Source organism: Lentzea aerocolonigenes, from assembly GCF_000955955.1.
Classification (GTDB): domain Bacteria; phylum Actinomycetota; class Actinomycetes; order Mycobacteriales; family Pseudonocardiaceae; genus Lentzea; species Lentzea aerocolonigenes_A.
Map to the genome: position 1 here is coordinate 1 of NZ_JYJG01000086.1, position 55,471 is coordinate 55,471.

Below are 55,471 nucleotides of genomic sequence, written 5' to 3' on the forward strand. Positions count from 1 at the left end.
GGCGGTCACCTTGACGTCGCCGGAGCCGGTGTCGAGCTTGAGCTCGTTCGGCGCCGACGGGTCCGTCGGCACGTCGATCTTGCGCCTGCCGCTGCCCGAGTCGCCGGTGACCTTGTACGGGCCTCCCGTTCCCGGCACCCGCAGCGTGATGTCGCCGGAACCCGAGTCGAGGCGTGCCGTGCGGGCCGAGATGAACGTCATGTCCACGTCGCCGGAGTCCGCGGTGGCGGTCACGTCGTTGTCCAGCGCCGTGCCGGTGATGCGGCCGGAGCCGCTGTGGAGCAGCATCTTGCCCTGCACCTGGTCCAGGTCGATGTCGCCGGAGCCCAGGTCGGCGGTGACGCTGCCCTTCACCCTGGAGGCCTCGAACCTGCCAGAGCCGGTGTGCGCCCTGACGTCCCCCTTGACGTCGCGCACGTAGATGTTGCCGGAGCCGTTGTCGATCTGGACGTTGCCCGCGATGTTGATCGCCTCGAACTTGCCGGAGCCGACCTTGTAGTCGACCGCGGCGACGCCCTCGATCACCGCGTTGCCCGACCCGTTGTCTGGGGACTCCACGGTGATGTCCGCGAACGGCACCTGGATCTCGTAGTTGATCGAGCAGTTGTTGCCGCAGTCGTCCAGCACCAGCGTGCTGCCCTCGATCCGGTGCGAGACACCGGCAGGCCTGTTGTCCTTGGCGTGCTCCACCCGGCGGTGGATCTTCGTCTCCGTGCCGGGCACGTAACGGATCGCCACATCTCCCGAGCCGGCGCGCACCCGCACCGACGTGTACTTGTCCGCCAGCGTGTGATCGTCGGTGAACTCGTACTTCATGATGCGGATGCCACACCCGGAGAGCAGAGCCCCCATCAGCACCGCCACCAGCGCCGTCCTCAGCATGTGCACAAAACTAGAGGTGCCGCGGCTGCGCTACACGGCAGTCAGCCCCCGAAGGCGGGGTGGGGTTGTCCCTACCCGATTCAGACGAGGTCCTGCAGGACCGCTCGCAACGCCGGAGCCGTGCGTGCGGGGTCGTTCAGGAACCGCGTCGAGGCCAGCACGTGCGCGGGTGCGATGCGCTCCCACAGCAGGCCGTCGACGGGCACCTCGGCGATGTGCAGCTCCACGCTCTGCGCCCACCGTCCGATCCGAGACTCGATGCCGCGCAGCACGTCGCCGATCGGCAGCGCCACCGGCGCCTGCACGCGGTGCAGCTGTTCGATGCCGGTCTTCAACGCCAGCACGGCGTCGCGGCTGGCCGGCCGGGTCAGCAACGCCTCGGCGTCCTCAGGCGCCGCGGGCTCGGCGCCTCGGGTGCACGCGTCGAGCGCGTCGGCCCACCAGCCAGGCCACTCCCGCGTCACGGCGGCGCGGTCGACACCCGCTGGCACCCGCACCGGCAGCGGCGGGTCCAGGCCCGGCACGTGCGGCTCGACGTCCACCGACAACGCCAGTGAGTCGCGGACGTAGAGGGCTGCCAGCAGCCCCAGGCTGACCCCGTGGCTGATGCCGGACACCTCTCGCGCGAACCTCATGGCTTCATTGTTCACTCGTTCGAGGAGTTGAGTCGTCGCGGCCGCGGATCAAGAAGGACACGATTGGCTCCAGCTCGTCCTCGTTCGGGGCGACGTCGGCTATCAGACCCTGGATCAGCAGCCCGTCGATGGCGGCGAGGAACACGCGGAACGCCACCGGATCCGCCGGGCGCACCACTTCAACGGCGAGGTCGAGCCACCGGCGTGCGGCGGCCTTCAGTTCAGGACGACGACCCGCGAGCAGGTACAACTCGTACTCGGCGAGTGTGCGCGCACGATTCTCGTCGACCGCACGAGAGAGCTCTCGGGCGATCTGACGGGGAGTGCCGCGAGCGATGATGTCCAACATGTCGTCACACAGCTCTTCTGCGACCCACAGCAGCGTGGCGATCAACAGATCGTCCAGCGACGCGAAGTAGTAGGTGGGCGCTGTCGTCGGCACGCCGGCCTCGCGCGCCACGCTGCGGTGCGTCACGCCGGACACGCCGTCGCGCTCGATCACCCGCAACGTCGCCTCGACGATGGCCCGCCGCTTCTTCTCGCCGCGCGCCTTGCGTCCATCCATGACTGCGGTCAGTGCGCCCTCCCCAACTCCAGCGTGACCACGCCTCCGATGATCAAAGCCAACCCGATGACCATCGTGGGATTCAGGGTCTCGCCCAGGAACTTCCAGCCGATGACCGCCACGGCTGCAACACCGATCGCGGACCACACGGCGTAGGCGACGCCCACGGGCATACCCAACTTCAACGCGCGCGAAAGGGCTGTGAAGGCGATCGCGTATCCGACGACGACCACAGCTGACGGCCACGGTCTGCTGAAGCCCTCGGACAGCTTCAACGACACGGTGGCGGCGATCTCCCCGACGATCGCCGCAGCGAGATACAGGTACAACACGGCGACCTCCAGGGCTGCCCAAGGATCGACACAGGACAACTACCTGAACGATTGTTCCATAAGTTTTTGATCAACTTATGGATACTTGACCGGTACGCGAGGAGACACCGGCCACGTCCAAGTGGTTACTCGCGAGTAACGTGGCCTAGACTCCCGCCATGACCCTCCAGCTGGTTCTCGGACTCGTCGCGGTAGCGGTGAGCGTCGTCGCCTGGGGCGTGTTCGTCGCCGGCATCTGGAAGATGATCAAGATCATCCGGCTCGGCCAGCCGGACCCGACGCGCACCGGCCCGTTCTGGGCACGGTTGCGGACGCTGATCGTCGAGTTCGTCGCGCACACCAGGATGGCCAAGTTCCGCTCGGTCGCCCCGTGGCACTGGATGGTGATGTGGGGCTTCCTCATCGGCTCCGCGGTGCTGTTCGAGGCCTACGGCGAGGTCTTCAACCCGCACTTCCACTGGCCGGTCATCGGCACGTGGTCCGTCTGGCTGCTGCTGGTCGAGCTGCTGGGTCTCGGCACCGTCGTCGGTGGCGTGGCGCTGGCGATCATCCGCCAGGTCAACCACCCGCGCCGCGCCGACCGGATCTCCCGCTTCCAGGGCTCCGACTTCAAGTCGGCGTACTTCGTCGAGGCGGTCGTGATCATCGAGGGTCTCGGCATCCTCGGCGTGAAGGCGTTCAAGCAGTCGAGCGGCCTGGAAGAGGCCCCGCTGTGGACGTCGTTCGTGACGCAGCCGCTGGCCCACCTGCTGCCGTCCGCCGCGATCTGGGTGTCGATCATGGCGCTGGTCAAGCTGCTGTCCGGCATGATCTGGCTGATCGTGGTCGGCCGGAACCTGACGATGGGCGTTGCCTGGCACCGGTTCTCGGCGTTCTTCAACATCTACTTCAAGCGCGAGGACGACGGCGGCGTCGCGCTCGGCGCCCTGAAGCCGATGATGTCCGGCGGCAAGGTCCTGGACCTCGAGGAAGCCGACCCTGACAAGGACGTGTTCGGCGTCGGCAAGGTCGAGGACTTCACCTGGAAGGGCGTTCTCGACTTCTCCACCTGCACCGAGTGCGGCCGTTGCCAGTCGCAGTGCCCGGCCTGGAACACCGGCAAGCCGTTGTCCCCCAAGCTGGTCATCACGCAGCTGCGCGACCACATGTACGCCAAGGCGCCGTACCTGCTCGCGGGCGGCTCGCGCGACATGGCCGGTGACGAGGTCGGCCTGACCGAGGACAAGTACGAGGACTACAAGAAGCGCCTCGAGTCCATCGACGTGCTGGCGATGGCCGAGTCCGAGCGCCCGCTGGTCGGCGGCCCGGGCGAGCTGGGCGTCATCGACCCCGAGGTGCTGTGGTCGTGCACGACCTGTGGCGCGTGCGTCGAGCAGTGCCCGGTCGACATCGAGCACGTCGACCACATCGTCGACATGCGCCGCTACCAGGTGCTGATCGAGTCGAACTTCCCGACCGAGCTCGGCGGCATGTTCAAGAACCTGGAGAACAAGGGCAACCCCTGGGGCCAGAACGCCAAGGACCGCCTGGCGTGGACCGAGGGCCTCGAGTTCGACGTGCCGGTGTTCGACGGCGAACTGGGCGACGCCGAGTACCTGTTCTGGGTCGGCTGCGCCGGTGCGTTCGAGGACCGCGCGAAGAAGACCACGCGTGCCGTCGCCGAACTGCTGCACACGGCGGGTGTTTCCTACACGGTGCTCGGCCCGGAGGAGACCTGCACCGGTGACCCGGCCCGCCGCGCCGGCAACGAGTTCCTCTTCCAGATGCTCGCGCAGCAGAACGTGGAAGTCCTGAACTCGGTGTTCGAGGACCGGCCGGTCGGTCAGCGCAAGATCGTCGTCACGTGTGCGCACTGCTTCAACACGCTGGCCAACGAGTACCCGCAGGTCGGCGGCACGTACGAGGTCGTGCACCACACGCAGCTGCTGAACAAGCTGGTGCGCGAACGCCGCCTGGTGCCGGTCGCGCCGGTCACCGAGGACGTCACCTACCACGACCCGTGCTACCTGGGCCGCCACAACAAGGTCTACGAAGCACCGCGTGAGCTCATCGGGGCGTCCGGCGCGAAGCTGCGCGAGATGCCACGCCACGAAGAGCGCTCGATGTGCTGCGGTGCCGGTGGCGCCCGCATGTGGATGGAGGAGCGGATCGGCAAGCGCATCAACGTCGACCGCGTGGACGAGGCCCTCTCGACCGCGCCGTCGAAGATCGCGACCGGCTGCCCGTTCTGCCGCGTGATGCTGACGGACGGCGTGACCGCGCGTCAGGCCGACGGCCAGGCGGGTGCGCACGTCGAGGTCGTGGACGTCGCGCAGATGCTGCTCGAGTCCGTGAAGCGCGGCCACAAGGCCCCGGCCGCAGAAGACGCAAACGCTTAGGCGGTAAGAGAAAGCCCCTCGGTCCGGTGTGGACCGAGGGGCTTTTTCGTGCGGTGGGTCAGTCGTTGTCGGTGACCTTGTCGTAGATCACGTTCAGCACCCAGCCGGTCAGGGCGACGATGATCGCGCCCCAGAACGCGGGCCAGAAGCCGTCGACGCGGAACGGCAGGTCCAGCTGCTCGGCGAGCCACCCGGTGAGCATGAACAGCAGCGCGTTCACCACGAGCCCGATCAGGCCGAGGGTCACCAGGTAGAACAAGCAGCCGAAGAACTTCACGAGCGGCTTCACGATCGCGTTGACCAGGCCGAAGATCACCGCGACGCCGATCAGCGTGAGGATTCTCGCGCCGGTGGTGCCCTCACCCAGGTCGATGCCTGGGAGGGCGGTCGACACCCAGACCGCCACGGCAGTCAGCAGCACATGCACCAAGATGCCCATGCCGCAGACTAACCGTGGCGGGTCCTATGTGGTCAGGAACGGCGGCGGCGCGCCACGAAGAACGCGCTCAGACCGGCCGCGAGCAGCAGAGCTCCCAGGCCCAGGAATCCCAGCGGCGACGCACCCGTCGACGCGAGACCGGACCTGTTGCCCGCCTGCACCACGACCGGCATGGTCGTGGTGGTAGTCGTCGCGGTCGTCGTCTCCGCCGGAGAGGTCGTGGTCGTGGTGGTCTCCGCGCCCTTCTGGACGACCTTGATCGGCCGGATCCGCACGTTGTCCCGGAACGGGTCGTCACCCCACTTGCTGGGGCGCACCAGGACGTTGACCTTCTCCAGGTCGGTCTCGCCGAGCTTCGCGCGGATCTTCACGTCGAGGCTCTGCCCCGGCAGCAACGGCGACTTGACCGCGTACTCGTCGTAGGAGCCCGGCACGGGCTCGATGCCCGGGCTGTGCGACAGGGTGTTCTTGGTCCACTGGCCGGTCGTGAACGTCGGCAGCTCAGGCGCCTCGCTGTTGTTCGTGATCCGGAACGTCGCCTCGACCTCGTCGTCCACCACGTAGACGTCCTTGGCCGGCGACAGCTCGGGCATCGTGATCGCCAGGTCGCCCTTGGGGTTGAAGTACAGGATGTCGATCGGCGCGGTCGACTCCTCGCCGATGTTGAAGACCCTCTTGCCGGTCACCCAGTCCAGCCCGCTGGAGGTCTTGGTGTCCCGCAGCGTGAGGCCCTCGCGGCGGTAGTCGGTCGCCACCAGCTCGTACCGGCCGAAGGGCAGGTCCTCGATCGCGAACTGGCCGTCCTCCGGCCGGAGCTCGATCTTCTTGCCGTTCAACGTGCCCGGCTCGAGGCGGCGTTCGCCCTCGTTGACGTCGAGGGAGCCGTTGCCGTTCTGGTCGAGGAACGAGTAGCCGACGAGCTGGCCGCCGCGCACACCGAAGTCGACGGTGCCGCCCTCGGTCGTCACGCCGTTCCTCCCCGTGTACCAGTACCGGCCGCCGACCTCGACGGTCACGACGTACTTGGCCTTGGGCAGGTCGCGGGCGACGTAGATGCCCTTGTCGTCGGTCGCGTACTCACCGACGAGCTCGCCCGTGTCCTCCTTGACGATCTTGACGATCTTCTCGTTCGGCACACCGGGCTCGTACGTTTCCACTTTGCGGTTGTCGTTGCGGTCGAACCACACCAGACCACCGATGAAGACCTTCTCCTCCTGTGCCGCGGCAGTGCCGGCCATGGGCAGGAGAAGGGCAGCCGTCGTCGCGACGGCGAAGAGCTTTCGCACGTGTATCCCCCAGAAATCCGATATCTCCACTTAGGACATCGGATCTCCGGGGGCACAGCGTTGCGTGACTCCGGTCACACGAGTGTCAGGACCTGCGGCGGCGCGCCAGGAAGAACGCTCCCGCACCTGCGACGAGCAGGAGGCCGCCCAGAGCCAGGAAGCCCAGCGGTGAGGCACCCGTGGAGGCCAGCTCGTCGTTCGTGTCGGCACCGGCCGGAGCCGCGGCCGGTGCCGAGCTGCTCGGCGCGGGCGGAGCGGTGCTCGCCGACGACGGCGTGGTCGGCGAGGAGGGCGGGTCGACCCGCACGTCGATCACGATCTCGTTGTTCGTCAGGTCGGCGTCCGGGAACTGGTCGCCACGCTCGACGAAAGCGCGCACCGAGTCCGGCGAGTCCCAGTCGAAGGTGAAGTCGACGTCGACCTTCGCGGTCGCACCGGGAGCGAGCGGTTCCTTGAGCGACATGATGTTGCCCTCGACCCGAACGGCGTTGCCGCCGACCGAGCCGACGCGGGTGTTGTGCCCGTCGAGGATGAACTTGATCTTCTCGGCGAGGTTGCCCTTGTTCGCGACCTCGATGACGGCCTTCGCGGACTCGCCGCTGCGGTAGGCGTCCTTCTCCGGCAGCAGCTTCAGACCGGTCAGCGCCGGGTCCGACTTCACCTTGAAGTAGCGCTGGTCGACCCGCATCCGCAAGTCCGCGAAGGAGTCGAGCTTGCGCGTGCGGGTCACCGGGTCGACGTCGGCGTTGGCGTTGGCGGGATCGAGCAGATAGCCGAGGTAGGCGTAGTCCGGCGCGGTCAGCGTGAGGTCGCCGATGGGCAGGTCCTCGATGATGTAGGTGCCGTCGTCCGCCGTCGGGCCCGCGGTGAGGAAGACCTGCGTGCCGTCGACGGCGGTGCCCGTCACCTGTGCCCGCGCGTGGACGTTGCCGTTGCCCGCGGGGATCTTTTGCTCGCCGGGGTTGAACACCCCGTCGCCGTTCGAGTCGACGAAGGAGTGGCCGAAGACGCGCTTGCCCCGCAACGGGATGTCGCCGTTCGTCACCGACTCGCCGGTGTTGTACCCGGTGCTCGTGGACGTGTAGATGAACAGGTCCTCGTTGTGGACCGCGTACTTCGGCCCCTTGGGCAGCTCCGCGCGGTAGCGGCCGTCCTGGCCGCCGCGGAACTCGCCGATCCACTCCTTCGTGTCGATGTTCTGGATGCGGACACCGGGACCGTTCTTGCGGATCGCGTCGCCCTCGTCGTAGACGTCGTTGGCGTTGCGATCGAAGTAGAACAGGCCTTCGACGACGATCTTCTCGTCCTGCGCTGCGGCGGGCAGGCCCGTCGCGGTGAGCACAAGGGCGGCCGTCGTCGCGACGGCCAACACGTTCTTCACTTTTGTCCCCCAGGTTCCGATTAGTCCAATGGGTAATCGGAACCTGGAGGGACAAGCGTTGCATGACTCCGGTCACACGGATCAGGGACTCCGGTCACACGGATCAGGGTCAGGTCGCCCGGAGATCACTCCGACAACGGATAGCCACCCATGTCGCACCCTCCCTCTCGCGCCAGTTAGCACGATATCGGATAGTACGAGTTCGTAGCAATTACTCCTTGCTGTTCAGAGCGAGCCGCGTGCGGCGGTGGGCCGGGCCCAGTTCGCCCGCCAGCACCTCCATGACCTGACGCAACAGGTCGCGCAGGTTCTCCAGGTCACCGCCGGGCAGCGCGGTGAAGAGGTCCTTCTCCCGCTGCGCCTGACCGGCGACGATGTCGAGGAAGATCGTGCGGCCGGCGTCGGTGAGCGTCGCGGGCAACGAGCGGCGGTCGCTGGGGTCGAGCTCGCGAACGACGAGACCGGCCTTCTCCAGCCGGTCGAGGCGGCTCGTGATCGTCGTTGCCGGGCTCAGCGTGCCGTTGGCGAGCTGCTTGGGCGTGAGCCGGTGCGGCGGCCCGATCCAGAACAGGCGGGCGAGGATCTCGTAGTCGGCGCGGTTCAGCCCGTGCGGCGCGGCGATCTCCGTGGCGAGGAAGTCGAGGTACTTGCTGATCTGGTGCACCCGGTCGACCACGCCTTCGACCACCGGATCGATCGCCGGAACCATGGCCCTCCACGACTCGACCTCGGCATCGGTGTCGTCCGCACCACGGTTGCCCATCACACGATGGTAGTTGTGCCCGCATGCAGAACGGCCCGCGTCTCTCCCGGACGCGGGCCGTTCCGTCTTACCCCCTGGTGATCAGCGTCCCCCCGGAGCAGATCCCAGCCTTAAGACACCGCAGGCCGCCGAGATGTTGCCCCGGCCCGTGAATGTCACTCGAATGGCTTAATGATCAGGCGCTGCGGCGGCGGCGAGCACCGAACAACGCCAGGCCACCGAGGACCATCGCACCCAGGCCGATCGCACCCGTGGCGACGGGGTCCGCACCGGTGTAGGCCAGCGCGGCGACCTTCTCGGCTTCCGGCTTGGCCACCGGCTTGACCTCCGGCGCGGCGGGGGCAGGCTCGCCACCACCCGGCTGAGGCTGAGGCTGAGGCTTGGCGGGCCCCGCGCTGATGTTCTTCCAGATCTGCACGTTGTTCTCCGGGTCCGAGTCGGCGTTCTCGTTGGCGACCTCCCACCTGATCTCGCCGCCGCTGAACTCCTTCTCCACCACGACCTTGGCGCCGAGCGTCTCCTCGATCCCCGGGTTCTGCCGGAGACCGTGCGCCAAGGTCACCTGCTGACCTCGCACGACCGCCCCGTAGCCGACGCTGCCCATCGGCTCCACGATGCGCAGCCCCTCCGGCAACGTCAGCGTGCCGCCGAGGGTCTCCGGCGCGTTGCCGTTGGCCACCAACGCGCCGTAGATGTCGAGGGTCTCACCCACCCTGAGGCCGCCGTCGCCGGAGATGGTGATCGGCCCGGCCTTGAGGTCGGCCCGGAGCGTGACGAAGCCCGCGTCGATCCCCGTGAGCTGCTCACCCTTGCCGACCTTGAACACGTACGACTTCGTGCTGTTCCATTCGAAATCGGAGTCGCCGTTCGGCCTGGTGAGGACGAGCTGGTCGCCTGCCGTCCTGGGGACGCTGAGCCCGTAGTCGCCGGCCGGCAGGTTGCCGAAGCAGTAGCGACCGTCCGCGCCCGTCTCGGCGAACTTGTCGAGCGCGTCCAGGCGGATCCGCCGGCCCGACAGCACCGGCTCGCCGTCCTGCCTCAGGCCGTCCTCGTTCGTGTCGCTCCACGCGGTGCCGCAGATCGAGGCGCCGCGGAAACCGAAGTAGATCGAGGAGCTGCCCGTGTCCGAAACCTCCACGTCCCTCGTCGTCGGCGTGGTGTTCGCCAGCACCTCGTCGTCGTAGACGACCTTGTACCGCCCCGTCTTCAGGTGATCGACCCGAAAAAGACCGATGTTGTCGGCTCTGTGCAGGCTGGTCTTGCCGTCCGGGTCCGTCACGAGGACACCGGCGTAGGCGATGCCCGGCTCCTGCAACTGCATCGTCCCGTCACCGTTGAGGTCGTTGAACACGCGGCCGCCGAGAGATCCGGCCGGCAGGTCGTCCTGCGCGAACGCGGTGCCGGACAGCGCCAGCGGCACGGCGATCAGCGACGTCGCGACGGTCACGGCGGCAGCCTTGATCTTGAAGCTCATTTCTTCCCCCAGAAGAAATTTGCGCAGCACGAATAAGGCCGCACATTTGAGTGGATTTCCCAGCCGCTCCCCAGCGGCCGGTCGCTATAGAGTCGTTCGGGCGCCGGGTCTGGTTGCGCCCGAGATCGAACCGTGATTTTCGCCGGTCAACGCCTCGTGTCAGGGCTGTCGGTCCGCGAGGCGAGGCCTAGAGTGATCGCCATGAGCGAGAAGCCGTCGGGCTCGGGCGAAAGCACACTCACCGTTGTCCTGGCCCTGCTGGTGAATCTGGCGATCGCGGTCATGAAGGCCGTCGCGGGCGTTTTGACCGGTTCGGCGGCAATCCTCTCCGAGGCCGCGCACTCCGTGGCCGACACGTTCACCGAGGCGCTTCTGCTCACGGCACTGCGCCGCTCGGACCGCCCGGCCGACCGCCGCCACCCGTTCGGCTACGGCAAGGAGCGCTACTTCTGGTCGCTGCTGGCGGCCGTCTCGATCTTCGCCTCGGGCGCGATGTTCGCGTTCTACGAGGGTTTCCGCACGGTCTTCGGCGAGTCGGAGGAGCAGACCAGGCCACTGGTCGGCTACATCGTGCTGGGGCTGGCTTTCATCCTGGAGTCGATCTCGTGGACGCAGGCGTTCCGGCAGGTTCGCTCGGAAGCCGAGACGCACGGGAAGGGCTTCTGGGCGTTCCTGCGCGAGTCGGACGACCCGACCGTGAAAACGGTCTTCCTGGAGGACTCCGCCGCCCTCATCGGCCTGATACTGGCCTTCGCCGGCGTGGGCCTGCACCAGCTGACCGGCTCTGCGGTGTGGGACGGCCTGGCGTCACTGGCGATCGGCGTGCTGCTGGCCCTGGTCGCGTACATCCTCGCGCGCACCAATCGAGGCCTCCTGATCGGCCGGCAGGCGGACCCGTCGATGGTGAAGGCGATCTGGCGCCGGCTCGCCGAGGTACCCGAGGTCGACGCCGTCGTGGACGTCCTGACGATGCTGATCGGCACCGACCGCGTCCTGCTGTGCGCCCGCCTGGACTTCGACGACTCGTTGGGCGCCAACGAACTGGAGCACGCCTGCGTACGGATCTCCGCGGAACTGCGCGAGGAGTTCAGCGACCTCGACGAGATCTTCCTCGAACCGGTGCCCCGCACCGATCCCGATCTCCGGCGCCGCGTGCTCGACCGGTACGGCGACCTGAGCTAGCGACGCGTGTCGGTGCGGTGGAAGTTGAGGTAGGCGCGGCTCGGCGTCGGCCCGCGCTGCCCCTGGTACCGGCTGCCTGCCTGCTTCGAGCCGTACGGGTGCTCCGCCGGGCTCGACAGCTTGAACAGGCACAGCTGCCCGATCTTCATGCCGGGGTGCAACGTGATCGGCAGGTTCGCGACGTTGGACAGCTCCAGCGTGATGTGGCCGGAGAAGCCGGGGTCGATGAAGCCCGCCGTGGAGTGGGTGAGCAGCCCCAGCCTGCCGAGGCTGGACTTGCCCTCGAGCCGCCCGGCCAGGTCGTCCGGCAGCGTCACCATCTCGTACGTCGACCCGAGCACGAACTCGCCGGGGTGCAGCACGAACGGCTCACCATCCGCCGTCTCGACCAGGCTCGTCAGCTCGTCCTGCTGCATCGCCGGGTCGATGTGCGTGTACTTGGTGTTGTTGAAGACCCGGAAGAACCGGTCCAGTCGCACGTCGATGCTCGACGGCTGAACCATCTCGACGTCGAACGGGTCGAGCAGCAGACGGCCCGACTCGACCTCTTTGCGCAGATCCTGGTCACTCAGCAGCACCCGGACAGGCTAACCGAAGTCTGCGGGATGTCTCGTTGCACGCCTGTGTATGATCGGCAACGAGCTTGACCTGCGGGTGTAGTTCATTGGTAGAACGACAGCTTCCCAAGCTGTAGAGGCGGGTTCGATTCCCGTCACCCGCTCCACTTCGAAGGCCCTCCTCGTGAGGGCCTTCGGTGTTTCCAGGGCTCCCAGAAGGCCTGCTGGTTAACGTGCGTGCATGACCTACGACCTCGCGGTCTGGGAAGGCGAACAGCCTCCCGACGACAAGGCCGGCGCCGCCACGTTCGCCGAGCTCTACAACACCTACCTCGGCGAGGACTCGGTCGACGTCGAGCCGACACCCCGGATCCGCGCGTACGTCGAAGCGCTGCTCGAGCGGTGGATCGACATGACCGAGGACGAGGAGGACATCAGCCCTTGGTCTGCCGGGCCGCTGATCGACGAAGCCAGCGGGCCGGTCATCTACTTCGCGATGCGCCACAGCATGGCGGACGAGGTGTCCGCACAGGCCGCCGCGATGGCCGCGGAGCGAGGGCTGGTGTGTTTCGACCCGCAGTTGGACCAGCTCCGGCCAGCCGCGGCCGAGCGCCGCTGAGCTCGAGTGCGTGATGCCGGCCAGTCGTTCATGATCAGGCCGGTTGCGGTCGTCCCGCCTGGGACCGAGTCGGTGCGGTCCGCAGACGGGTGATCTGCCCGCGGTTGCGGGCCCGGGCGGCCCGGCGCTCCCCGGCCTCGGCGAGCACTGCGGCTCTGGCTTTCTCACCGGCGTCGAACGCCGCCGGAGAGAAGCGGTCGCTGGCTCTGACGTGTCGTTCCCAGTCGTCCTGCCAGAACTCCACGGTCCAGCCCGGCCACAACTCTGGTACTTCGTAAGCCTGTGGCGAGGAGTAGAGGGACCACCAGCCCAGATGCCGGCGTTCCGGGTCGAGGTGGATGCCGGCGTTGACGTGCAGGGTGCAGTTCCCGTGCCCAGGGGCGTTCGCCAGGCGGTCGAGCAGGGCGACGCCCTCGCGGACAGGGTGGTCGAAGGCGCCAGAGGCGACGTGGCAGCGGCCCGTGTCTACCGTGATCACCACACCGCCTGGGTCGGGCCCGGCCAAGTCCTCGTCGTCGGGGGCGAGGAACGGGGCCGAAGTCGCGTCCGAATCGCGGCAGCGGACGTACTCCGGGTCCAGCCCGACGTACTCACGCAGTTCGGCCGAGCCGTCGTAGAGCCAGCGGACCTCCCAGCCCGGCCACGCGGCTCGGATCAGCTCGAACATGGCCGTGCGGTGGCGGAGTTCGGTGCTGGGCCCCTCCCAGGCGAAGAACAGGAGCACTTTCCTGCCGAGGTCGAGCAGTATCCCGCCCTGGGCCGTGGTGTCGTCCAACCACCAGCCGTCTTGGCGGAGTCCGGGAAGCATCGCTAGAACCGGCGTCGGCCCTTCCAGCAGGTCGAGGTCGATTCCGACCGCCCAGCCGGTCCGGTACAGCTCATGTGTGCCGTTCTCGCGGACCACGATGACGTTGGCTCTGTCTCCCACCGGGTCAGGATGACCGGGCGGGAGGCTGTCGACCATCCGTTTTCGGCGGGTTCGACTCCCGTCACTCCCTCCACACGAAGGCCCTCGCGACTCGCGGACCTTCGTCGTTTCCGTCCAATGGCAGGTCTCGCCGGCGCCGCGCCCGTGATCGATGGATCGGAAATGAAAGTTCATCTGCGCGAATTGGAATTCTTCACTCGATCAGGTGAGGCTTGCGCGGGTCAGATGGTTTCGACAGGTAAGAAGTAACCCTTCCGATCGCTCTTTCGATGAACTCGGAGTGTTCGATTGACTGATCGGCCCGCCTGATATCCGCCCGGGCAGCCCGAATTCGCGCGGAGTGACGTCCTCGCATTGTCGGCGACTCCGGGCGGACTGTTTCACCTGCGAGCCCGTTGGAGGTGGGATGTTAGTCCTGAGCGGCTCGACCTTTCCCATTCAGGAATGGAGTGAGTTGGACTTCGACGCCCTGAGCGCCGAGATGCGGAAGCTCCGCGAGAACGTCGCCGGAGTGACCGACACGGTGATAGCCGCGGCCGACGGCATCCCCATCGTCGCCGACGTCGCGAAGAACCTCGACGCCGCGCACATCTCCGCGCTGGCCGCCAGCGACCTCGGCATCGCACGCCAGGCAGCGGAGATGAACGGTCTGGGCGCGCTCAGCCAGACCGTGGTGTTCGGCAGCGAGGGCTACATGGCCGTGTACGCCATCGGCCGGCTGTCGTTGCTGGTCGTGCTCGGGGACAGGGGGATGAACCTCGGCCGCCTCCTGCACGAGTCCCGGCCCGTGATCGAACGAGTCGGCGCGATTCTGGCCGCCTAGCCGATGGCGACGCTCGGATCATTCTTCTCAACCACGATTTCTTCCGCATGGAGGCGTGTCCGCATGCCGTCGAGACACCGGAAAGCGGCCACGTCGTCCCAACCACCAGTCGACCCAGGGAAGTGGATTCTGATGAACATCGATGTCGCGTTGAAAGAGGCCATGTCCATCGCCGGCGCGGTCGGTGTCGCGCTGGTCGACTACGACAGCGGGATGTCGCTCGGCACCAGCGGCGGCGGCGACTGGCTGAACCTGGAGATCGCGGCGGCCGGGAACACCGAAGTCATCAGGTCGAAACTCCGGGTGATGGCGGCACTCGGCCTCAACGACAGCATCGAGGACATCCTCATCACGCTGCACCGCCAGTACCACCTGATCCGGTTGATGGGCGGGGTGAAATCCAGAGGGTCGCTCTTCCTCTACCTCGTGCTGGAAAGAGAGGCCGCGAACCTCGCGATGGCGCGGCACCAGCTCAAGCGCATCGAGTCCGATCTGCAGGTCTGAGCGGCACGGCGAAGGCTCTCGGGCGCGGGGGCCTTCGCCGTTTGGAGCCAACCGGTAGAGTGGCCTCCCCCGGCGTTCGGAGATGTCACCGTGACGGTCTTCATCAGCCACTCCTTCGACAACCAGCCCGAGTTCGAGAACGTCACGGACAAGCTGGACCAGCTGGCCGTTCCGTACTGGCATCCGTCGGAGATCAAGACCGGCAGCGCCTCGCTCAGCGATCAGCTTCGTGCCGCCGTGCAGCAGTGCTCCGTGTGCATTTTCGTGGCGACCCGCGCATCGGTGAAGTCGAGCTGGTGCGGAGCTGAGCTGGGGGCGTTCTGGGGTGCAGGCGTGCCGATCATCGTCTACCTGGCCGAGGCGTCGTTGCCGGAGCAGGAGCTGCCGCCGATCCTTCAAGGTGGGGTGTGGGAGCGGAAGTTGTCCGTCGTGGCGTCCAGAGCGGCGGAGCTGCGGAGCCATGGCCGCAACATCTCTCCGCGGCCGAGCACGCTGGTGTCGACCATGAACGCCCAGCAACTCGAGAAAGTCGTGACGGGCGCTGTTTCCCTGGTGTTGGCGCAACAGGCCAAAGAGCCGGCCCAGTTCGACGTCGAATCGGTCTCTTCTCAGGCCGCGGGCCGCGTTCTGCGTGCCGGGGCTGCCGTCGGGTTGCTCCGGAACGACGAGTGGAAGCGGCGCATCCTGTGGGTCGACGACCGTCCTGAGAACAACCGCGCTGAGCGAGCCGTCTTCGAGTCGTTCGGCATCCAGTTCACTCTTGCCACGTCGACAGACCAGGCGATGGACGTGCTCGGCGAACGCAGGTTCGCGGCGATCATCTCGGACATGGGCAGAGCCGAGGGGCCGCAGGAAGGCTACGTCCTGCTGCACCAGATCCGGTCGCGCGCCGACTCGACACCGTTTTTCATCTACGCGGGTTCGAGGGCACCCGAGCACCGGCTCGATGCGGAGGCGCGCGGGGCACAGGGCGTGACGAACAATCCGTCCGAGCTCGTGGACATGGTGACCAAGGCGCTGGAAAGGACCGGCTAGTCGACCGGCAGGCCCCACGGGCGCCGGTCCAGTTCCACCCAGCCGCCACCCTGGGCCAACGCAGCGCGCACACCCGCCACGTGGTCCGCGAACGACGCGAGGTCGCCGTGCAGCAGTTCGGCACGTTCGACGTCCAACGGGTGCGTGTCGTCGTGCCACAGGTCGACCGGGAACGAAGCCACGAACGGCATGGACTGCAAGAGCTGCAACAGAGCCACCGACGGCTGAGCAGACTCGGCGAGATAGGAGAGGCGGATGTCCTCGCACGCCGCCAGCAGGTCGCGGACCTGGCGGATGGCGTCGGCTGGGGTGCCGTCCCACGACGGGTCCGGGTAGACGCGGTCGCTCAGCTCCAGCCACAGCCGCCACCCGGCGGCCAGTTCGGCGTCATCTGCAGGAAACCACGTGCCCATGACATCCACTGTGCCCGTGGCACCGAGCGGGAGTCTCGTGACGATGACGCACGCCACGGCAACCATCGGGTGATGTGCGCGTCTTGAAGCGCATGACGCAGATGTGGCAAGGGCGAACCGTGCTGCTGAGTCTCGTGGTGGGGCTCGCGACTGGCGTGCTGCTGACCGTGCTGGCCGTGCCGGCGCTCAAGTACGAGATCGCCGACCACGCCAACCTCGCCACCCGCATCCTGGCCTACGGCTTCCTGCTGGTGCCGATCGCCGTGTTCACGGTCCTCAAGAGCCCGTTCCCGGTCACGCACACGACCGGGCTGGTGGCCGGGGCGACCGCGGTGCTCGCGACGACGGCGCAGACCTACACCGGCACGCCCCTGCCGTACATGTGGCTCGCGGCGGCGACCCTGTTCGGGTGCGCCGCCGCGAGGATCATGAAGAACGAACGGGTTACCGCTACGCCTTGACCTTCTCCGGCTCGTCGGAGACGTCGTCCGAGTTGAGCGAGTCGAGCAGGATGTCGCGCTCGGTCGACGGCTCCTTCTTCAGGAAGCCGATCGCCAGGTAGAGCACCAGCGACAGCAGCAGCGGCCACGACACGAGCACGCCCTTGGTGACCCAGGCGGCCTTGTTCATCTGCTCGATGTACAGGAACGCCCACATGCCGAGGCCACCGACGACGGAGGCGATCGCCGCGGTGGAGCCGACCTTGCGGAACCACGGCAGCAGGCCGAGCATCAACGGGATCGCGATCGGGCCCATCGTGGCGGCGACCAGGTCGACCACGACCTTGAGCACGAAGCCCTGACCGCCGGACGCGATCGCGATGATCATGCTGACGCCGATGAAGGTGAACGTCGTGACGCGGGCCAGCAGCAGCTGGTTGTCCGCCGAGAACGCCTTCACCTTCTTCCAGATGTGCGGCAGCATGTCGCGGTTGATCACGGCGGCGATGACGTTCGCGTCGGACGACACCATGGCCATGGTGTGCGAGAAGAAGCCGGCCAGGACCAGGCCGATCATGCCCGCGGGCAGCATCTGCTTGCCCATCTCGATGTACGCGTTCTCCGCCTGCGCTCCCTCGAGGCCCGGCACGATCAGCGGCGCCGCCCACATCGGGAAGAACAGCACGAGCGGCCACACCAGCCAGAGCGCGGACGACAGCAGTGCGGACCGCTTGGCCGCGAAGCCGGACGGCGCGGCCATGTAGCGCTGCGCCAGGTTCCACATGCCGCCGTTGTACTCGAGCGTCTTGATCAGGAACAGCGCCATGAGGAACGTCGACGTGTACGGGCCGGCCAGCGGGTCGCTGTGGCTGTCCGGGAGCTTGTCCCAGATCGTCGCGGGGAAGTCCCAGCCGAGGCGGCCGGCGACGGCGAAGAACATCGCGAAGCCCGCGGCCGCCTGGATGACGAACTGGCCGAAGTCGGTGAGCGCGTCGGCCCAGAGGCCGCCGAGCACGGAGTAGACCATCGTGACCAGGCCGATGATGATGATGCCCCAGGTGATCGGGACACCCGCGAACCCGCGGAGCAGGATCGAGACGGCCGCCCACTTGGCGGCGATGTCGACGACCTTGAGCAGAGCACCCGCGTAGGCCATGACCTGCTGGGTCGGCAGGTTGTAGCGCTTGGCCAGGTACTCGAGCGGCGACTTGACGTCGTGCTTCGCCCGCAACCGGTTCCAGCGCGGCGCGAACAGGAACGCACCGATGCCGACGCCGATGCCGATCGTCAGCGACCACCACACGTAGACCGTGAGGCCGAGCCGGTACGCCTCAGACGCGAACGCGACGAACATGACCGCGCTGTAGCCCGACATGTGGTGCGAGATGCCGGACAACCACCACGGCATCTTGCCGCCTGCGGTGAAGAAGTCGGCGATGTTCAGGACGCGCCTACGTGACCAGAGTCCGATCGCGACCATCACGAAGAAGTAGCCGACGACCACGACCCAATCGAGGGTGCCCATGTGACCTCCTTGCGTGCACACACGTGTGCCCGCGAGAGCACCAGGCCTCATGGCGGCGGAACCTGGCACATCCGCACGGGATATGTGACGTAGGTCTTACGAGACTGTTGCCCCGTGACGGAAGACCTTCAGCGGTCTTGAATCACATTCGTGACCCTTGTTCATCCACGTGAACCTGCTATTCCGCGTCACACGTCCAGGGGAACCACGTCTCACCTCCAGAAGCACGAACGGAGGTGTTGATGCTCCCGCCCAGCCGGCCTGCCCCCGGCGTCGCGCTGATCGACCCCGTGCCGCTGTACCGCGAAGGCCTTTCCGCACTGGTCAAGCGGACCCCCGGTCTGCGCTGGCTCGGCTCGACGGGCGACCTGCACGCCGCTGTTCGCCTGCACGAACGCCTGCGGCCCGACGTGCTGCTCGTCGACTCCGTGCTCGACCCGGTCGGCCACCTGGCCCGGCTGCTGGTCGAACGCGACCCGCGCCTGCTGGTCATCGGCCTGGTTCGCGACGCCCACTCGCACGCGAACTACGTGACGAGCGCGTTAGAGGCAGGAGTCCGCGGCGTCGTGCCACGGTCCGCCCAGCCCGAGCAGATCGTCCGGGTCATCGCCGAAACGTGCCGGTCACGCGGCTATGTGCATCCCGACCTGCGCCCGCGCGAACGGCCGACGCTCAGCCGGCGCGAGTACGAGGTGCTCACGCTCATCGCGGACGGCCTGGAGAACCAGCAGGTCGCCGACGAGCTCATCGTGTCCGTGGAAACCGTGCGCACCCACGTGAAGGGCATCCTCCGCAAGCTGAGCGCGCGCGACCGGACGCACGCGGTCTCGCTCGCCTACCGGTCAGGCCTGCTGATCGGCCGACCAGCCGTGCTCGAGTAACCCGAACAACGCCTCAGCGGCCTGCTCCCGGTCCTGGCGCCCGAAGATCACGTCACGGGACTCGAGCGCGAACCGGGCCAGCCCCGCGCACCTGACGTCGTCCGGCGGCGCACCGATCTCCTCGGCGATGGCGCGGGCCAGCGCCGTCTCGTGCCGGATCCACATCGTGCGCTGATACGCGCGCAACGACGGCGTGCTCTCGACGAGCTCGATGAACGGCTGGAACAGCGGGTGGTCGGCGTGCCCTGCCGCCATGCCCGCGAAGTGCTCCTTCAACGCCTGCGGGATCGATCGGCCCTGCCGGTTCCGCACCGCGTCCACCAGCGCGGACTCCATCTCCTCGTCCTCGTCGAAGAGCAGCGCCTCCTTGCTGGGGAAGTGCTTGAACAGCGTCGTCACCGACACGTCCGCACGATCGGCGATCTCCTTCACGCCCACGTCGTCGAACCCGCGCGCCATGAACAGCTCCAGCGCCGCGTCGGCGATCGACTGGCGGGTCTGCAGCTTCTTGCGCTCACGGCGGCCGAGTTCGGTCACGACCAGGATCCTACCGTGCGAGTTGAGCCACTTCAAAAGTGTAGTCATTGTACTTTTTTAGTCGATACGGTTTCATCGAAGACATGACCACACCACGCATCGCCATCGCAGGGGCCGGCCTCGGCGGCCTCACCTGCGCCCGCGTTCTCCAGCTGCACGGCTTCGACAACGTCACCGTCTTCGAGCGGGAGAGCTCTCCGGAGGCCCGCCAGCAGGGCGGAACGATCGACCTGCACGCGGACAGCGGCCAGGAGGCCATCCGCGCCGCCGGCCTGTTCGACGAGTGGCGCGCGCTCGCCCGGTTCGAGGGCCAGGAGCAGCGCAAGCTCGACCACGCCACGGCGGCGTTGATCGAGCACGAACCGCCGGTGGGCGACTTCCGACCGGAGATCGACCGCGGCCAGCTCCGTCAGCTCCTGCTCGACTCGCTCGCGCCCGGAACCGTCAGCTGGGGCCTCGGCATCGACACGGCGAAACCGGGCGAGATCACGTTCCTCGACGGCTCGACCGCCGAGTTCGACCTGGTCATCGGCGCGGACGGCGCCTGGTCACGGGTGCGCCCCGCCCTCTCGCCCGCTCTGCCGCAGTACACCGGGGTGATGTTCATCGAGACCCGGCACGACAACGACCCGGAGCTGCTCGACCTGACCGGCGGCGGCACGATGGTCGCCGACGATCCGGGCCTGATGCTCTGGGCTCAGCGCAACAGCGGCAATCACATCCGCGCGTACGCGTGCATGCGCGCGCGTGAGGATTGGAGGCCCTCCAACGCCGAGCTGCTGGAGCTGTACGCGGACTGGCACCCGTCGTTGCGGAGGTTCCTCGCCGGCGAACTGATCCACCGGCCGCTGTACGCACTGCCTGCGCCTCACACGTGGGAGCACACGCCGGGCGTGACGCTGCTGGGCGATGCGGCCCACCTGATGCCGCCGCTGGGCGTCGGTGCGAACCTCGCGATGGAGGACGCGGCCGATCTCGCGCTCGCGATCGCGAAGGACGGTGTCCGAGACGGGGTGCGGGCCTACGAATCTGTCATGTTGCCGCGCGCGATCGACGCGCAGGAGCGCACGAACGCGGGACTTCTGGACATGGTCCCGGCCCGTCCGATACACGTCTGACCCGTACTCATGCCTGATTCAGGCGTGTCGGCGCAGTGTCTGGTTCGCCACCAGTGGGTGGTCGCTCTTGCCGGGGTTACTGTCGAGTAATACTCTGTTGTTACCGGTCAGTAGGCGACCCCGCCGCGACCCTGAGGAGTGAGCTGACGAGATGGGCCACTACAAGAGCAACGTCCGGGATCTCGAATTCAACCTGTTCGAGGTCTTCAACGTGCAGGACCACCTCGGCAAGGGGCCGTTCGAGCAGTCCGACGAGGACACCGCGCGCGGCGTTCTGTCCGAGATGAAGACCCTGGCGGAGGGTCCCCTCGCGGACTCGTTCGCCGACGCCGACCGGAACCCGCCGAAGTACGACCCGGCCACGTTCTCCGCGACCCTGCCGGAGTCGCTGAAGAAGTCGTACCAGGCGATCTGGGACGGCGAGTGGTACCGCATGTTCCTGCCAGAGGCGCTGGGCGGCTTCGGCACGCCGCCGTCGGTCGCGTGGGCCGCGTCCGAGATGATCCTCGGCGCCAACCCGCCGATCTACATGTACCTGGCGGGCCCGAGCTTCGCGACTGTCGTCTACAACAACGGCACCGAGCGCGACCAGCACTGGGCTCAGCTGATGATCGACCGCGGCTGGGGCGCCACGATGGTGCTGACCGAGCCGGACGCCGGTTCGGACGTCGGCGCCGGTCGCACCAAGGCGATCAAGCAGGACGACGGCTCCTGGCACATCGAGGGCGTGAAGCGCTTCATCACGTCCGGTGACCAGGACCTGACCGAGAACATCATGCACATGGTGCTGGCCCGTCCCGAGGGCGAAGGCATCGAGGCCAAGGCGGGCACCAAGGGCCTGTCGCTGTTCCTCGTGCCGAAGTTCCACTTCGACCCGCAGACCGGTGAGCTGGGCGAGCGCAACGGCGCCTTCGTGACCAACGTCGAGCACAAGATGGGCATCAAGGCGTCCACCACGTGCGAGCTGACGTTCGGCCAGCACGGCGTTCCCGCCAAGGGCTGGCTGCTCGGCGAGGTGCACGACGGCATCGCGCAGATGTTCGACGTCATCGAGTACGCCCGCATGATGGTCGGCACCAAGGCCATCGCGACGCTGTCGACCGGCTACCTGAACGCGCTGTCCTACGCCAAGGAGCGCGTCCAGTCCGCCGACCTGACGCGGATGACGGACAAGACCGCCCCGCGCGTCACCATCACCAACCACCCGGACGTCCGCCGCAGCCTGATGCTGCAGAAGGCGTACGCCGAGGGCCTGCGCGCCGTGTACCTGTACACCGCGACGTTCCAGGACAAGGTGATGCTCGGCGGCGACGACGCCAAGCTCGCGGCCGCGGTCAACGACCTGCTGCTGCCGATCGTCAAGGGTGTCGGCTCGGAGCGCGCGTACGAGCAGCTGGCGCAGTCGCTGCAGACCCTGGGCGGCTCGGGCTTCCTGCAGGAGTACCCGATCGAGCAGTACATCCGCGACTCGAAGATCGACTCGCTGTACGAGGGCACCACGGCCATCCAGTCGCTGGACTTCTTCTTCCGGAAGATCATCCGTGACAAGGGCCAGGCGCTCGCGTTCATCAACGGCGAGATCCAGTCCTTCCTCGACAACGAGGGCGGCAACGGTCGTCTGAAGGAGGAGCGCGCGCTGCTCAAGCAGGGTCTCGAGGACCTGCAGGGCATGCTCGGCTCGCTGGTCGGCTTCCTGACCACCTCGCAGGAGGACGTCCGCAACCTCTACAAGGTCGGACAGAACTCGGTCCGCCTGCTGATGACCGCGGGTGACGTGCTCGTCGGCTGGCTGCTGCTGCGCCAGGCCGAGGTCGCGCTGCAGAAGCTCGACGGCGCCTCCGCCAAGGACAAGTCCTTCTACGAGGGCAAGATCGCCGTGGCGTCGTTCTTCGCGAAGAACGTGCTGCCGGAGCTCACCGCCCGCCGCAAGATCGCGGAGTCCACGGACAACGCGCTGATGGACATCGACGAGAGCGCCTTCTAGACCGCCTCGTCAGAACGACGGGTCCCGCACCTCCTGCCCGAGGTGCGGGACCCGTTTTCTGTTGTCAGCCCTTGAGTGCGCGTGCGGCGACGAAGCAGTAGACGCCGAACGCGGCGATGCCGATCGCGACCGCGCTGAGCAGGAACATGCCATAAGGCTGTGCTGCCAGCGTTTTCAGCGCCTTGTCCATGCCGCCGGACTGCTCGGGGTCCGCGGTGATGGCGGCGAGTCCGATGAGGACACCGATCACGCCGTACGCGACTCCCTTGCCGATCCAGCCGATTCGGCCGACGGGTTCGATCCACGACGGCGCACGGCTCATGTCGAGGTCCTTCTCGAAGGACTTCTTGATGCCCTTGTAGATGATCACGCCCGCGGTGATGATCACGCCGATGGCGATCGCGCCGACGATGAGCTGGCCACCAGGCAGCCCGAGGACCTGCGCCGTGAGTTCTTGCTGCTTCTCGGTCTGGTCGCCCGCGCTGCCGCTCGTCGCGTACTTGAAGGCACCGAGCGCGATACCGGTCGCGGTGATCGCACGGGCCGCGGAGCCGATGCGCTTGGAGATGCGCTTGCGCTTCTTCGGCACGTACGTGTAGCCGACGAAGGCGAGAAGCGCCTGCCACAGCGCGAAGAACAGGAGCCCGATCCCGAGCGTCCACAACAGCCAGGCGCCGGCTTGCGCGATGTCGCTGACCGCGCCTTTCGAGTCGGCCTGTTCGGAGTCGCCGAACGCTACCTGGATCGCGAGCCACGCCACCAGGACGTGCACGACCCCGTACAGCACCATTCCCGCGCGCCCCAGCGTCTGGACGACAGGGTGTCTTCGCGCCTCATTCGCAACAGTGGCCACGAACGGGTGAATACCCGCGCGTGGCCACTGTGAACCGAGGTTTGTCTCAGCCGCCTGCCGGCGGCTCGCAGACGATCTTGAACTGCGGGTCGTAGCGAACCGTGCGCGACTCGCTGCGGGACTGGCCGGTGCGGCGGTCCTTGATCGTGCGGGTGTCCGTCACCGAGAAGCCCGGAGCGCCGTTGCTCGGCGAGCACCCGGCCTTGCTGACCTTCTTCTCCTGCGGCTGGGTCGGGTTGAACTCGCCGCTGGTGGAGCCGCTGACGTCGTAGTTCTTGGTGCCCCAGAGCCTGATCGTGATCGTCGAGCCGGTCCAGATCGTCTGGATGGCGACGCCCGTGTCGTCCGGGTTCGTGAACGCGATGTCGATCAGGCTGTTGCCGTTGGTGTCCATGAACACCGTGGCTTCCCGGCCCTTCGGGTACCGCGTGATCCAGTAGCTGTGCTCCCGGTGGCCCGCGTCCTTCATACCCGCGATGTAGGACGCGTTGTAGAGCGTGGTCGCGAACTGCGAGATGCCACCACCGACCGCCTTGTCCGGGATGCCGTCGTTGATGATGCCCGCCTCCACGTAGCCCTGCGCGGTGCCGCGGGGGCCGGTGTACTTGTTGAGGCTGAACGTCTCGTGCGGCTTCACGATCGCGCCGTTGACCTTCTCGGCCACGACCCGGATGTTGACGCCCGAGGCAGCGGCGAAGCCACCGGTCTGGAACTCGCCGATGACCTCCTTGATGCCCATCTTGTTCGCCTGCTCGGTGGTGACCTTGGCGGGCGTGTGCTTGTACTCGAACTTGACCTCGCGGGCGTCCGACTTCTGCAGTGTGTCGAAGTACGGCTGGAGGTTCTTGTCCCAGTCGAGGTCGAGGCCGTCGACCGACTCCTTGACGGTCGGCTTGCCGCCCTCGAAGACGATCTCGGCGTCCTTGCCCTGTTTGACCGTGTCCTTGAGCTGCGGGCCGACGGCCTCGGCGAGCTTGTCCTTGTTCGGCTTGACGTTCAGCGCGCCGCCGTCGCCCGGCTCGAAAGCCAGCGTGCCGGCGATCTGCTCGGGCGTGAGGTTCGCGTCCTTGCCCTCGCCCTTGATCTTGACCGGGCCGGACACCGCGGCCTTCACGACGTCGTTGAGCGCCTTCTCGACGCCCTCCTTGGTCGTCTTGACCGGGGTGAAGTCCATCGGGACCTCGACCGGGCTGCCGGACGCCCAGTTGGAGACGACGGCGCCGACGGCCTGCTCGGCCTTCAGCTTCTGGCCGTCGTGCGGCTCGACGGCGACCGGGGTGGCGCCCTCGAACTTGATGGTGCCCTCAATCGGCTCGTGGTCGGTCTTCGGCCGCAGGGCCTCCAGCGCGCCGCCGACCTTCTCGTCGTCGCCCTTCGTCGCGACACCGACCTCGCGGCTGGTGAAGAACGAGGTCACGCGCGTGACGGGGCTGAGCGGCTGGCTGCCGGCACGATCGATCGTGGCGTTCCAGTCGAGCTCCAGACCCGCTGCCTTCGGGTCGAGCTCGGCCGTGACGTCGCCGGCCTTGAGCGCGACCGGCTTGCTCAGGCGCGGGCCGATCTCGTCGCGGAGCTTCTTCTCGGCGTCGCTGTGGCTCAGGCCGCCTACGTCGACGCCCGCCACGGTCACGCCGCGCGGCACGTTGCCGCTGGACACGAGGATGTCGAGGCCGTAGAGCAGGCCGAACGCGCCGACGACGGCCGCGGCCACGACCAGGGCCTTCTTCTTGCTGTTCTTCGGCTGCTCGTCGTCCTCGCCCGGTTCGATCATCACGGGTCCGTAGACACCGGAGTCCTCCGGCTTCGGCAGCGGCGCCACCGGCCGCATGTACTCGGTGGCGTCCTCGCTGGCGGGAAAGCCGACGCCCGGCACTGCCGCGCTGATGGTCGGCTCGTTGTCCGGTTCCTCGGACGGCCACGCGTCGGTCGGCGCGGCGGCGCTCACGGGCGCGATCTTCGTCGTCTGCTCGGAGGCGGTGCCTCCGGGGTTGACCGGCGGCATCGCTCTCGTCTTGTCAGCGTCGTACGGCACAGCTCTCCCCGTTGCCCTGTCTCTGAACTGAGGCGGCGTATACGTGTGTAGCTATCAGGCCAAAATCACGAACCGGCGGCTCACAGGTACAGACCAGTACCGTGCTCGGTGAGTTCGCTGGCAACAGCGTGCAGATCGCGTTCCCTCATCACGAGATACGTGGCGCCCTGCACCTCGACCTCAAGCTGATCTTCCGGGTTGAACAGCACCCGGTCGCCGACCTTCACGTGCCGCACGCTCGTACCCACTCCGAACACGCTGCCCCACGCCAACCGCTTGGCCACGCTGGCCGTGGCGGGGATCACGATGCCTCCGCTGGAACGCCGTTCGCCGTCCTCCGGCGAGATGCGGACCATGACGCGGTCGTACAGCATCTGGATCTCGAGCTTGACATCAGGCACCCGCAGAGTCTACGTGCCCGCCGGGGGTGCCTCGTCCATGCCGCCCATGAGCAGTGGCAGCCGCGCAGGTCCATCGGTGACCACTCGAACCGGCACACCCCAGTCCTGCCTGGTCAAACGGCACACCGGGTGTTCGTCGGCAGGATCGTCACTGCAACTGGCGGCCTGCGCCACGACGTGCAGAACCCCGTTCGTGACCTGATCGTTGATCCGCAACGCGCGTACCAGTCCGGTGCTGACGCCGGCGCCTTCCAAGATCAGGTTTTCCGGCGAGCTGGTGATCTCCAGCCGGGTGCTCGGCCCGTACCTCTCGTCCAGTTTGGTGCCGGTCGGCGGGGTGAAGATGACGGCCAGCTCCAGTTCGCCGGACGCGATGTCGGTGCTCGGGCGCTTGACCGCGTGCTCCTGGCCGTCGATCTTCGTGGCGGCCGCCGAGAAGCGTTCGAGCCGGTGGGCGGCGCTGGCCACGACCACCAGCTCGTTGTCGATCTGGAGGGCGTCGGACGGTTCGGCGATGTCCGTCGCGATGGTGGTCAGCGTGTTGGTCTCGGGGTCGTATCGCCTGATGGCGTTGTTGTAGGTGTCCGAGATGGCGACGGAGTGGTCGTTCAGGACCGTGACGCCGAGCGGGTGCTGGAGGAGGGCTTCCTCGGCGGTTCCGTCCTTGTGGCCGAACGCGAACAGCCCCTTGCCGATGACCGTGTGGATCTCGCCGTTCTCGAGGTAGCGCAGTGCTGACGTCTCCGAGTCGACCATCCAGAGCCTCTGCCCGTCTGCTGCGAGACCGGACGTCTGCGCGAAGAACGCCCCTTCTTTCGGCCCGTCGTTGATGCCTTCGACGGTGGTGCCGGCGAGCCTGCTGGTCGTGTTGGTCTCGGGGTCGAAGAAGCCGAGCGTGTGGTTGCCGGCCATGGCGATGGCGACGCCGCCGTTCCACCACGCGACGTCCCACGGGCTGGTCAGGTCGATCTTGTCGGCCGGCCCGTCGGTCTCGCCGTCACGCCACTGCTCACCGGTGCCGGCGATCGTGGTGACCTCGCCGGTGTTGAGGTCGAGGCCCCTGAGCAGGTGGTTGACGGTGTCCGCGATGACGACGTCGTAGCCGTGGGTGTTGGGGACTCGGGTGAGGCCGGCGGGCTCGGAGAAGGTGGGGTTCAGGCCGTCTTGCCTGCCCCGTTCACCGGTGCCGATGCGGCGGATGACGGTCTCACCGTCGGCTTCGAGCTCGACGATGCTGTGGTGCGCCGAGTCGCTGACCAGGATCGTGTTGCTCGGCGTGACGATCGCCTTCGCCGGGAACCTGAGCGTGGTGTTCTCCGGTGCCGGGGCGACGTACGGGCCGGTGCCGCGGTGCAGCGTGCCCTTTTCCTCGTGCTCCCGCGTGAGTTCCCTGATGATCGAGTTCAGCGCCTCGACATGGCCCTCACCTGCGGCGACGTGGACGATGTAGCCCTCGGGGTCGATGAGGACGAGCGTGGGCCAGGCCTTGACGGCGTAGTTCTGCCACGTCGTCAGCTCGGGGTCGTCCAGGACCGGGTGATGCACCTCGTAGCGCTCGACGGCCGCCTTGAGCGCGTCGGCGTCGGCCTCGTGGACGAACTTCGGCGAGTGGACACCGATGGTGACGAGGACGTCCTCGTGTTCCTTCTCGAGAGGCCGCAGTTCGTCGAGGACGTGCAGGCAGTTGATGCAGCAGAACGTCCAGAAGTCGAGCAGCACGATCTTGCCGCGGAGGTGTTTCAGGCTGACCTGTTCGCCACCGGTGTTGAGCCAGCCGCGTCCGACCAGCTCAGGGGCGCGGACACGGGCACGGCGCTTCACAGTCGTCACGTCCCGATCCAACACTGTGGAACGGCATGTCCATTCCACTGCCCATCATGTGGACGAGGCCGCCAGTGCCGGCTCTGAGCGCGGACACCGAAATCCGATCGAGCCGCGGGCTCGGCCGCAATACCTTCTGACAGATGGGAGAGACATCAGAGGAGCTCAGACGCAAGGGCTTCGAACACGTCCACATCGAGCACACACGCATCGACGGCCCGATGCTCGGCATCGCCGATGTCGACGGGGTGCCGCACTACTTCCGGCGCCACGACCTCTCCGACGAGTACGTCTACTCGGTGTGGCCGGTGGACGACGAGACGTTCGCGCTGGAGCGGGAGCACTGGCGGATCACCCTCGCCGGGAACGAGGGCACGCCGGCCACCCATCCCGCTCGTGGTGGGATCGACGCGCGGTACGACGAGCTGACCGCGTTGCTCGAGCCTCGCCGGATGCCGCCCGAAGGCGCGCGACTGGTGAAGGGCGAATGGTCCTGGGCCGAGGACCTGGAAGTGCGCTACCACCTGGGCGGCACCGACTACCTCGTCCGTTGGAGCGAAGGTTGACCGGAACCCGCCGGTAGCCCGCATCATGGAAGGCAACCGCCCACCTGAACCTTTGCGCTGTGTTTGGCGTAGAGGACCCCGGGAGGTGCGTGATGGTGGAGTACCTGGTGGTCGGCGCGGGTCCGGCGGGCCTGCAGATGGGGCGCTTCCTGCACGAGGCGGGCCGCGACTACGTGATCGCGGAGGCCGGGCCGGAGCCGGCCGGGTTCTTCCGCGAGTTTCCGAGGCACCGGGTGCTTTCCACGGACGACAACTCGCTGTTCGACGGGGTGCCGTTCGCGCGGTACAGCAAGCGGGCGTTTCCCGGCGCGGACGATCTGGTGCGGTACCTGGAGGACTTCGCGCGGCCGCTGAACGTCCGGTACAACACGCGGATCAGCGACTTCGGCCAGGCGCGGCACGTCATCCTCGCCACCGGCAAGAAGCCTTACGTGCCAAGCATTCCCGGGATCGAACTAGCTGAGACGTATGCGAGTGCCAGCACTGATCCGACCGAGTACGCCGGGAAGCGGGTGCTCATCATCGGGCGGGGGCACAGCGCGTTCGAGACGGCCGACAACATCGCGGGCACGGCGCGGCTCACGCACACGGTCGGGCGGACCGTGCAGCGGATCGCCAAGGACGGCAACGAGTTCGTGGCGACGATCGACGGCACCGGGGAGTTGCGGTACGACAAGGTGATCGTCTGTGCGGGGTTCCGCAGGGACACGAGCCTCGACGTGCCGCACGCGCACACCATCACGGGCGACTCGATCAAGGCCATCCGGCATGCGGCCAGGGCGTTGCACAGGACGTTGGAGGCCACGCACCACGGAGTGCCGTGGCCGCATCGGAAACTGCGGAACCGGCCGGACTCACTGGCCGCGACCGTCGCGACCCGAGCGCGGCAGATACCCGAGGGGCTGGCGGATGTCGTTGTGCCGCAAGGGCAGCACGCTCTTCTCTACGACGAGATGCCGACGAGCGAGCGCAACGGGTTCGTCGTCACGCGCACGCAGGTCAGGCACTACCGCAAGAACGAGCTGATCGCCGTGGAACGCCGGTTGCACCGCAAGCCGCTGGAGAGGTTCTTCTCGCAGCAGCTCGCGGTGCCGTGCATTGCCTAGACGGGAAGCGTGCGCGCGAGGAACTGAGCAGTGCGATCCCAGGCGCGGCCGGCGGCGTCCTCGGCGTACCAGGGGCCGAGGTGGTTGAGGAACGCGTGGCCCGCGGGCTCCAGCGCGATCTCGGCGCCATCGTGCGACGCCACCGCGTCGACGACCTTCTGGTACCCGGTGATGAACGAGTCCTCGGTGCCGAAGTGGAACAGGATCGGGCAGGACACCTGGTCCAGCGTGGCGATCTGGTCCGGGACGCCCGAGCCGTAGAACGAGACGGCGGTGTCCGGGTCGGAACCGACGGCCGCCGCGTACGCGAGGGTGCCGCCGAGGCAGAAGCCGAGCACGCCGACGCCGCCGGTCACCTCGGGCAGGCCGCGCAGGTAGGCGACCGACTTGACGACGTCCTGCACCGCGAGCGGGAAGTCGAGCTTCTGCACGACCTCCATCGACTTCTGGATGCCCGCCTCGTCGTGCTCACCCACCCAGCCCGGCTCGAAGCGGTGGAACAGCTCGGGCACCGCCACGACGTAACCGAGCGCGGCGAGTTGCTCGGCGACGCCACGCAGGTACCCGTCCAGGCCGAAGATCTCCTGGATCAGCACGATGCCGGGGCCGGAACCGGACTCGGGCAGCCAAACCGGCAACGGCATGTCGTCAACACGATGGGTCATACCAAGATCCTGCCCGAGAGCCCGGTGAGACGTTCGGCCTCTGCCCACAAACGCGCGGCCACCGCCTTGTCCCGGCTGGAGCGCGGCAACGACACGCGCTTGGTCGCGCCGACGAGTCCCCAGCGCGGCCCGTAGTAGGCACCGGAGACCGCGGCGGGATCGGCTGCCGCGAACAGCAGAGGTTCGGAGCCCTGCTCGACACCCTGCGAGGGGACGATCTTCGAGACCAGCACCTCGAAGAACCCGGGACGGCCGTTCAGGTTCGGCCCCGAGGTCAACAGGTTCGTGCGGGTGTAACCGGGGTGCGCACCGGTCGACAGCAGAGACCAGCCCCGCTCGGCCGCGAGCTCGGCCAGGTGCGTCGTCAGCAGCAGGTCGGCCAGCTTGGACTGGGCATAGGCCCGCAGCGGGTTGTACTTCTCCTGCGACTGCAGGTCGTCGAAGTTGATCCGCCCGCCGTTCGCGGTGCCGCTGCTCATCGTGGCGACCCGAGGTGCGGGAGCGGCCAGCAGCAACGGCAGCAGCCTGACTGTCAGCGCGAACGGGCCGAGGAAGTTGCTGGCCAGCTGGAGCTCGAAGCCGTCGATGGTCTCCACCCGGTTGGGCACGTTCATCACACCGGCGTTGTTGACCAGCACGTCCAGCGGCCTGCCCTCCGCGATCAGGCCCTCGGCGAACGCGGCCACCGAACTCTGGTCCGCCAGATCCAGCTGACGAACCTCGACCGAAGCCCCTGGATGCGCGGCGAGGATCTCCGACTTCGCCTGCTCGCCCTTCTCCGGAGTGCGCACTGCGAGCACGACGACGGCCCCAGCCCCGGCAAGGCGAAGAGCCGTCTCCTTGCCGGTACCGCTGTTCGCGCCGGTGACGACGACGAGCTTTCCACGCTGGTCAGGAACCTGGTACATGGCGCAACTCCGTTACGGACCGTCGGTATCTTATGCCCCCAACATAACGGACCGTCGGTCTCTTAGTAAAGTACCGCTGGTCTGTAATATGGGCGACATGGTCTTCCAGCGAGCGCGCACCGACGAGCAGCGCACCGAGCGACGGCGGCAGATCCTCGACGCCGCGGCCGCGATGCTCACCGAGATGCCGGTCGCGCAGCTCAGTCTCAGCGCGCTCAGCCGCCGGGTCTGCCTGGCCAAGGCCAACGTGCTGCGCTACTTCGACTCGCGCGAGGCCGTGCTGCTGGAGCTGCTGGAAGCGGAGATGGCCGACTGGATCGCCGAGCTGGAACGCGCGGAGACGCCCAGTTCGGGGGACCTGCTGGCCGAACTCCTCGCTTCGACGCTGACCAGGCGACCCGTGCTGTGCGACCTGGCCAGCGCGCAGGCCGCCGTGCTGGAGCACAACATCTCGGCCGAGACGGCGACCCGCCACAAGTACGCCGCCAAGCAGTCTCTCGAAGATCTGGTCGCGATCGTCGCCCGGCACGTGCCCGAACTCGGCGACGACGACGCGATCACCTTCGTGCAGACCGTCATGCTGACCGCGATCGCCGCCTGGCCGTGCAGCCGGCCTCCGGAGGCGATTCTCAGTGCCTTCGCCGCCGACCCCGAGCTGGCCGCCCTGCGCATCGACTTCACCGACACCGTGCGCCGGACCGCCGAGGTGACCGTTTCCGGGCTTCTCGCCCGCCGGAAGTAACTCCTGCCCGATAATCGGCCGATGATCAGGCTGATCGCGACCGATCTCGACGGCACGTTGCTGCAGCCGGGCGGGGTGCTGAGCGACCGCACCCGCGCCGCGCTCGAGGCCGTCGACGCGGACGTCGTGATCGTCACCGCGCGGCCGCCGCGGTTCGTGCAGAACCTGGAGCTCACCGGCACGGCGATCTGCGCCAACGGAGCGTTGATCTACGACCTGGCCGGCAACGAGATCACGCACGCGCAAACCGTGCCGGCAGACGTCGTGCGGAAGGTGTCCGAGGCGCTCGCGGAGGTCATCCCGAACGTCACCATCGCGGTCGAGACCGGGCTGGAAACGTTGTCAGGACCTGGTTTCAAGGGGTTCGGGCCGAACAATCCACATCGGACACTCGAACTGCTCGACCACGTTTTCGAGCAGGCGCACCAGGTCGTGCAGATGCTGGCATGGGCGCCGGACGGCGAGGTCGACCACATGATGGAGATCGCCAGAGAGGCCGTCGGGCAGCACGTCACGGTCACGCACTCCGGTGGCACGGGCATGCTGGAGATCTGCCCGCCCGGCGTGTCGAAGGCAGCGACGCTCGAATCGTTGTGCCACACCAGAGGAATCGGCAAGCACGAGGTCATCGCGTTCGGGGACATGCCGAACGACCTGACGGTGCTCGGGTGGGCCGGCACCGCCTACGCGATGGGCAACGCGCACCCGCTCGTCAAACAGGCCTGCAGCAACCACGCGCCACCGAACACCGAGGACGGCGTGGCGCAGGTGCTCGAACGGCTCTTCCTGCTCTAGCGGCGCGGCACCGAGGTCGGGCCGGCCACCTCGGCACCCAACGCCGTCACCCGCCGCCGCAGCTCGCGGTCGGCGGTCACCACGGTCACCGAACGGCCGGCGCCCTCGGTTCGCACCACCTCGACGATCGTGTCGTCGCCATCGCCAGGCGCGGCGACGACACGGACGTCGTCGATCGAAGAAACGTTGCGCGCCTTGCCTTCCACGACCAGGACGACCTCCTCGTCGCGGCCCTGCAAGGCGTCGCGGAGGCGTTCGGCCGCGCCCGCCCGGTCGCGCCACCACCCGTCGGGCACCGAACCGACGACGTTGGCGGCATCGACCACGAGCAACGGCTTCACGCCTCCAGCGTGCCTCAGCCCCGGCGCGCTCGCAGCGCGTCCAGCGAGTCCGGGTCCGGACCGGCTTCCAGCGACAGCGCCGACGCGGACGTGGACGCACCGGCCCAGCGCTGCACGGCCGCGGTCGCCGCAGCCCGTTCCTTCTCCGGCAGCTTCGCGATGTTAGAGCCGTGGTTGCCGCCCGGCACCGCGAACGCCAGCGAGTCGCGCGTGCCCGGTCCGAGACGGAACGGCTCAGCGCTCCACGGGTCGTTCTGCCCGTACACGAACAGCAGCCGCGAGCCCTCGTACCGAACCCACCGGTCGACGTCCTTCATCGCGTACCGGTCGAACCGGGGGAACTCGATCTCGGCGGGCACCATCGTGCGCGGCACGCTGGAACCGGGGTAGCGCAACAGGTCGCGCACCGCGGACTCGTCGGCTTCTGGCCAGCCGAGCTGTGTGCCGGCCTGGTAGTAGTACGTGTCGTAGGGCGCGACACCGGCGTCGGTGTAGAAGTCCCAGCCGACGGTCTTGTCGATGAACGTCCAGAGGTCGTCGACCGAGGCACCCGCACCGGGCACGAGAGCGCACTGGTCCTGGGTGCCGTACTGCCAGAACGTGAACGGCGTGTCCAGCACCAGGACTTCGAGCGCCCGGTGTGCGCCGCCGAACTGCTTGTACGTGTAGCCCCTGGCTTCCAGGCGCTGCACGAGCGCGTCGCGGTTCTGCAGGAGCTGTCGCTGCACGCCCTCCAGCCGCCGGTTGCACGTCGGGTCGTTGCCGACGTTGCGGATGAACTCGCCGTAGACGTCGTGGTCGTTCACTACGTCGTTCGGCGCCACGTAAGCGATGGTCGCGTCGACGTCACGCGGGAAGAACCGCCGGTGGTAGATCGACGTCATACCGCCCTTGCTGGCACCGGTGGAGAGCCATTTCGCCCGGTAGATCCTCTTGAACGCCAGCACGATCCGGTGGTGGTCGCTGGCCGCCTGCCAGATGTTCAGGTCGTCCCAGTCGGCGGGCGCGGGGCGAGACGGCGTGAAGAACCGCTGCTCCACGCTCAGCTGGTTGCCGTCCACGAGCCGCGCGGGTTCGGACGCGCTGATCGTGCCGGACAGGTTGTAACCGCTGGTGTGCAGCACCATCGGCTTGGAATCGTCCTTGTGCAGCAACGAGAAGCGCTGCTCGAACTGCTGCCCGCGTGGCCTGCGGTGGTCCGCGGGCTGCTGGATGCCGAGCACGAACGTCCGCGCGGTGCCTGACGTTCCTTCGCTGATGATCCGGACGCCGGGCAGCGCGGCGATCCGGTCCTTGATGTCGGAGGGAGCCGCGGACGAGACCGCGGCCGTGGCCAGGACCTGTGTCGTTGCCAGGCCGAACGCCAGCAGGGAGCGTACGAGTCTGTTCACCCGGCCAAACTATTGAGCCCGCACGCCCCGCAGGACCGGCCGATCGTCTATTCGTAGCTGGCGTAATAAGACGCGGCCATGTCCTCGTCCGCGTGCCCGCGAGTCACCGCGCGGTTGAGGCGGGCGGCCGCAGCCTGTGCCACGTCGAGCTGAACGCCGCCCCGCACCGCTGCCTCGTTCACCAGCAGCGCGTCCTTCAACGCGTTCTGCACGGTGAAGGCGGGCGGGAACTCGCGGTCGATGATCGCGTTGCCCTTCATCTGCAGGTACGCGCAGTCCATCGCGCCACCGGAAACGGCTTCCAGGAACAGCTTCGGGTCGAGCCCGGACGACTCTGCCAGCGACACCGCCTCGCCGACCGCCGCGGTCAACGCGAGCACCCAGCTGTTCGCGACGAGCTTCAACCGGGACGACGCACCGGCCTCACCGACCCACATCGTGCGGGCGCCGATCACGTCGAACACCGGCTGCACGCGATCGCGCAGTTCGTCGGCACCGGAGGCGAGCACGACGAGCTTGCCCTCCTGAGCCGGCTTCACGCTGCCGAGCACAGGCGCGTCGACGAACTCGAGCCCGAGCGAGCGGGCGAGCGCGATGTGGTCGTCGGTCGCCTCGACGCCGACCGTGGACGCCTGGACCCAGACCGCGTCGTGGGGCAACGACGGAGCGGCCGCCTGCATGGTCGCGGTGACCGCGGGGCCGTCGTTGAGCATCGTCAGCACGATCTCGGCGCCCTCGACGGCTTCGGCGGGCGTGTCGGCGACTGTGGCGCCCTGCTCGGCGAGCGGTTCGGCTTTGGGGCGCGTGCGGTTCCAGACCCGGACGTCATGTCCAGCAGCGGCGAGGTTGGCTGCGATGGGGGCACCCATGAGGCCGGTGCCGAGCACGGCGATCTTCATGCCCCCAGCAAACAAGAAACCTCGCGGTGCTGCCAGGTCGGGGGTCCGACAGCACCGCGAGGTCAACAGTGACATCGGCGGACCGACGTGCGCTGTTACAACGCCATCATACTGTGGCGTGGATCACGTTTAACAGAATGAAACCCCTGGAGCGCGGGAGGTGCTCCAGGGGTTCCCGTTTGGGGAGGCACTCGCGACGGGGCGCCGTGCGAGTGCCGGGTCTTGCTCGTGAAGTCAGCGCAGGGTGGTGACCTGAGCCTGGGCGATGGCCATCAGCTCGTGACGCATGGCCGGGGTGGTGGCCATGTCGATCGCGCGAGCCACGGCCTTCCGGTTGCGCGCCTCGGCACGACGGGCGCGGAGCTTCGCTGCGAAGTTCATCTCGGTCTGCACTTCCCTCTCGGAGGTCTGTTTGGTTGGTGACTTAAGTATGCACCCTCCTACCCACGAAAGCACGCGATTATCCGGTGAGTTGGGGCACAGGCCGATGAATCGTCGGCTGACAACGTGAACGGCCGGACAACGACGGGGTGTGCGCCGTCACTCCTCGCGACCGAGGAGGAACCTCCCGAAGTGCGGCACGGTGAAGGCGATCTGACCCCGTTCCGCGCTGTAGACCAGGCCTTTCTTGATGAGCGAGTCCCTTGCCGGCGACAGCGACGAGGGCTTGCGGCCCAGGTGGTCGGCGACCTGGGCGGTGTTGACGCCCGCGTCCTTCCCGTCGGTCAGCTCGGCCATCGCCCGGAGGTACTCGCGTTCGGCCGGTGTCGCCCGCTCGTATCGGGAGCCGAAGAAGCCCACGGCCAGCTCCGCGTCGGCCTCGGGAGCAGCGACGGACACATCCATCGCGGTGATCGGATCGGCCGGCGCCGCGTCCCAGGCGGCCTTGCCGTAGGCCTGGATGAAGTACGGGTAGCCGCCCGACGCGTCGAAGAGTGCGTCCAGCGCCTCGTCGGTGATACCCGCGTCCTCGCGTTCGACCGGGGCGAGCACGGCGCGGTCGGCGTCCTCGCGGCTGAGCCGGTCGATGCGGACGTACCGGAAGAGCCGCTCTGAGTACGACTTGCTCGCACTCAACACGGCCGGGAGGTGCGGCAGGCCCGCGCCGACGACCACGAGAGGCGCGCCGAGCTGCGACAGCTCGTGGCATGCCGCGCACAACGCACTGATGTCGTCCGGCTTGAGGTCCTGCATCTCGTCGATGAGCAGCGCCACGCCCGTGCCGACGTCCTGCGCGAGTTCGGCGACGTCGGTGAACAGCTCGACGAGGTCGATCTCGATGTCGCCGGAGTCCGCGCGGCCTGACGCGGCCGGCACGTCGATGCCGGGCTGCCAGCGGTCTCTGAGCTTGGCTCCGTCGGGTGCGGCCCTCAACGCGAACGCCTTGAGGATGCCCAGGATCGCCTCGACCCGGTCCGGCGCGCGATGCCTGACCGCGAGGTCCCTGATCGCCCGGTGCAGCGCGGCCGAGAGGGGCCTTCTGAGATCCGCGTCCGGCCTGGCCTCGACCTTGCCCGCGCCCCAGCCGCGTTTGACCGCCATGGACCGCAGCTCGCCGAGCAGCACCGTCTTGCCGACGCCGCGCAGTCCCGTCAGCACGAGGCTGCGTTCGGGACGACCGCGGGCCACGCGTTCGAGCACCACCTCGAACGCTCCGACTTCCTTGTCCCGGCCGGCGAGCTCAGGAGGCCGCTGGCCTGCACCGGGGGCGAACGGGTTGCGCACCGGGTCCATGGCTCGCACCGTATCGGCGTTTCTAGTGCTCGACGTAGAGACGCGCAGACTCGGCTCGAAGTGCCTCCGGATGCCTTCGTATTCGTTTATCTAGTGATTGGGCTATAGAAGCGAATAGTTGCGGATGGGCCGGTACACCGGTTGGGTTGGGCTCGTGGCTGAAGTCGTGACGAAGGGGACCGGCGAGGTCGAGCGGACCGCCGACCGCGCCCAGGTGGACGTGACGTTCGAGGCTGTCGGCGCGGAGCGCTCCGAGGCGGTGAGCATGCTCAACCAGCGCATCTCCGCCGTCGAACCGCTGCTCGCGGACTTCGAGGTGCGCTCGCGGCAGCTGTCCGTGCACGACAACTGGGACAACAACCAGCGCGTCGGCAGCCGGGCGCAGCAGCAGTACGTGATTTGGGTGTCCGACCTCGACAAGCTCGACGGCCTGCTGGCCGACCTCGTGCAGAACGAGCCGTCGTGGGTCAACGGACCGTCGTGGACGCTCGTCGACGACACCGAGGCCATCCGCGAGGCGCAGAAGGAAGCCGTGGCTGATGCGCTGCGACGGGCTGAGGGGTACGCGTCGGCGCTGGGGCGGCGGCTCGGGCCGTTGCTGCGGATCGGCGACACCGACGGTGGTGCGCACTACTCGCCTCGCATGGCTTCCGCGTCGTTCGAGATGGCCGGGCCTGCGGGGATGGTCGACCAGCTGAACCTCAAGGCTCAGCAGATCACGGTGTCGGCGTCGTGCACGGCCGCCTGGTCGTTGCTCGACTAGGTCACCAAGCGCGACAGGCCGATTACCCTGAATCACCTTCACGAGGTCAGACCTGTCGCTATGGTCGGGCTCGTGCCGCTTGAGCATCTCGAACTGAACATTCCGGACAATCCGCAGATCAGAGCCCGCCTGGCTGAGCTGACCCACCCCGGTGGCAGGCCTCTGCCGCCCGCAAGGTTCGCGACATCATGAGCATGATGTCCGACGCGAAGCTGCCCAACCAGAGCTGGCCGCAGGCGGTGAAAGGGTGAGGCCTGTTGTCGGCGTGGTGGCCGCGGCCATGGTGCTCGTCGGTGCCTGCAGCGCCCAACGGGTCGAGACACCAACGTTCGGTCCCCCCAACGGGCACAACCACAGCTCTCCCGCCGGCGCCCACCGGACCCGTACCTCCGGCCAAATACTCCACCGCAGCGTCCAAGTCCTGCCTGGACCTCAAACAGGAGGTGGGGGCGGATCTGCCGACCCCGCAATCGGATACGCCTCTGACGGCAGGCAACTTGACGGCGCGGTCGTGCATCTTCAAAGGCGGCGAGTCGTTCGTCAACTACGGCGTCAGGTCCTGGGCGAACACGGATGACGCCACGGGTGTGAAGTCCGGAGCGGAGTACGCCACCAAGTACTTCACCGAGCGCACCAAGGCGTGGGAGAAGGACGGCGGGGTGAAACTCGGTTCGGACGCGCGCTGGCGCGAAGAGGGGATCGGGGGCTGCGCCCTGGAGATCCTCGACGACAACATCGTGCTGACCGTGGCCAGCGGCAACGGCACCGCGGTCGACCAGGAGCAGTGCCGGGCCACCGTCCGCGGGCTCGCGAAGAAGTTCTTCGCCGCCGTTCAGCCGTAGTTCTGAAGTCTGACGCGCGGATCATGCTGCGGCGTGATCCGCGGTGACCGCCCACGTGAATAGCGTTTCGATCCATGCGGAACTTGCTGATCGGAATGGTCGCCGGGGCGGCCGCGATGGCGTCGATCGCACCGGCCCAGGCGATCATCGGCCAGGACACCGCGTCCGTGCACGGCACGCCGGTGCGGATCGACACGCACGACCTGGTGGACGACGGCTTCGTGCAGGTCGTGTACGTGCGAAAGGGCTAGAGCTTGGCCTTGCGGCACGAGTTCACGCGGTACTCCAGGAACGTGCCCTTCGGGTCCTCGAAGCGTTGCCACGGCGCGCCGTCCGCGCGGCTGCCGAGTGCCCTGAACTGCTCGATCGCCTCGGTGAAGCGGTTGTGGTCGTACAGCGCGAGGATCAGGTAGCCGCGGTCGTCGTTCGACAGCTCGTCCTCGGTCAGGAGCTGCTCCATCGCGTCGGCCACCAGCGGCGTGCGCCAGATGATCGGATCGTCGTCCTCCAGCAGGAACGCCGCGCGCAGCACCAGAGCCGGGCCGGCGTTGGCGGCGAAGTCGAGCATCACCTCGGACGACTGCGCCGCCCAGTACTCCACCGCGGCCTCCTCGGCGGGCCGGTGGTGTGGCGCGCGCGTCACGAGCTCGTGCCAGATCTCGGCGAAGCGCGCCTGGTCGAACGAGAGACCGCCCGCGATCTGGATCATGGTCCACCACGGCGTCGGGTCCTGCGGGGCGAGCTCGGCCGCGGCCCGCGCGGCGCGTTCGGCCTTGCGCAGCACGCGGTGGAAGCCGTCCACGTGCTCCTTCTCGTCGCTCTCACCGAGGATCGCCTTCGCCACCTGGAACCACGCCGCCGCGTCGAGCACGGCCAGGTCCCGGTCGGGCTGCTCGTCACGCCAGTTGTTCAGCCACTCGTCCGAGCGGCTGCCCTCACGAGCCAGCGATGCGGTCACGGCGGCGCGGCGGTTCCAGTCGCCCCACGTGGATCCCATCGCGGAGCAGGCCGGCTGCCACTGACCGCGGGAGGCGGCCGTGATCGCGCGGGCCAGCACCGGGTCCTCCTCCGGGAAGAAGTCGCGGACGTACGCGTCCGGCACGAGGCCCCAGCGCTCGGGATCGGCGTGTCTGGTCGGGTCGAGCACCACGTCGTTCTCCTAGCGGGTCGGTGCTTGGTCGAGACTGAGTCCGGCGAGTGCCGCGCGCAGACCGGCGGTCGAGCCCCTGTCGTCCGCGGCTTGTTCGATCTCGGTGCCGAGATCGGGTCCGTGGAACGTGGTGGTGCCCAGCCAGTCGGACTCCCAGCGCGCCCGGTTCTGGTCCGCGAGGGTGAGTTCGACGAGCGCGGTCAGCTCCGCGATCAGCAGTCCGCGGGCGAACTCGCGCCGCACTCTCGGCGCCGAGGTCGCGGTGCCCGGCCGGGCGTCGGTGCGCAGCAACGAGGTCAGCTTGCCGTCGTCGAGCGCGTCGAGCACGGCACCGAGCGAACCGCCGCCGACGCGCACCAGGCGTCGCGACTGATCGACCCTGGTCGCGCGGACAGCGGTGTGCGACAACGTGGCCCAGTCAACCCGCCTCTTCACGCCGAGCTCCTCGACCAGCGTGCTGACCAGGGTCTTGTCCATCACCGCGCCGTTGTCGGCGAGCAGCGCACCGGCGGGGCGGTCGGCACCTCTGCTCGGCACGGCCAGCGCGGTGACCGCGGCGATCCGCTCCGGCAGCGGTGGGTGCGAGTCGTACTGACTGACCTGGCGCTGCGGCGGGTTCTGCCTGACCGCGTCGAGGTGGGCGCGCAGCTCCGGCGAACCGCGGAGCCCGGCGAACGCCTCGAAGATCGTCGTCGGCAGGAAGCCCGCCTCCCACGCGGGACGGAAGTGCTTGTCGTGGAACAGGCTCCAGGCGGCCTCGACCACCGGCAGCTCCTGCAGCGAACTCACCGCGGCCTCGGTTCCGGCGATCCTGGTGGCCGTGGCGTCCGCGGCGAACTCCTGCTGACGGGACAGGGACGCGGTGACCGCGAAGTAGAGCTTCGCGTAGGACACGAACATCATCGCGACCGCGACGTGGTACCAGGAGCGGTTGTTCAGCTTGGTGAGCATGCGGATCAACGCCACGCGCCCGGCCACGACCACACCGATCAACCTCGTGTCGCGGTTGCCGTAGTGGCCGAGCTCGTGCGCGAGGACGAAGCTCAGCTGCCGCTCGGTCATGCTCGCGAGCAGCGGCGCGCCCACGTACATCCGCCGGGTGGACGCCACGAGACCGAGCAGCCTGGTGCGTTGCGACACCGCGGCGTTGGCCTCGGGCACGATGAAGATCCGGTCGGGCGGACGGGTGCCTACCTCCGCGGACAGCCTGTGCACCAACGCCCACAGCTCGGGTTCGTCCTGCTCGCCGACCAGCTCACCGCGCACCTCGTCGTCCGAGCTGCCCGCGAGCGTGAACAGGCCGCTGAGCAGCGCGAACGCCAGCATGCCGCCGATCACGGTGAACCAGATGAACCCGATCGGCCGGCCGTTGACGAAGAACAGCACGTCGACCAGCACGATTGCGGCCAGCACCACCAGCACCAGGACGTACACCCCGACCAGCAACGCGACCGCGACGACAGCACGCATCACGAACACACCCCCCAGGACCGCAAGTTCGCGGTGCGGAGAGTGTGCACGAAATATCAACCTGCTGCGCAGCCATTACCGCTAACTGGCTTGCAGAGCCGTCATGGCCGCGTGGACCGCCGCCGCGTCGGGGTCTCCGGGCCTCGCGAGCCACACGTCCCGGCGGGCGGCCGCCGCGGCCAGCGCCAGCACGAGGTAGGCGCGGCGTTCCCAGTCCCGCGCGGACGCCATCGCGTCGGCGGCGGGCCTCCAGTCGTCGCGCAACGTCCCGGTGACCGCACGGGCCAGCACCGGATCCTGCTCCGGATCAACCTGCAACATCCGCCCAACCCCCAGGTACCGCACCATTGCGGTTCAGAGAGTGTGCACGGCGCTCCGCCAGAAATCACGCATGTGGTCCGGAGCGGTGGGACTCGTCATGGCCGTGCGGGTGAGCAGGATCGTGATCAGGTTCTGCGACGGGACGACGTGGGACGCGGTGCCGGAGCCGCCGACCCAGCCATAACGGCCGCGGACGTTCCACGGGTCGATCTCGGCGATGTCCACGCTGCCGCCGAAGCCCCAGCCCTGGCCCTCCAGGAAGAGCTTCGCCTCCTCGCGCTCCTGAGCGGTCGTGACGTCGACCGCGAGCTTCGGGAGCAGCCCGCTCGACACCAGGTACCTGTTGAACGCCAGCAGGTCGTCCACAGTGGACTGCAGACCGCCCGCGCCGGACGGCAGGACCTCGCTGAGGAAGCTGGTGTTCGTCATGCCGGCCGGGGCGCAGAGGCGTTCGGCGAGGAAGGCGGGCAGCGAGCCGGTGACTCGGTGCAGCAGGACGCCGAGCACGTCGTACGAGGTGTTGTAGAGCCAGCCGTCGCCGGGCTGGTGCAGCAGCGGCACGTCGGCGAGGTGCTTCAACCACTCCTGGGGCTCCGGCAGGTCTGGACGGCCGTGCAGATGCGCCTCTTCGAAGAGCTTCGCGGTGGCGGGCAACGAGAAGTCCGCCGTGAAGCCCCAGCCCGACCGGGACGCGAGCAGGTGCTCGACGGTGATCGGCCCGGCAGCGGGCACGACGTCGTCGATCGGGCTTTGCGGCGTGCGGACGACGACGGGGTTCGCCAGTTCCGGCAACCACTTCGCGATCGGGTCGGACAGAGCGATCGTGCCGTCCTCGACGAGCAGCATCGCGGCGGCCGCGACGACCGGCTTGGTCACCGAGGCGACCGGGAAGATCGACTCCCTGGTGTCCTCGCCGATCGACGCGACCTCGACGTCGTCACCTCGGGCGATGAGCGCGACCGCGTCCGGCACCGTCTCGCGGTGAGCTTCCAGAACTGCCTGCAAAGTCATGTCCGCCATCCTTACTCCTGTTCGGGTTCGGATGGTTGGACTTCAGCAGTCGCCGAAACTCATCGCTCCAGGATCGCCGTGATGCCCTGACCGCCGGCCGCGCAGATCGACACGAACCCGCGCCCGCTGCCCTTCTGGTGCAGCAGCTTGGCGAGCGTCGCCACGATCCGGGCGCCGGTGGCGGCGAACGGATGCCCTGCGGCCAGCGAGGATCCGTTGACGTTCAGCTTGGCGCGGTCGATCTCGCCGAGGTCCGTCTCCCAGGCCTTCAGCGTGGCGAGCACCTGGGACGCGAACGCCTCGTGCACCTCGTAGAAGTCGAACTCCTGCAGCTTCAGCCCGGCCTTGTCGAGCATGCGCGGCGCGGCGTGGACCGGCGCCATGAGCAGGCCCTCGTCCCCGTGCACGTAGTCGACGGCGGCTGTCTCGGCGAACGTCAGGTAGGCCAGCACGGGGAGTTTCCTGGCCTTTGCCCACTCCTCGGTCGCGAGCAGCACCGCGGAGGCGCCGTCGGAGAGCGGCGTCGAGTTGCCCGCGGTCATCGTGTCGCCGAAGACCGGCTTGAGCTTGGCGAGCTTCTCGGCGGAGCTGTCCGGGCGCAGGTTCTGGTCGCGGGTCAGGCCCAGGTACGGCGTGACGAGGTCGTCGAAGAAGCCCTCGTCGTAGGCGCGCGCGAGGTTCTGGTGGCTGCGCGCGGTGAGCTCGTCCTGGTCCTCGCGGGCGATGCCGTACTTGGCCGCGGTGATGGCCGCGTGCTCCCCCATCGACATGCCGGTGCGCGGTTCGCCGTTGCGCGGCAGGTGCGGGACGACGTGGCCGGGGCGCAGCTTGGTCAGCAGGCTGACCTTGCGGGTGCGGTTGAACTCCAGCAGCAGCTTGCGGAAGTTCTCGTTGACGCCGATCGGGGCGTCGCTGGTGGTGTCGACGCCGCCCGCGATGCCCGCCTCGATCTGGCCGAGCGCGATCTTGTTGGCGACCGCGATGATCGCCTGCAGACCGGTGCCGCACGCCTGCTGGAGGTCGTACGCCGGAGTTTCGGGGCTGAGCTTGCTGCCCAGGACCGACTCGCGGACGAGGTTGAAGTCGCGCGAGTGCTTGAGCACGGCGCCCGCGACCACCTCGCCGAGGCGCTCTCCCTGCAGGCCGAAGCGGCTGACCAGGCCGTCGAGCACCGCGGTGAACATGTCCTGGTTCGACGCGGTGGCGTACGGGCCGTTCGAGCGGGCGAACGGGATGCGGTTGCCGCCGATGATCGCTACTCGCATGCCGGCATACTACCTACTAGCGGGTAGACTTACTAGCGAGTAGGTTGATGCTCGTGGACAGGTACCAGAAGTTCGCCTCTTCGGGGCTGGGACGCCAGCTCGTGCGCAGGCTCGGCCTGCCGAACCCGTATCCACTGCGCCGCGACGCCGCTCTGGCCACACCTGTGCTGGTCGGTGGCGCTTCTCGGCTGCCCTTCCTGAAGCAGCTCGAAACAGGGCCTGCGCCTTATGGCGCGTTGGTGTTCGACGCTTCTGACATCGTTGCCGTGTCCGACCTGCGGCAGCTGCACGACTTCTTCCACCCGACGATCACGCAGCTCGGGCCGTGCGGGCGGGTGATCGTCATCGGGCGGTCACCGGACTCCGTGGCACAGCGGGCTCTCGAAGGCTTTGTGCGGTCTGTCGGCAAGGAGCTGCGACGGGGCGGCACGGCGAACCTGGTCCACGTGGCGGACGGCGCGGAGGACGGGGTCGAGTCCACGCTGCGGTTCCTGCTGTCCGGCCGGTCGGCGTACGTGTCCGGCCAGGTCATCCACGTTTCCTCGGTATCTCCAGTTGGGACGCTGGAAGGCAAGGTCGCACTGGTCACGGGTGCTTCGCGCGGCATCGGTGCGGCGATCGCGACGGTGCTCGGACGCGAGGGCGCGCACGTCGTGTGCCTGGACGTTCCGGCGGCCGGCGATGAACTTTCGAAGGTCGCGAACTCCGTCGGCGGGTCGGCGTTGCAGCTCGACATCACCGGTGATCCCGCGCGGCTGACGTCGTATCTGCTGGAGCGGCACGGCGGCGTGGACGTCGTTGTGCACAACGCGGGCATCACACGTGACAAGACGTTGGCGCGCATGGATTCCTCGCTGTGGGACTCCGTGCTGGAGGTCAACCTGGCCTGCCAGGAGCGGATCAACGCGGCACTGCTCTCGGAGAACGTGCTCCGGGAGGGCGGGCGGATCGTCGGGGTGTCGTCGATCGCCGGAATCGCGGGCAACGTCGGCCAGACCAACTACGCCACCTCGAAGGCGGGCGTGATCGGGATGGTGCAGACGCTGGCGCCGGTGCTGGCTGCTCGCGGGGCCACGATCAACGCCGTCGCGCCCGGTTTCATCGAGACGAAGATGACCGCGGCCGTGCCGTTCGCGACGCGCGAGGTCGGGCGGCGGATGAACAGCCTTTCGCAGGGCGGGCTGCCGGTCGACGTCGCCGAGACCGTGGCGTGGTTCGCGTCGCCGGGCTCTGGCGGCGTGAACGGGAACGTCGTGCGGGTGTGCGGCCAGATGCTGTTGGGGGCGTGATGTTGCTGCGTGCCGCCCTGACGTCGTTCCGGCGTGGGGAAACCCTTGCGGCCCAGCCGGTTTCGGGGACGTTCGACGTCTCGCTGAAGCATCTCGCGGCCTACAACGCGGTGTGCGGGTTCGGGTTGCGCGACGCGTTGCCGCTGACCTATCCGCACGTGCTGGGCTTTCCGTTGCAGATGAAGCTGATGACGGGCTCGGGGTTCCCGTTCCCGTTGCCCGGCCTGGTGCACATCGCGAACCGGATCACGCAGTCGCGGCCGTTGACGTTGGACGAGCCGCTGGAGATCACGGTGACCGCACGCGATCTCCGTCCGCATCCGCAGGGCACGCAGGTCGACGTGGTGACGTCGGTTTCCGGTGTGTGGGAAGGCGTTTCGACCTACCTGCGCCGGACAGGAGGCGGGTCTTCCGGGACTGAGGAGCTGGAACGGCCGGTCGGGTCGGCGGTGTGGCGGGTGCCCGCGGACATCGGGCGCCGGTACGGGGCCGTGTCCGGCGACCGCAACCCCATCCACCTCCACCCGGTGAGCGCCCGGCTGTTCGGGTTCAAGCGGGCCATCGCGCACGGGATGTGGACGAAGGCGCGCTGCCTGGCCGCGCTGGAGGGCCGGCTGCCAGAGGCCGTGACGGTGGACGTCCGGTTCAAGAAGCCGCTGCTGATCCCGGGGCGTGTCGAATTTTCGGCCTCCGAGGTTTCCGGCGGCTGGGAGTTCGGCGTGTGGGGCAAAGGACCCCACTTGCTGGGTTCAGCCCAAGATCTAACGCCGTGACGGCGGGTGCCAGACGTTGCCGTCGACGAGGTCGCCGAAGCCCATCCAGACGAGGTTCATGAGGCGTGCGGCGACGACCCCGGCGGGTTCCTCCGGGTGATCGAGCCACCACTCGGCCAGTGACTCACCGGCCCCGACCAGCGCGGCGGCCAGCGACTCGGCTTCGAGCTTGGTCGCCGGCGCCTTCGTTGACTGGGTGAGCAGCGCCGCGACCAGCGACACCGCACGGGTGCGCATGTCCGTGAGCTCGACCGCGAACGGCCCGCCCTGGGTCGACGCCTGGCGGTGCAGCACCATCCAGCTGGCCCGGTTCTCGCCGACGAACCCGAAGAACGCCCGCAGCCCGCTCCACAGCTGGACGTCGGGTTCCTGGTCGGGCTCGACGCCAGTCGCGATGGCCTCCATCATCCGCGTGGCCTCACGCCGGATGCAGGTCGCGAACAGCTCTTCCTTCGACCCGAGGTACGCGTAGAGCATGGGCTTGGAGATGCCCGCGACGTCGGAGATCTCGTCCATCGAGGCGGCGTGGAAGCCGAGCCGCGAGAACACGTCGACGGCGGCGTCCATGATCTGCCGCTCACGCACTGCGCGTGGCAAGCGCTTGGCTCGACCTTCTGTGCGCATCACACCCCCTCGGTTCAGAGGAGCAAGATTATCCGATCGGGTTGCCGCCGTACCTACTCGACAGTAGTCTTACTCGCGAGTAGGTACCAGGAGGTGTGTCAATGACGCTCGACCTCACCACCGAGGCGATCGCGAAGCTCAGCCCGGCCGAGCTGATCAGCACGTTGCAGCAGATCTCGCCGGACGATCCGGCTTTGAGGGACGTGAACATCGACGTCATCGCCCGTGGAATCGACCCCAAGAAGCTCGGCAAGACCGACTTCGCGGCGTTGCTGAACGCGTTGGGCGCGCTGGCCGACGGCGGCGCGGACCTCGACCTCTCGAAGATGGACCCGTCCAACTTCGCCCGGATCATCTCGCGCGCCTCGAAGGACCAGATCGAGGCCGTCGTGGCCGATCCCGCGTTGCGCACGCGGGTGCTGGACGAGGTGTTCCGGCGCATGGAGGTCCACTTCCGCGCGGACCGGGCCGGCGCCACGCGGGCCGTCGTGCACTTCCACGTGCTGGAAGACGTCTACGAGGCCATCATCGAAAACGCTGAATGCACGATCAACAAGGGCGTCACGCGTGAGGCTCGCGCCATCGTGACCTTGACGCCCGCCGATTTCCTGAAGCTCGCGACCGGCAACGCCTCCGCCCCCGTGCTGTTCATGACGGGCAAGCTGAAGGTGAAGGGCGACCTGGGGTTCGCGGCCGGCTTCATGAGCCTGTTCAACATCCCGAAGGCCTGACGGAGAGGTTTTGCAGTGGGTGGCTTCTCGCTCGAACTGAACGAAGACCAGACCGACCTGCGCGACTGGGTGCACGGTTTCGCTCGCGACGTGATCAGGCCGGCGGCCTCGGAGTGGGACGAGCGCGAGGAGACGCCGTGGCCGGTGATCCAGGAGGCGGCGAAGATCGGCCTCTACGGCTTCGAGGCCCTCGCGACCTGGTTCGCGGACCCGATCGGGTTGTCCTTGCCGATCGCGACCGAAGAGCTCTTCTGGGGTGACGCGGGCATCGCGTTGTCGTTGATGGGCACCGGTCTGGCCGTCGCGGGCATCTTCGCCGGCGGCGAGCCCGAGCAACTGGCCGAGTGGGTGCCGGAGTGCTTCGGCGACGAGTCGGACCCGAAGCTGGCCGCGTTCTGCGCCTCCGAGCCCCAGGCCGGTTCGGACGTCGGCGGGTACCGGACCCGTGCGCGCTACGACGAGGCCACCGACGAGTGGGTTTTGAACGGCCAGAAGGCCTGGGCGACCAACGGTGGAATCGCGAACGTGCACGTCGTGACCGCGGTGGTCGATGCTTCCCTGGGTTCCCGCGGGCAGGCCGGGTTCATCGTGCCGCCTGGAACGCCAGGGTTGTCGTCGCCGGGGAAGATCAAGAAGCACGGCATGCGCGCCTCGCACACCGCCGACGTGTTCCTGGACGACGTGCGGGTGCCCGGACGTTGCGTGCTGGGTGGCCGCGAACGGCTGGAGGCTCGGCTGGCTCGGGCGCGCGAAGGCTTGAAGGCCGGTGGCCAGGCCGCGATGGCGACGTTCGAGACCACGCGTCCGACCGTGGGCGCGATGGCCGTGGGTGTCGCACGAGCTGCCTACGACTACGCGCTGGAGTACGCGAAGGACCGCGAGGCGTTCGGGCGCAAGATCATCGAGAACCAGTCCATCGCGTTCGACCTGGCGAACATGCGGATGGAGATCGACGCGTCGCGGCTGCTGGTGTGGCGGGCTGCCTGGATGGGGCGCAACAACGTGCCGTTCACCGCGGGTGAGGGTTCGATGTCGAAGCTCAAGGCGTCCGAGGTGTCGGTGTGGGCGACCGAGCGGGCGATCCACATCCTGGGTGGGGCCGGGTACACGCGGGAGCACCCGGTGGAGCGGATGCACCGGGACGCCAAGATCTTCACCATTTTTGAGGGTACGTCCGAGATTCAGCGGCTTGTGGTGTCCCGCATGATTTCCGGGATGCAGATCAAGTGAGCTGAGCGGCTCAGGTCGTCCACGTGGCCGTGAGCGTGGCCAGTGGTTCGACCTGAGCCGTGGCAGACGAAATTTTGACGCGCCAGATGCCCGGCATGGGGGCGGTCACCAGGATCGATTCGATCGGCCCCAGCTCGCCGTCCGTCTGCGGCGGCGGGATGACGTGGCCGGACGGATCGACGAACGTCACGGTCGCGGAGGCGTCGGCCTTGGTGACGATGATCGACATGGTGTTGGCCGCACGGGGCATCTCGACCGAAAGTTCCAGTTCGCGTCCCGGTGGCTTCTGCTGAGACGCGCATTGACTGGCGGACGAGGCTTTCGCCGCCGCCTCTATGACGTCAGCCGCGCTCGCCACCACCGTCGCCTTGGGCTGCTGGCCATCCTTGCCGCACGAGCCCTGGTAGCCGCCGGTGGCGAGTTCGTCGAGCGCGTTCGCGTCCGCGTTGCCGAAGCCGATCGGCCAGATCTGGACACCTTGCGCACGCGCCGTCCGGGTCATCTCGTCGAGGGCGGCCTGGGCGGCGAACGTGCGTTGCGCGGCAGTCGGTCCCCAGCTCGGGCTCGCTGTGACGTCGAGTTTGCCGTCGGTGAGCAGGAAGATCAGCCGCGCGCCGCTGCCGACGTCCACGCGGCCGATCTGGTCGAGCGCCGCTCTCAGCGCCGACGCGTGGTCGGTGCCGTCCGCCCCGGCACCACGCCTTTGCAGCCGGGCGATGCAGGTGGAAATCGCCTCACGCGTGCCGGCATGAGCCAGTGCCGTCATGGGGCACACGATGTCGACCGGGGATGTACCGGGGTCATCGGCACTGCCGAATCCGATGACCGACACGTACGACTTGTCCGACAGCACGCTGTGGGCGATGACAGATGCGGCCTGACGTTCGCGCTTCATGTCCTCCTGGGACATGCTCCCGGACTCGTCCACGAGGATCACGACGTTGGTGGCACCGACCTGAACGGGCTCCACCACGTAGTTCGGCAGCGTCGCCGGGGCCGGGCTCAGGGCCCACGTCCCCAGCAAGAGCACCACGGCGCTCAAAGCGGCTGCGGCCAACGGCCCGAAGAACGCCTTTCGCCTGACCGGAGTGCTGGTCGCAGGGGTGGCATTGGTCGGCATCGGCACGCCGAGCAGAGCGGCGAGGTACCGGCGCCCGAACGTCGCGCCCTGTATCGGCTGCTCGTCGGGCCGACCGGTGAGCTCGTCCCAGTAGCGGGCCCGGAAAGCGGTCTTCACCTGGTCTCCGCTTCGTCGACCAGGACCGGCGCCGGCACGGCCTTCCGGGAGTCGGCACCGTGCTGCACCGCTTCCCGCACGGATTTGAAGCTGCCCAGCTGCTTGAGCAACATCGGCCCGGACGCACCGACGGCGATCGTCGCCGCGGCACCGACCAGCTGCTCGTGGAACACGAGTCCGGCGAGAGCTCCGAGCAAGATCCTGCTCAGTGCGACGGTGGCCAGCACCGGCAGGTCGACGAACTTGCTCAAGGGCGGGAGTTCGGCGTCTCCGTTGTCGCGCTTCTGCTGGCGTTCGTCCTGCCATGCGTTGATGCGCGCGAACACGGCGATGGCTTCCACGAGCGCTCCGCCGGCCGCGCCCAAGGACATCGCTGTGAACGGATCCATCCGACTCCTGATCCAGTGCGCCGGAGTGATTCAGGCGTCGTGGCTATCGCTGGAGTCGGCTGGTCCGTATCAGTGAATTCGGTTCTGTCATTCTTTTGGCCCAAAAAACCGGGCCGGGGCAGAGCGCCCCGACCCGTTTCACGTCAGCAGGACGCGCCGCTTGCCCCGGTCAGCGCGTCCTCGTCCACCCACACGGTGGCGACGGCGCGGCTGCACTTGTCGTTCAGGACCCGGCTGAACGTCCAGACGTCCTTCTGGTTGACCTCGCCCCTGGTGGGCGGGGTGGTGATGCCGTCGGCCCGCAGCGAGATGTCCGCACGGAACGCACCACTGCTCGTGAGACGGACGTGGCCGTACTTGCCGCCGCAACCCTGGAACTGCGTGATGGTGGCCATCGTCGAGGTGCCGCGCTTCACGATGGCGGTCGAGCCGATCTGCACGGCGCTCGGGCAGGTCGGCGGGGTCGGTTCTGCTGCCTGTGCGGTGCCCCCGAGGAGCAGGGCGACGCCGGTCGTGACGATTCCCAGTTTGATCAGCACGAAGCTGAACGTAGGTCGCGTTGGTTAGCCGACGGTAAATCCGCGAACGCGTGGAGTAACGCCCGGTCCCACTGCTCCGATCAGACGAGTGGATCGGCGTTAGGGGGAATCGAGATGCTCCCGAATGTGTACCTCATGGCTGCCGCGGTTCTGGCCGGTGCCGCGGGCAGTGCCTACGTCGTGACGGTCGTGGACCGCCAGGAGCCGGCTGTGGCGAGTGTTGTGCGCGTCGTCGACGGCGAGACGGTCGAGGTGCGCGAGGGTGATCGGGTCACGGCTGTGCGGCTCGTGAACGTCGATGCGCCTGCTGCTGACGAGTGTTTGTACGACGAGTCCCGGAAACGGCTGAGCGAGTTGCTGCCGGAGGGGACGCAGGTCGCCATCGCCCGCGAAGGGCAGCTGGTCGGACTGTCCACACGGGACGGTCTGGTCAACGCGCGGCTCATCGCGGACGGGCTGGCGGTGCCGACGGTGAACGGGACGCGGTTCCTGGAGCAGGTGAAGGCGGCGGACAACGCTGCTGCCGAGGGCCACAAAGGGCTGCATTCGCCTGAGGTGCCGTGCACGTTGCCCGGGCAGGTCAAGGCGATCACCGAGGCGGCTGCTGCTGTTGAGGCGCAACCGCTCAAGGCCAGCAAGACCGAGCTGACGGTCGCGGCGGACACGGCCAAGACCGCGATCACGCTCGTGGACCAGCTGGGCAAACCTGGCGGGCTGACGTGGGACGCGGTGGCGCCGGTGGACCAGACGATGTTGCTGGCGAAGGTCACCAAGGCGGTGCCGACGTTGTACCGCAAGGAAGCCGAGCTGCGAAACGTCGTGAAGGGACTGAAGTAGGGGCCCGCCGTACCCCTGCACCGGCGGGCCGCCACGAACATCGCGGTTTGCGGTTATGGGACGGTAAACGTCCTGCTCCCGGAAGCCCCTAGAGCGGCAGCGGCAGGATCGTCCCCACGCGCTTGAGCTCGCGGTGGTGCACGGCGAGCAGCACGGTGTCCTCGGCGCGGCGGAAGTGCAGCACCCGGAAGCTCTTGTGCGGGCTGTCGTGGTCGGTGATCATCTCGACCCTGCCCTCGGCGGGGCTGAAGACGATCCGCTTGTCCCAGGTGATGCGGGACGGGCCGAAGTAGAGCTCACCCTCCTGCCAGCGGCCGTTGATGAAGACGTCGCCGTCACCCAGCGTGTGGTCGTCGCCCGTGGGGCCCAGAATCCCCGCGGCGATCCCCCCGATGACCTCGAACAGAACAGACACAACGATCCCCCTTCGTCTCCACGAGAACGAGCTGGGCGCCCAGCTGGTTCCCGCAGGTAGGAAGGTTTAGCCGAACGGCTGGCCGGCGGCGCGCAGCCAGGCGCGCTCACGGGAGTGGTCCGGCATGGCGGGCCATCCGTTGATCTTCGCGATCAGCACCCAGTACCGCTCGGCACGCGGGTCCGCGAAGTCGGAGAACGTGCGCAGCCGCTCGATGACGCGTTCGTCGTTCGGCACACCCAGCGCCTCCGCCCAGTTGGCGTTCACGCGATCGACGACCTCGCGAGCAGCGTCGGACTCCGGCGCGATGCCGGCTTCCAGCGCCGCGCGGGCCTGGTCGATCGCGAAGTTGAACGCCGCCATCTGGTTGTCCGCCGGCGGGCTCATGTCGACGCCATCACGACGCCGTTCCTCGTGCTGCTGGGACATCCGCTTCACCGACGCGCGGAAGTCCGGGTCCTGCACCAGCTTCGCGAGCTCGACCCACGCCTCCAACTGCTCGGTCGACGGGTCGTCCGGCAGTTCGATCCGCACCGAGCGCATGTGCTGCTCGAACTGCGGATCCAGCTCGTACGGCCCGAACACCTCCTCGAAGAAGTCGTCGAGGATGCGCTGGCGCTCCTCGTCCGACATCCGCGCCAACTCGTTCATCAGTTCCATCTCCCCTCCCTTGGCGACCGCGCGCAGGACGGCACGGCGGATCCGCAACGTCCTCATCTGCGCGTCGATCGCGTCTGCATGGGCCCGCGCCACGTCGGTCACCGTCACCTCGCGGGCGAGAATCCGCCCGGCGGTCGGCAGGTCGACACCCAGATCCCGCAGTGTGCGGACGAGCTTGAGCTTGGCGACCGCCTCACCGTCGTACGTCCGGTAGCCGCCGACCGTTCTGGATGTGGGCGGGATGAGGCCCTGGTCGGAGTAGAACCGGATCGTTCGGACGGTGAGGCCGGTCATCCTGGCCAGCTCGCCGATCTGGTAGCGCGTCACGGGGACAACTCTGAACCCTCCAGTGACTGGAGAGTCAAACCCGATTAACCGATCGAGTTCCAGAACGAGCAGTTGTGCCTGGTCAGGCCGTTGATCTGGCCGACACGGTCGAGCGAGTACTCCTGCACGTTGCCGCTTGCGTACCGCGCCCAGCCCGCCTTGCCGGTGCGCGCGAACGTCGTCCAGTCGCGGATCATCGTCGACGCCAGCTGCTGCTGCGCCGGGTTGAGGTCGAACATCGGGATGTCGAAGAAGTAGGCGAGCTCGAACGAGTGCGGGGCGCCGGCCGGGAAGCTCTCGGAGAAGAGGCCGCTGAACCACCCCATCGGCGCGGTGCGGTCGGCGAACTCGTAGCCGTACGTCGGCGTGTACCGGGAGAGCAGGCGGTCATCCGCATGCTGGTTGCACGCCCACACGCCGTCAGTCAGCACAGCGCCGTACGCCAGCCTCGCGTTCCCGTACGCGCTCACCGGGTACTCGGCAGCGATCTTGGCGGCCTTCTCCTCACCGAACCCCTGCACCAGCAAACCGTTGTAGTCGAACGGTTCCGGCACGGTCGCGGAGGTCAGCCTGCCCTCGTCACGGGTGTTGCCCCAGATCACCGGGACGCGGTTGAACCGGCCGGACTTCAGCGCGTCGACCGGGTTCACCGGCAGCACGCTGTTACCGGTCACCACCGGGGTCGCGCCGCGGTCGATGGCCGTGAAAGCCTTGGGAGGCAACGAACGCAGGCACGCGACGTCGTCGCAACCGAGCCGAGCCGAGATGGCCACCGCGTCGGCAGCAGCCGCATCCTTGGTGATCCACGGGGCACCGGCCGGCTTGTCGTGGATCACGCCGTTGGCGCCCCATGTGATGGAACAGCCTCCGCTCTGCGCGATGGCCTTCTGGAACAGCCCACGCGACCGTGGCGACGTCACGTGCGCACACACGTCGAACGCGCCGCCGGACTCCCCGAAAACCGTGACGTTGCGCGGATCTCCGCCGAACGCTTGAGCGTTGCGCTGCACCCACTTCAGCGCCGCCTGCTGGTCCTCGATGCCGTACGCGCCCGAGTCCGGCAGGTCCGGGTGCCCGAAGAAGCCGAAGAAACCCAGCCGGAAGTTGATGGTCACGACCACCACGTCGCCCTGCACGGCCAAGCGGTTCGTGCCGAACCCCGCTCCGGACAGATAGCTGTTGCCGCCGCCGTGGAGGTAGACCATGACCGGCCTGCGCCCGTGCCGCGACGGCGTCGTGACGTTGAGGTACAGGCAGTCCTCGGTTTCGCTCTCCTGGTTGGCGCCGTTCGACTGGGCGCAGGCCGCGCCGGGTTTGGTGGCGTCGCGGGGCGTCGTCCACGGCGTGACCGGTTGCGGCGAACGCCACCGCAACTCGCCCACGGGCGGCGCCGCGTACGGAATGCCCTGGTAGAGCTGGTGATCCGCGAGGACGGTGCCGCGCACCGGACCGGCATCGGTCCGTACCAGGCCTGCTTCGGACGCCTGCGCCACACCCACCGGACTCGCGAGCAGAGCTGCGGCGATCAACAGAGACAGTCGCTTGTTCATGTAAAGGCGTCGAACGAGAGGGCCGCGAAAAGACATCCGCCGGCCCTCACATACCGGGCTTGAGATCTTCCGCGCTCTGCGAGACCGGCTTGGAACGCATCGCGAAGCAAGCTCGCCGACAGCACCATCGACTGCGCTCGTTCACGGCCGGCTTCGAGGCCGTGCGGTTCAGGAACAACACCACGAAAAGCGGTGGGGAGCCCGAAGGACTCCCCACCGCCATGTCGAGCGAACCTCAGTAGGTCATCGCGATGCCCGGCTCGGCCAGCAGCGCGCCGACGTCGGCCAGGAACTGCGAACCCTGCTGGCCGTCGACCACGCGGTGGTCGAACGACAGGGCGAGCTGGCAGATCTTGCGGATCTTGATCTCGCCGTCGACCACCCACGGCATGTCGCGGATCGCGCCGAGCGCGAGGATCGCGGACTCACCGGGGTTGAGGATCGGCGTGCCGGTGTCGACGCCGAAGACGCCGACGTTGGTGATCGTGATCGTGCCGTTCATCATGTCGGCCGGGGAGGTCTTGCCGTCCCTGGCGACCGTGGCGAGCTCGTCCAGCGCGACCGCGAGTTCCTTCAGGGACATGCGGTCGGCGTCGCGGACCTTCGGCACCACCAGGCCGCGCGGCGTGGCGGCCGCGATGCCCAGGTGGACGTAGTCCTTGTAGACGATCTCGTTCGCCGCGGCGTCCCACGTCGCGTTGACGTCGGGCGTGCGACGGGCCGCGAGGATCACGGCCTTGGCGCAGAACGCGAGCGGGGTCAGCTTCACGCCGTGGAACTCGCGAGCGTTCTTGAGCTTCGCGCGCAGTTCCATCATCGGCGTGACGTCGACCGTCAGGAACTCGGTGACGTGCGGTGCGGTGAACGCGCTGTCCACCATCGCCTGCGCGGTCGCCTTGCGGACGCCCTTGATCGGCACCCGGCGTTCACGCGAGCCGTTGTCCACAAAGGACTGCACAGGGGCGGCAGCCGGTGCGGAGCCGGCGCTTTCGACGTCCTCGCGGGTGATCACGCCGTCGGGGCCGGAGCCCGTCAGCGCGTACAGGTCGACACCGAGGTCCTTGGCCAGCTTGCGAACCGGCGGCTTGGCCAGCGGCACGTAGCCACCGGGAG

General features: G+C 67.9%; 60 protein-coding genes and 1 tRNA gene (1 of these 61 cut by a window edge). 23 read left to right on the top strand and 38 right to left on the bottom strand.

Annotated elements, in window-relative coordinates; all coding sequences use genetic code 11:
- The 4 genes from UK23_RS14365 to UK23_RS14380 form a co-directional block, all read right to left on the bottom strand.
- On the bottom strand, positions 1-882 hold an 882-nt coding region (locus UK23_RS14365; RefSeq protein ID WP_156213099.1), incomplete at its 3' end, for a DUF4097 family beta strand repeat-containing protein.
- A gap of 80 nt (positions 883-962) precedes the next feature.
- Positions 963-1,517, bottom strand: coding sequence for a hypothetical protein (locus tag UK23_RS14370; protein ID WP_045311998.1), 555 nt, complete (start codon positions 1,515-1,517; stop codon positions 963-965).
- 4 nt (positions 1,518-1,521) lie between these two features.
- Positions 1,522-2,082, bottom strand: a complete 561-nt coding sequence (locus UK23_RS14375) for a TetR/AcrR family transcriptional regulator (RefSeq protein WP_045311999.1) — start codon at positions 2,080-2,082, stop codon at positions 1,522-1,524.
- An 8-nt stretch (positions 2,083-2,090) separates the two neighbouring features.
- Positions 2,091-2,414, bottom strand: a complete 324-nt coding sequence (locus UK23_RS14380; RefSeq protein WP_045312000.1) for a DMT family transporter — start codon at positions 2,412-2,414, stop codon at positions 2,091-2,093.
- Between the two features lie 158 nt (positions 2,415-2,572).
- Here UK23_RS14380 and UK23_RS14385 point away from each other — a divergent pair, with 158 nt between their 5' ends.
- Positions 2,573-4,792: a (Fe-S)-binding protein gene (locus UK23_RS14385; RefSeq protein WP_045312001.1), complete on the top strand. Its 2,220-nt coding sequence runs from the start codon at positions 2,573-2,575 to the stop codon at positions 4,790-4,792.
- Positions 4,793-4,850: 58 nt separating this feature from the next.
- Here UK23_RS14385 and UK23_RS14390 read toward each other — a convergent pair whose 3' ends face one another.
- The 5 genes from UK23_RS14390 to UK23_RS14410 form a co-directional block, all read right to left on the bottom strand.
- Positions 4,851-5,231 carry a phage holin family protein gene (locus UK23_RS14390; protein ID WP_045312002.1) on the bottom strand — a complete coding sequence of 127 codons (381 nt, stop codon included), beginning with the start codon at positions 5,229-5,231 and terminating at the stop codon, positions 4,851-4,853.
- A 32-nt stretch (positions 5,232-5,263) separates the two neighbouring features.
- The gene (locus UK23_RS14395) at positions 5,264-6,517 is read right to left on the bottom strand and encodes an SdrD B-like domain-containing protein (RefSeq protein ID WP_045312003.1); all 1,254 of its coding nucleotides are present in this window, start codon (positions 6,515-6,517) and stop codon (positions 5,264-5,266) included.
- An 85-nt stretch (positions 6,518-6,602) separates the two neighbouring features.
- Positions 6,603-7,898, bottom strand: a complete 1,296-nt coding sequence (locus UK23_RS48620) for an LPXTG cell wall anchor domain-containing protein (protein WP_052684661.1) — start codon at positions 7,896-7,898, stop codon at positions 6,603-6,605.
- 211 nt (positions 7,899-8,109) lie between these two features.
- Positions 8,110-8,661, bottom strand: coding sequence for a MarR family winged helix-turn-helix transcriptional regulator (locus UK23_RS14405; protein WP_045312004.1), 552 nt, complete (start codon positions 8,659-8,661; stop codon positions 8,110-8,112).
- Positions 8,662-8,836: 175 nt separating this feature from the next.
- Positions 8,837-10,135 carry an SdrD B-like domain-containing protein gene (locus tag UK23_RS14410; RefSeq protein WP_045312005.1) on the bottom strand — a complete coding sequence of 433 codons (1,299 nt, stop codon included), beginning with the start codon at positions 10,133-10,135 and terminating at the stop codon, positions 8,837-8,839.
- A gap of 201 nt (positions 10,136-10,336) precedes the next feature.
- On the opposite strand from UK23_RS14410, the gene UK23_RS14415 reads away from it, so the two are divergent.
- Entirely contained in the window at positions 10,337-11,317 is a 981-nt protein-coding gene (locus tag UK23_RS14415; protein WP_045312006.1) for a cation diffusion facilitator family transporter, read from the top strand.
- Here the strand turns inward: UK23_RS14415 and dcd are convergent.
- Complete coding sequence (gene dcd / locus UK23_RS14420) at positions 11,314-11,895, bottom strand: dCTP deaminase (protein ID WP_045312007.1); 582 nt, start codon at positions 11,893-11,895, stop codon at positions 11,314-11,316. The genes UK23_RS14415 and dcd overlap by 4 nt on opposite strands.
- Before the next feature lie 72 nt (positions 11,896-11,967).
- Between dcd and UK23_RS14425 the strand changes: the two genes are divergently transcribed.
- Together UK23_RS14425 and UK23_RS14430 are read left to right on the top strand one after the other, a co-directional pair.
- Positions 11,968-12,041 (top strand) — tRNA-Gly (locus UK23_RS14425).
- 74 nt (positions 12,042-12,115) lie between these two features.
- A complete protein-coding gene (locus tag UK23_RS14430; protein ID WP_045312008.1) occupies positions 12,116-12,493 on the top strand; it encodes a hypothetical protein in 378 nt (125 codons plus the stop codon).
- Positions 12,494-12,527: 34 nt separating this feature from the next.
- Here UK23_RS14430 and UK23_RS14435 read toward each other — a convergent pair whose 3' ends face one another.
- Positions 12,528-13,421: a hypothetical protein gene (locus tag UK23_RS14435; protein ID WP_156213100.1), complete on the bottom strand. Its 894-nt coding sequence runs from the start codon at positions 13,419-13,421 to the stop codon at positions 12,528-12,530.
- A gap of 454 nt (positions 13,422-13,875) precedes the next feature.
- Between UK23_RS14435 and UK23_RS14440 the strand changes: the two genes are divergently transcribed.
- The 3 genes from UK23_RS14440 (at position 13,876) to UK23_RS48625 (ending at position 15,783) form a co-directional block, all read left to right on the top strand.
- Positions 13,876-14,244: a roadblock/LC7 domain-containing protein gene (locus UK23_RS14440; protein WP_045312010.1), complete on the top strand. Its 369-nt coding sequence runs from the start codon at positions 13,876-13,878 to the stop codon at positions 14,242-14,244.
- A 132-nt stretch (positions 14,245-14,376) separates the two neighbouring features.
- On the top strand, positions 14,377-14,748 hold the full coding sequence (locus UK23_RS14445) for a hypothetical protein (RefSeq protein WP_045312011.1): 372 nt from the start codon (positions 14,377-14,379) through the stop codon (positions 14,746-14,748).
- Between the two features lie 90 nt (positions 14,749-14,838).
- Positions 14,839-15,783 (top strand): TIR domain-containing protein, encoded by a 945-nt coding sequence (locus UK23_RS48625; RefSeq protein WP_052684662.1) that lies wholly within the window; start codon positions 14,839-14,841, stop codon positions 15,781-15,783.
- On the opposite strand, the gene UK23_RS14455 is transcribed toward UK23_RS48625, so the two are convergent.
- Positions 15,780-16,196, bottom strand: a complete 417-nt coding sequence (locus tag UK23_RS14455) for a hypothetical protein (protein WP_045312012.1) — start codon at positions 16,194-16,196, stop codon at positions 15,780-15,782. The two genes, UK23_RS48625 and UK23_RS14455, sit on opposite strands and share 4 nt — an antisense overlap.
- 74 nt (positions 16,197-16,270) lie before the next feature.
- On the opposite strand from UK23_RS14455, the gene UK23_RS14460 reads away from it, so the two are divergent.
- A complete protein-coding gene (locus UK23_RS14460; RefSeq protein ID WP_045312013.1) occupies positions 16,271-16,657 on the top strand; it encodes a hypothetical protein in 387 nt (128 codons plus the stop codon).
- On the opposite strand, the gene UK23_RS14465 is transcribed toward UK23_RS14460, so the two are convergent.
- Positions 16,647-18,161, bottom strand: coding sequence for a sodium:solute symporter family protein (locus UK23_RS14465; RefSeq protein ID WP_045312014.1), 1,515 nt, complete (start codon positions 18,159-18,161; stop codon positions 16,647-16,649). The genes UK23_RS14460 and UK23_RS14465 overlap by 11 nt on opposite strands.
- Before the next feature lie 242 nt (positions 18,162-18,403).
- On the opposite strand from UK23_RS14465, the gene UK23_RS14470 reads away from it, so the two are divergent.
- Positions 18,404-19,042: a response regulator transcription factor gene (locus UK23_RS14470; RefSeq protein WP_045312056.1), complete on the top strand. Its 639-nt coding sequence runs from the start codon at positions 18,404-18,406 to the stop codon at positions 19,040-19,042.
- Here the strand turns inward: UK23_RS14470 and UK23_RS14475 are convergent.
- A complete protein-coding gene (locus tag UK23_RS14475) occupies positions 19,004-19,579 on the bottom strand; it encodes a TetR/AcrR family transcriptional regulator (RefSeq protein ID WP_196777738.1) in 576 nt (191 codons plus the stop codon). The genes UK23_RS14470 and UK23_RS14475 overlap by 39 nt on opposite strands.
- 83 nt (positions 19,580-19,662) lie before the next feature.
- Between UK23_RS14475 and UK23_RS14480 the strand changes: the two genes are divergently transcribed.
- Both UK23_RS14480 and UK23_RS14485 read left to right on the top strand, forming a co-directional pair.
- Positions 19,663-20,697: an FAD-dependent oxidoreductase gene (locus UK23_RS14480; protein WP_045312016.1), complete on the top strand. Its 1,035-nt coding sequence runs from the start codon at positions 19,663-19,665 to the stop codon at positions 20,695-20,697.
- A 151-nt stretch (positions 20,698-20,848) separates the two neighbouring features.
- Complete coding sequence (locus tag UK23_RS14485) at positions 20,849-22,681, top strand: acyl-CoA dehydrogenase (RefSeq protein WP_045312017.1); 1,833 nt, start codon at positions 20,849-20,851, stop codon at positions 22,679-22,681.
- A gap of 64 nt (positions 22,682-22,745) precedes the next feature.
- Here the strand turns inward: UK23_RS14485 and UK23_RS14490 are convergent, their stop codons facing one another.
- The 4 genes from UK23_RS14490 to UK23_RS14505 form a co-directional block, all read right to left on the bottom strand.
- Positions 22,746-23,534: a DUF1206 domain-containing protein gene (locus UK23_RS14490; RefSeq protein ID WP_045312018.1), complete on the bottom strand. Its 789-nt coding sequence runs from the start codon at positions 23,532-23,534 to the stop codon at positions 22,746-22,748.
- Positions 23,535-23,580: 46 nt separating this feature from the next.
- Positions 23,581-25,362 carry a VanW family protein gene (locus UK23_RS14495; protein ID WP_052684666.1) on the bottom strand — a complete coding sequence of 594 codons (1,782 nt, stop codon included), beginning with the start codon at positions 25,360-25,362 and terminating at the stop codon, positions 23,581-23,583.
- A gap of 284 nt (positions 25,363-25,646) precedes the next feature.
- Entirely contained in the window at positions 25,647-25,940 is a 294-nt protein-coding gene (locus tag UK23_RS14500) for a GroES family chaperonin (RefSeq protein ID WP_082114655.1), read from the bottom strand.
- A 36-nt stretch (positions 25,941-25,976) separates the two neighbouring features.
- On the bottom strand, positions 25,977-27,797 hold the full coding sequence (locus UK23_RS14505) for an NHL domain-containing thioredoxin family protein (protein ID WP_045312058.1): 1,821 nt from the start codon (positions 27,795-27,797) through the stop codon (positions 25,977-25,979).
- Between the two features lie 134 nt (positions 27,798-27,931).
- Between UK23_RS14505 and UK23_RS14510 the strand changes: the two genes are divergently transcribed.
- Positions 27,932-28,354 carry a hypothetical protein gene (locus tag UK23_RS14510; RefSeq protein ID WP_045312020.1) on the top strand — a complete coding sequence of 141 codons (423 nt, stop codon included), beginning with the start codon at positions 27,932-27,934 and terminating at the stop codon, positions 28,352-28,354.
- A gap of 92 nt (positions 28,355-28,446) precedes the next feature.
- Positions 28,447-29,460 carry an NAD(P)-binding domain-containing protein gene (locus UK23_RS14515; protein WP_045312021.1) on the top strand — a complete coding sequence of 338 codons (1,014 nt, stop codon included), beginning with the start codon at positions 28,447-28,449 and terminating at the stop codon, positions 29,458-29,460.
- Here UK23_RS14515 and UK23_RS14520 read toward each other — a convergent pair.
- A complete protein-coding gene (locus tag UK23_RS14520) occupies positions 29,457-30,125 on the bottom strand; it encodes a dienelactone hydrolase family protein (protein WP_045312022.1) in 669 nt (222 codons plus the stop codon). The two genes, UK23_RS14515 and UK23_RS14520, sit on opposite strands and share 4 nt — an antisense overlap.
- A complete protein-coding gene (locus tag UK23_RS14525; RefSeq protein WP_045312023.1) occupies positions 30,122-31,033 on the bottom strand; it encodes an SDR family oxidoreductase in 912 nt (303 codons plus the stop codon). Before UK23_RS14525 ends, UK23_RS14520 begins: the two co-directional genes overlap by 4 nt.
- 97 nt (positions 31,034-31,130) lie before the next feature.
- On the opposite strand from UK23_RS14525, the gene UK23_RS14530 reads away from it, so the two are divergent.
- Complete coding sequence (locus UK23_RS14530) at positions 31,131-31,775, top strand: TetR/AcrR family transcriptional regulator (RefSeq protein WP_196777740.1); 645 nt, start codon at positions 31,131-31,133, stop codon at positions 31,773-31,775.
- Between the two features lie 21 nt (positions 31,776-31,796).
- Positions 31,797-32,570, top strand: a complete 774-nt coding sequence (locus UK23_RS14535; RefSeq protein ID WP_045312025.1) for a Cof-type HAD-IIB family hydrolase — start codon at positions 31,797-31,799, stop codon at positions 32,568-32,570.
- Here the strand turns inward: UK23_RS14535 and UK23_RS14540 are convergent.
- From UK23_RS14540 to UK23_RS14555, 5 genes are all read right to left on the bottom strand, one after another.
- Entirely contained in the window at positions 32,567-32,911 is a 345-nt protein-coding gene (locus UK23_RS14540; RefSeq protein ID WP_045312026.1) for a hypothetical protein, read from the bottom strand. The two genes, UK23_RS14535 and UK23_RS14540, sit on opposite strands and share 4 nt — an antisense overlap.
- A gap of 14 nt (positions 32,912-32,925) precedes the next feature.
- Complete coding sequence (locus tag UK23_RS14545) at positions 32,926-34,302, bottom strand: S28 family serine protease (RefSeq protein WP_082114652.1); 1,377 nt, start codon at positions 34,300-34,302, stop codon at positions 32,926-32,928.
- Between the two features lie 47 nt (positions 34,303-34,349).
- Positions 34,350-35,201 carry an NAD(P)-dependent oxidoreductase gene (locus tag UK23_RS14550; RefSeq protein ID WP_045312027.1) on the bottom strand — a complete coding sequence of 284 codons (852 nt, stop codon included), beginning with the start codon at positions 35,199-35,201 and terminating at the stop codon, positions 34,350-34,352.
- 234 nt (positions 35,202-35,435) lie between these two features.
- Complete coding sequence (locus UK23_RS52640) at positions 35,436-35,582, bottom strand: hypothetical protein (protein ID WP_167969512.1); 147 nt, start codon at positions 35,580-35,582, stop codon at positions 35,436-35,438.
- Between the two features lie 159 nt (positions 35,583-35,741).
- Positions 35,742-36,935 (bottom strand): ATP-binding protein, encoded by a 1,194-nt coding sequence (locus UK23_RS14555; protein ID WP_045312028.1) that lies wholly within the window; start codon positions 36,933-36,935, stop codon positions 35,742-35,744.
- Between the two features lie 154 nt (positions 36,936-37,089).
- On the opposite strand from UK23_RS14555, the gene UK23_RS14560 reads away from it, so the two are divergent.
- The 3 genes from UK23_RS14560 to UK23_RS51525 all read left to right on the top strand — a co-directional run bounded on the left by UK23_RS14560 (position 37,090) and on the right by UK23_RS51525 (position 38,791).
- Entirely contained in the window at positions 37,090-37,698 is a 609-nt protein-coding gene (locus UK23_RS14560; protein ID WP_045312060.1) for an SIMPL domain-containing protein, read from the top strand.
- 497 nt (positions 37,699-38,195) lie between these two features.
- On the top strand, positions 38,196-38,540 hold the full coding sequence (locus tag UK23_RS14565; RefSeq protein WP_156213101.1) for a hypothetical protein: 345 nt from the start codon (positions 38,196-38,198) through the stop codon (positions 38,538-38,540).
- Positions 38,541-38,614: 74 nt separating this feature from the next.
- Positions 38,615-38,791 (top strand): hypothetical protein, encoded by a 177-nt coding sequence (locus UK23_RS51525; RefSeq protein ID WP_156213102.1) that lies wholly within the window; start codon positions 38,615-38,617, stop codon positions 38,789-38,791.
- On the opposite strand, the gene UK23_RS14570 is transcribed toward UK23_RS51525, so the two are convergent.
- The 5 genes from UK23_RS14570 to UK23_RS14590 all read right to left on the bottom strand — a co-directional run bounded on the left by UK23_RS14570 (position 38,788) and on the right by UK23_RS14590 (position 43,757).
- Entirely contained in the window at positions 38,788-39,690 is a 903-nt protein-coding gene (locus UK23_RS14570; protein ID WP_045312030.1) for a hypothetical protein, read from the bottom strand. The two genes, UK23_RS51525 and UK23_RS14570, sit on opposite strands and share 4 nt — an antisense overlap.
- Positions 39,691-39,699: 9 nt before the next feature.
- The gene (locus tag UK23_RS14575) at positions 39,700-41,160 is read right to left on the bottom strand and encodes a M48 family metallopeptidase (RefSeq protein ID WP_063778073.1); all 1,461 of its coding nucleotides are present in this window, start codon (positions 41,158-41,160) and stop codon (positions 39,700-39,702) included.
- 81 nt (positions 41,161-41,241) lie between these two features.
- The gene (locus UK23_RS14580) at positions 41,242-41,481 is read right to left on the bottom strand and encodes a hypothetical protein (RefSeq protein WP_156213103.1); all 240 of its coding nucleotides are present in this window, start codon (positions 41,479-41,481) and stop codon (positions 41,242-41,244) included.
- Between the two features lie 33 nt (positions 41,482-41,514).
- Positions 41,515-42,492: a serine hydrolase domain-containing protein gene (locus UK23_RS14585; protein ID WP_052684668.1), complete on the bottom strand. Its 978-nt coding sequence runs from the start codon at positions 42,490-42,492 to the stop codon at positions 41,515-41,517.
- A 59-nt stretch (positions 42,493-42,551) separates the two neighbouring features.
- Positions 42,552-43,757 (bottom strand): acetyl-CoA C-acetyltransferase, encoded by a 1,206-nt coding sequence (locus UK23_RS14590; RefSeq protein WP_045312034.1) that lies wholly within the window; start codon positions 43,755-43,757, stop codon positions 42,552-42,554.
- A 47-nt stretch (positions 43,758-43,804) separates the two neighbouring features.
- Between UK23_RS14590 and UK23_RS14595 the strand changes: the two genes are divergently transcribed.
- Complete coding sequence (locus UK23_RS14595; protein ID WP_045312035.1) at positions 43,805-45,046, top strand: 3-oxoacyl-ACP reductase; 1,242 nt, start codon at positions 43,805-43,807, stop codon at positions 45,044-45,046.
- Positions 45,046-45,819 carry a MaoC family dehydratase gene (locus UK23_RS14600; RefSeq protein WP_045312061.1) on the top strand — a complete coding sequence of 258 codons (774 nt, stop codon included), beginning with the start codon at positions 45,046-45,048 and terminating at the stop codon, positions 45,817-45,819. The genes UK23_RS14595 and UK23_RS14600 overlap by 1 nt, the downstream gene beginning before the upstream one ends.
- Here UK23_RS14600 and UK23_RS14605 read toward each other — a convergent pair.
- Positions 45,808-46,443 carry a TetR/AcrR family transcriptional regulator gene (locus UK23_RS14605; RefSeq protein WP_082114657.1) on the bottom strand — a complete coding sequence of 212 codons (636 nt, stop codon included), beginning with the start codon at positions 46,441-46,443 and terminating at the stop codon, positions 45,808-45,810. The genes UK23_RS14600 and UK23_RS14605 overlap by 12 nt on opposite strands.
- A 101-nt stretch (positions 46,444-46,544) precedes the next feature.
- Between UK23_RS14605 and UK23_RS14610 the strand changes: the two genes are divergently transcribed.
- Together UK23_RS14610 and UK23_RS14615 are read left to right on the top strand one after the other, a co-directional pair.
- Positions 46,545-47,174, top strand: a complete 630-nt coding sequence (locus tag UK23_RS14610; RefSeq protein ID WP_045312037.1) for an SCP2 sterol-binding domain-containing protein — start codon at positions 46,545-46,547, stop codon at positions 47,172-47,174.
- 15 nt (positions 47,175-47,189) lie between these two features.
- The gene (locus UK23_RS14615; RefSeq protein WP_045312038.1) at positions 47,190-48,404 is read left to right on the top strand and encodes an acyl-CoA dehydrogenase family protein; all 1,215 of its coding nucleotides are present in this window, start codon (positions 47,190-47,192) and stop codon (positions 48,402-48,404) included.
- A 10-nt stretch (positions 48,405-48,414) separates the two neighbouring features.
- Here the strand turns inward: UK23_RS14615 and UK23_RS14620 are convergent, their stop codons facing one another.
- The 3 genes from UK23_RS14620 to UK23_RS14630 form a co-directional block, all read right to left on the bottom strand.
- Positions 48,415-49,641, bottom strand: a complete 1,227-nt coding sequence (locus tag UK23_RS14620; RefSeq protein ID WP_052684664.1) for a VWA domain-containing protein — start codon at positions 49,639-49,641, stop codon at positions 48,415-48,417.
- Positions 49,638-50,030 carry a hypothetical protein gene (locus tag UK23_RS52645; protein WP_045312039.1) on the bottom strand — a complete coding sequence of 131 codons (393 nt, stop codon included), beginning with the start codon at positions 50,028-50,030 and terminating at the stop codon, positions 49,638-49,640. The genes UK23_RS14620 and UK23_RS52645 overlap by 4 nt, the downstream gene beginning before the upstream one ends.
- A 143-nt stretch (positions 50,031-50,173) precedes the next feature.
- Positions 50,174-50,569, bottom strand: a complete 396-nt coding sequence (locus tag UK23_RS14630; protein ID WP_045312040.1) for a hypothetical protein — start codon at positions 50,567-50,569, stop codon at positions 50,174-50,176.
- 135 nt (positions 50,570-50,704) lie between these two features.
- Here UK23_RS14630 and UK23_RS14635 point away from each other — a divergent pair, with 135 nt between their 5' ends.
- Positions 50,705-51,406: a thermonuclease family protein gene (locus UK23_RS14635; protein WP_156213104.1), complete on the top strand. Its 702-nt coding sequence runs from the start codon at positions 50,705-50,707 to the stop codon at positions 51,404-51,406.
- Positions 51,407-51,494: 88 nt separating this feature from the next.
- Here UK23_RS14635 and UK23_RS14640 read toward each other — a convergent pair whose 3' ends face one another.
- The 4 genes from UK23_RS14640 to UK23_RS14655 all read right to left on the bottom strand — a co-directional run.
- Positions 51,495-51,821: a hypothetical protein gene (locus tag UK23_RS14640; protein WP_045312042.1), complete on the bottom strand. Its 327-nt coding sequence runs from the start codon at positions 51,819-51,821 to the stop codon at positions 51,495-51,497.
- Between the two features lie 66 nt (positions 51,822-51,887).
- Complete coding sequence (locus UK23_RS14645; protein WP_156213105.1) at positions 51,888-52,808, bottom strand: MerR family transcriptional regulator; 921 nt, start codon at positions 52,806-52,808, stop codon at positions 51,888-51,890.
- 44 nt (positions 52,809-52,852) lie between these two features.
- Positions 52,853-54,358, bottom strand: a complete 1,506-nt coding sequence (locus tag UK23_RS14650) for a carboxylesterase/lipase family protein (RefSeq protein WP_052684665.1) — start codon at positions 54,356-54,358, stop codon at positions 52,853-52,855.
- A 235-nt stretch (positions 54,359-54,593) separates the two neighbouring features.
- A protein-coding gene (locus UK23_RS14655; RefSeq protein WP_045312044.1) for a dihydrolipoamide acetyltransferase family protein crosses the window boundary here: on the bottom strand, positions 54,594-55,471 show its 3' portion. 511 nt of this gene lie beyond the right edge of the window; only the last 878 of its 1,389 coding nucleotides appear in the window; its start codon lies beyond the right edge, outside the window; the stop codon is at positions 54,594-54,596.

Excerpts from the sequence above, each read along its gene's own strand:
- UK23_RS14370 (WP_045311998.1), bottom strand. The coding sequence starts at position 1,517 with ATGAGGTTCGCGCGAGAGGTGTCCGGCATCAGCCACGGGGTCAGCCTG.
- UK23_RS14375 (WP_045311999.1), bottom strand. The coding sequence starts at position 2,082 with ATGGATGGACGCAAGGCGCGCGGCGAGAAGAAGCGGCGGGCCATCGTC.
- UK23_RS14385 (WP_045312001.1), top strand. The coding sequence starts at position 2,573 with ATGACCCTCCAGCTGGTTCTCGGACTCGTCGCGGTAGCGGTGAGCGTC.
- UK23_RS14390 (WP_045312002.1), bottom strand. The coding sequence starts at position 5,231 with ATGGGCATCTTGGTGCATGTGCTGCTGACTGCCGTGGCGGTCTGGGTG.
- UK23_RS14405 (WP_045312004.1), bottom strand. The coding sequence starts at position 8,661 with ATGGGCAACCGTGGTGCGGACGACACCGATGCCGAGGTCGAGTCGTGG.
- UK23_RS14410 (WP_045312005.1), bottom strand. The coding sequence starts at position 10,135 with ATGAGCTTCAAGATCAAGGCTGCCGCCGTGACCGTCGCGACGTCGCTG.
- UK23_RS14415 (WP_045312006.1), top strand. The coding sequence starts at position 10,337 with ATGAGCGAGAAGCCGTCGGGCTCGGGCGAAAGCACACTCACCGTTGTC.
- UK23_RS14430 (WP_045312008.1), top strand. The coding sequence starts at position 12,116 with ATGACCTACGACCTCGCGGTCTGGGAAGGCGAACAGCCTCCCGACGAC.
- UK23_RS14445 (WP_045312011.1), top strand. The coding sequence starts at position 14,377 with ATGAACATCGATGTCGCGTTGAAAGAGGCCATGTCCATCGCCGGCGCG.
- UK23_RS14455 (WP_045312012.1), bottom strand. The coding sequence starts at position 16,196 with ATGGGCACGTGGTTTCCTGCAGATGACGCCGAACTGGCCGCCGGGTGG.
- UK23_RS14465 (WP_045312014.1), bottom strand. The coding sequence starts at position 18,161 with ATGGGCACCCTCGATTGGGTCGTGGTCGTCGGCTACTTCTTCGTGATG.
- UK23_RS14470 (WP_045312056.1), top strand. The coding sequence starts at position 18,404 with ATGCTCCCGCCCAGCCGGCCTGCCCCCGGCGTCGCGCTGATCGACCCC.
- UK23_RS14480 (WP_045312016.1), top strand. The coding sequence starts at position 19,663 with ATGACCACACCACGCATCGCCATCGCAGGGGCCGGCCTCGGCGGCCTC.
- UK23_RS14485 (WP_045312017.1), top strand. The coding sequence starts at position 20,849 with ATGGGCCACTACAAGAGCAACGTCCGGGATCTCGAATTCAACCTGTTC.
- UK23_RS14495 (WP_052684666.1), bottom strand. The coding sequence starts at position 25,362 with ATGCGGCCGGTGGCGCCGCTGCCGAAGCCGGAGGACTCCGGTGTCTAC.
- UK23_RS14500 (WP_082114655.1), bottom strand. The coding sequence starts at position 25,940 with ATGCTGTACGACCGCGTCATGGTCCGCATCTCGCCGGAGGACGGCGAA.
- UK23_RS14510 (WP_045312020.1), top strand. The coding sequence starts at position 27,932 with ATGGGAGAGACATCAGAGGAGCTCAGACGCAAGGGCTTCGAACACGTC.
- UK23_RS14515 (WP_045312021.1), top strand. The coding sequence starts at position 28,447 with ATGGTGGAGTACCTGGTGGTCGGCGCGGGTCCGGCGGGCCTGCAGATG.
- UK23_RS14520 (WP_045312022.1), bottom strand. The coding sequence starts at position 30,125 with ATGACCCATCGTGTTGACGACATGCCGTTGCCGGTTTGGCTGCCCGAG.
- UK23_RS14525 (WP_045312023.1), bottom strand. The coding sequence starts at position 31,033 with ATGTACCAGGTTCCTGACCAGCGTGGAAAGCTCGTCGTCGTCACCGGC.
- UK23_RS14530 (WP_196777740.1), top strand. The coding sequence starts at position 31,131 with ATGGTCTTCCAGCGAGCGCGCACCGACGAGCAGCGCACCGAGCGACGG.
- UK23_RS14535 (WP_045312025.1), top strand. The coding sequence starts at position 31,797 with ATGATCAGGCTGATCGCGACCGATCTCGACGGCACGTTGCTGCAGCCG.
- UK23_RS14550 (WP_045312027.1), bottom strand. The coding sequence starts at position 35,201 with ATGAAGATCGCCGTGCTCGGCACCGGCCTCATGGGTGCCCCCATCGCA.
- UK23_RS52640 (WP_167969512.1), bottom strand. The coding sequence starts at position 35,582 with ATGAACTTCGCAGCGAAGCTCCGCGCCCGTCGTGCCGAGGCGCGCAAC.
- UK23_RS14555 (WP_045312028.1), bottom strand. The coding sequence starts at position 36,935 with ATGGACCCGGTGCGCAACCCGTTCGCCCCCGGTGCAGGCCAGCGGCCT.
- UK23_RS51525 (WP_156213102.1), top strand. The coding sequence starts at position 38,615 with ATGCGGAACTTGCTGATCGGAATGGTCGCCGGGGCGGCCGCGATGGCG.
- UK23_RS14575 (WP_063778073.1), bottom strand. The coding sequence starts at position 41,160 with ATGCGTGCTGTCGTCGCGGTCGCGTTGCTGGTCGGGGTGTACGTCCTG.
- UK23_RS14580 (WP_156213103.1), bottom strand. The coding sequence starts at position 41,481 with ATGTTGCAGGTTGATCCGGAGCAGGATCCGGTGCTGGCCCGTGCGGTC.
- UK23_RS14585 (WP_052684668.1), bottom strand. The coding sequence starts at position 42,492 with ATGACTTTGCAGGCAGTTCTGGAAGCTCACCGCGAGACGGTGCCGGAC.
- UK23_RS14590 (WP_045312034.1), bottom strand. The coding sequence starts at position 43,757 with ATGCGAGTAGCGATCATCGGCGGCAACCGCATCCCGTTCGCCCGCTCG.
- UK23_RS14595 (WP_045312035.1), top strand. The coding sequence starts at position 43,805 with ATGCTCGTGGACAGGTACCAGAAGTTCGCCTCTTCGGGGCTGGGACGC.
- UK23_RS14600 (WP_045312061.1), top strand. The coding sequence starts at position 45,046 with ATGTTGCTGCGTGCCGCCCTGACGTCGTTCCGGCGTGGGGAAACCCTT.
- UK23_RS14605 (WP_082114657.1), bottom strand. The coding sequence starts at position 46,443 with ATGCGCACAGAAGGTCGAGCCAAGCGCTTGCCACGCGCAGTGCGTGAG.
- UK23_RS14610 (WP_045312037.1), top strand. The coding sequence starts at position 46,545 with ATGACGCTCGACCTCACCACCGAGGCGATCGCGAAGCTCAGCCCGGCC.
- UK23_RS52645 (WP_045312039.1), bottom strand. The coding sequence starts at position 50,030 with ATGGATCCGTTCACAGCGATGTCCTTGGGCGCGGCCGGCGGAGCGCTC.
- UK23_RS14635 (WP_156213104.1), top strand. The coding sequence starts at position 50,705 with ATGGCTGCCGCGGTTCTGGCCGGTGCCGCGGGCAGTGCCTACGTCGTG.
- UK23_RS14650 (WP_052684665.1), bottom strand. The coding sequence starts at position 54,358 with ATGAACAAGCGACTGTCTCTGTTGATCGCCGCAGCTCTGCTCGCGAGT.